The sequence below is a fragment of the Hallella seregens ATCC 51272 genome (assembly GCF_000518545.1).
Classification (GTDB): Bacteria; Bacteroidota; Bacteroidia; order Bacteroidales; family Bacteroidaceae; genus Prevotella; species Prevotella seregens.
Genome location: NZ_KI912451.1, coordinates 96,381 through 154,051, shown reverse-complemented (window position 1 = coordinate 154,051; position 57,671 = coordinate 96,381). Strand labels below are relative to the sequence as shown.

At 58.8% G+C, this 57,671-nt stretch carries 33 protein-coding genes (1 of these 33 only partly in view); 15 read left to right on the top strand and 18 right to left on the bottom strand.

The features are described 5' to 3' along the window. Together L888_RS13740 and L888_RS0111710 are read right to left on the bottom strand one after the other, a co-directional pair. A protein-coding gene (locus L888_RS13740) for a hypothetical protein (RefSeq protein ID WP_245594877.1) crosses the window boundary here: on the bottom strand, positions 1 to 2,387 show its 5' portion. It extends 1,879 nt beyond the left edge of the window; only the first 2,387 of its 4,266 coding nucleotides appear in the window; its start codon is at positions 2,385 to 2,387; the stop codon falls past the left edge of the window. A gap of 395 nt (positions 2,388 to 2,782) precedes the next feature. Next, entirely contained in the window at positions 2,783 to 4,237 is a 1,455-nt protein-coding gene (locus L888_RS0111710) for an undecaprenyl-phosphate glucose phosphotransferase (RefSeq protein WP_044249355.1), read from the bottom strand. Positions 4,238 to 4,500: 263 nt separating this feature from the next. On the opposite strand from L888_RS0111710, the gene L888_RS0111705 reads away from it, so the two are divergent. Both L888_RS0111705 and L888_RS0111700 read left to right on the top strand, forming a co-directional pair. After that, positions 4,501 to 5,733 carry a nucleoside recognition domain-containing protein gene (locus tag L888_RS0111705; RefSeq protein WP_027953018.1) on the top strand — a complete coding sequence of 411 codons (1,233 nt, stop codon included), beginning with the start codon at positions 4,501 to 4,503 and terminating at the stop codon, positions 5,731 to 5,733. A gap of 87 nt (positions 5,734 to 5,820) precedes the next feature. Then, positions 5,821 to 7,311, top strand: a complete 1,491-nt coding sequence (locus L888_RS0111700) for an oligosaccharide flippase family protein (RefSeq protein ID WP_027953017.1) — start codon at positions 5,821 to 5,823, stop codon at positions 7,309 to 7,311. A gap of 553 nt (positions 7,312 to 7,864) precedes the next feature. Here the strand turns inward: L888_RS0111700 and ruvB are convergent. Then, positions 7,865 to 8,896 (bottom strand): Holliday junction branch migration DNA helicase RuvB, encoded by a 1,032-nt coding sequence (ruvB, locus tag L888_RS0111690; RefSeq protein ID WP_027953016.1) that lies wholly within the window; start codon positions 8,894 to 8,896, stop codon positions 7,865 to 7,867. 566 nt (positions 8,897 to 9,462) lie between these two features. Between ruvB and L888_RS0111685 the strand changes: the two genes are divergently transcribed. Together L888_RS0111685 and L888_RS0111680 are read left to right on the top strand one after the other, a co-directional pair. After that, positions 9,463 to 11,409, top strand: a complete 1,947-nt coding sequence (locus tag L888_RS0111685; protein WP_027953015.1) for a DEAD/DEAH box helicase — start codon at positions 9,463 to 9,465, stop codon at positions 11,407 to 11,409. Between the two features lie 50 nt (positions 11,410 to 11,459). Further along, the gene (locus tag L888_RS0111680) at positions 11,460 to 12,602 is read left to right on the top strand and encodes a TlpA disulfide reductase family protein (RefSeq protein ID WP_027953014.1); all 1,143 of its coding nucleotides are present in this window, start codon (positions 11,460 to 11,462) and stop codon (positions 12,600 to 12,602) included. A gap of 110 nt (positions 12,603 to 12,712) precedes the next feature. Here the strand turns inward: L888_RS0111680 and L888_RS0111675 are convergent, their stop codons facing one another. Then, complete coding sequence (locus tag L888_RS0111675; RefSeq protein WP_027953013.1) at positions 12,713 to 13,654, bottom strand: carbohydrate kinase family protein; 942 nt, start codon at positions 13,652 to 13,654, stop codon at positions 12,713 to 12,715. 181 nt (positions 13,655 to 13,835) lie between these two features. On the opposite strand from L888_RS0111675, the gene L888_RS0111670 reads away from it, so the two are divergent. From L888_RS0111670 to L888_RS0111660, 3 genes are read left to right on the top strand one after another with little or no spacing between them, the layout of a single operon-like run. Continuing rightward, positions 13,836 to 14,087 carry a hypothetical protein gene (locus L888_RS0111670; RefSeq protein ID WP_005845539.1) on the top strand — a complete coding sequence of 84 codons (252 nt, stop codon included), beginning with the start codon at positions 13,836 to 13,838 and terminating at the stop codon, positions 14,085 to 14,087. A 10-nt stretch (positions 14,088 to 14,097) separates the two neighbouring features. Next, positions 14,098 to 15,333, top strand: coding sequence for a M16 family metallopeptidase (locus tag L888_RS0111665; protein WP_027953012.1), 1,236 nt, complete (start codon positions 14,098 to 14,100; stop codon positions 15,331 to 15,333). Positions 15,334 to 15,352: 19 nt separating this feature from the next. Beyond that, positions 15,353 to 16,078 (top strand): nitroreductase family protein, encoded by a 726-nt coding sequence (locus tag L888_RS0111660; protein ID WP_027953011.1) that lies wholly within the window; start codon positions 15,353 to 15,355, stop codon positions 16,076 to 16,078. A gap of 110 nt (positions 16,079 to 16,188) precedes the next feature. On the opposite strand, the gene L888_RS0111655 is transcribed toward L888_RS0111660, so the two are convergent. The 4 genes from L888_RS0111655 to dapB form a co-directional block, all read right to left on the bottom strand. Further along, a complete protein-coding gene (locus L888_RS0111655) occupies positions 16,189 to 16,863 on the bottom strand; it encodes a WbqC family protein (protein WP_027953010.1) in 675 nt (224 codons plus the stop codon). 286 nt (positions 16,864 to 17,149) lie between these two features. Beyond that, on the bottom strand, positions 17,150 to 17,632 hold the full coding sequence (locus L888_RS0111650) for a S26 family signal peptidase (RefSeq protein ID WP_027953009.1): 483 nt from the start codon (positions 17,630 to 17,632) through the stop codon (positions 17,150 to 17,152). Positions 17,633 to 17,663: 31 nt separating this feature from the next. Further along, the gene (locus L888_RS0111645; protein WP_005845534.1) at positions 17,664 to 19,112 is read right to left on the bottom strand and encodes a S26 family signal peptidase; all 1,449 of its coding nucleotides are present in this window, start codon (positions 19,110 to 19,112) and stop codon (positions 17,664 to 17,666) included. Positions 19,113 to 19,203: 91 nt separating this feature from the next. After that, positions 19,204 to 19,959, bottom strand: a complete 756-nt coding sequence (gene dapB / locus L888_RS0111640; RefSeq protein WP_005845532.1) for a 4-hydroxy-tetrahydrodipicolinate reductase — start codon at positions 19,957 to 19,959, stop codon at positions 19,204 to 19,206. A 163-nt stretch (positions 19,960 to 20,122) separates the two neighbouring features. On the opposite strand from dapB, the gene L888_RS0111635 reads away from it, so the two are divergent. The 3 genes from L888_RS0111635 (at position 20,123) to L888_RS0111625 (ending at position 23,744) form a co-directional block, all read left to right on the top strand. Then, on the top strand, positions 20,123 to 21,289 hold the full coding sequence (locus L888_RS0111635) for a PCMD domain-containing protein (RefSeq protein WP_027953008.1): 1,167 nt from the start codon (positions 20,123 to 20,125) through the stop codon (positions 21,287 to 21,289). Positions 21,290 to 21,353: 64 nt separating this feature from the next. Next, on the top strand, positions 21,354 to 22,106 hold the full coding sequence (locus L888_RS0111630) for a porin family protein (protein WP_027953007.1): 753 nt from the start codon (positions 21,354 to 21,356) through the stop codon (positions 22,104 to 22,106). 51 nt (positions 22,107 to 22,157) lie between these two features. Beyond that, entirely contained in the window at positions 22,158 to 23,744 is a 1,587-nt protein-coding gene (locus tag L888_RS0111625) for a calycin-like domain-containing protein (RefSeq protein WP_027953006.1), read from the top strand. Between the two features lie 673 nt (positions 23,745 to 24,417). Here L888_RS0111625 and L888_RS0111620 read toward each other — a convergent pair. From L888_RS0111620 to L888_RS0111575, 10 genes are all read right to left on the bottom strand, one after another. Further along, complete coding sequence (locus tag L888_RS0111620; RefSeq protein ID WP_027953005.1) at positions 24,418 to 28,101, bottom strand: glycosyl hydrolase; 3,684 nt, start codon at positions 28,099 to 28,101, stop codon at positions 24,418 to 24,420. Between the two features lie 19 nt (positions 28,102 to 28,120). Continuing rightward, positions 28,121 to 29,884 carry a RagB/SusD family nutrient uptake outer membrane protein gene (locus L888_RS0111615; RefSeq protein ID WP_027953004.1) on the bottom strand — a complete coding sequence of 588 codons (1,764 nt, stop codon included), beginning with the start codon at positions 29,882 to 29,884 and terminating at the stop codon, positions 28,121 to 28,123. 20 nt (positions 29,885 to 29,904) lie between these two features. Next, positions 29,905 to 33,195: a SusC/RagA family TonB-linked outer membrane protein gene (locus L888_RS0111610; protein ID WP_084567369.1), complete on the bottom strand. Its 3,291-nt coding sequence runs from the start codon at positions 33,193 to 33,195 to the stop codon at positions 29,905 to 29,907. Between the two features lie 30 nt (positions 33,196 to 33,225). Beyond that, the gene (locus tag L888_RS0111605) at positions 33,226 to 34,908 is read right to left on the bottom strand and encodes a fasciclin domain-containing protein (RefSeq protein ID WP_027953002.1); all 1,683 of its coding nucleotides are present in this window, start codon (positions 34,906 to 34,908) and stop codon (positions 33,226 to 33,228) included. A 32-nt stretch (positions 34,909 to 34,940) separates the two neighbouring features. Beyond that, on the bottom strand, positions 34,941 to 37,013 hold the full coding sequence (locus L888_RS0111600; protein WP_005845523.1) for a fasciclin domain-containing protein: 2,073 nt from the start codon (positions 37,011 to 37,013) through the stop codon (positions 34,941 to 34,943). Positions 37,014 to 37,043: 30 nt separating this feature from the next. Then, positions 37,044 to 38,771 carry a RagB/SusD family nutrient uptake outer membrane protein gene (locus L888_RS0111595; RefSeq protein ID WP_027953001.1) on the bottom strand — a complete coding sequence of 576 codons (1,728 nt, stop codon included), beginning with the start codon at positions 38,769 to 38,771 and terminating at the stop codon, positions 37,044 to 37,046. 18 nt (positions 38,772 to 38,789) lie between these two features. After that, on the bottom strand, positions 38,790 to 42,149 hold the full coding sequence (locus tag L888_RS0111590; RefSeq protein WP_027953000.1) for a SusC/RagA family TonB-linked outer membrane protein: 3,360 nt from the start codon (positions 42,147 to 42,149) through the stop codon (positions 38,790 to 38,792). Between the two features lie 33 nt (positions 42,150 to 42,182). Beyond that, positions 42,183 to 44,897: a fasciclin domain-containing protein gene (locus L888_RS0111585; RefSeq protein WP_027952999.1), complete on the bottom strand. Its 2,715-nt coding sequence runs from the start codon at positions 44,895 to 44,897 to the stop codon at positions 42,183 to 42,185. A 140-nt stretch (positions 44,898 to 45,037) separates the two neighbouring features. Further along, on the bottom strand, positions 45,038 to 49,315 hold the full coding sequence (locus L888_RS0111580) for an alpha-L-arabinofuranosidase C-terminal domain-containing protein (RefSeq protein ID WP_027952998.1): 4,278 nt from the start codon (positions 49,313 to 49,315) through the stop codon (positions 45,038 to 45,040). A 96-nt stretch (positions 49,316 to 49,411) separates the two neighbouring features. After that, entirely contained in the window at positions 49,412 to 52,963 is a 3,552-nt protein-coding gene (locus tag L888_RS0111575; protein ID WP_027952997.1) for a hypothetical protein, read from the bottom strand. 300 nt (positions 52,964 to 53,263) lie between these two features. Between L888_RS0111575 and L888_RS0111570 the strand changes: the two genes are divergently transcribed. The 5 genes from L888_RS0111570 (at position 53,264) to dusB (ending at position 57,647) form a co-directional block, all read left to right on the top strand. Beyond that, complete coding sequence (locus tag L888_RS0111570) at positions 53,264 to 53,461, top strand: hypothetical protein (protein WP_156925008.1); 198 nt, start codon at positions 53,264 to 53,266, stop codon at positions 53,459 to 53,461. A 43-nt stretch (positions 53,462 to 53,504) separates the two neighbouring features. After that, a complete protein-coding gene (locus L888_RS0111565) occupies positions 53,505 to 54,860 on the top strand; it encodes a DUF2851 family protein (protein ID WP_044249380.1) in 1,356 nt (451 codons plus the stop codon). Further along, positions 54,832 to 55,263, top strand: coding sequence for an acyl-CoA thioesterase (locus tag L888_RS0111560; RefSeq protein WP_027952994.1), 432 nt, complete (start codon positions 54,832 to 54,834; stop codon positions 55,261 to 55,263). The genes L888_RS0111565 and L888_RS0111560 overlap by 29 nt, the downstream gene beginning before the upstream one ends. 203 nt (positions 55,264 to 55,466) lie before the next feature. Beyond that, positions 55,467 to 56,597, top strand: coding sequence for a DNA-processing protein DprA (gene dprA, locus L888_RS0111555; protein WP_027952993.1), 1,131 nt, complete (start codon positions 55,467 to 55,469; stop codon positions 56,595 to 56,597). A 45-nt stretch (positions 56,598 to 56,642) separates the two neighbouring features. Beyond that, positions 56,643 to 57,647 (top strand): tRNA dihydrouridine synthase DusB, encoded by a 1,005-nt coding sequence (gene dusB, locus L888_RS0111550; RefSeq protein ID WP_005845510.1) that lies wholly within the window; start codon positions 56,643 to 56,645, stop codon positions 57,645 to 57,647. Positions 57,648 to 57,671 lie beyond the last annotated feature (24 nt).

The following is a 57,671-nucleotide window of genomic DNA, read 5'->3' as shown; positions in this document are numbered from 1 at the left end:
GCCTTTTCAATGGGAGTGATGTCGCTGCGCTGATAGATGAAAGCGGGCAGGAAGTTGAGTCCATGGAGTCTCAGTCCCTCGTTGCCGGCTCCGTCGCCTTCGTTGTAGAGGCAATAGGTGCCTCCAGCCAGCAGCGGATGCTCAAAAGTATGCTCTCCACTGACTGCCATGGCGGGCATAAAGTTCTCGGTATAGAGCGTGCCGCCGGCTGTCTTGCCTACAAGCACCACCTTGTTGTTGGCCGCCACGTTGGCGTCAATGGTGAGGAAACCGTTGGTTATGGGGCGCAAAGTGAAGTATGTGCCCTTGGTGGGGAAGCCGTCGGCATCCTTGTTGCTCACCGGGCCGTCGGCCACCACGAGCCGTCCGTTGTCTTCATAGGCCCTCCATCCGTCCTCGCCGTTCGTGCCGAACATCATTTTCAGTCCGGGTACGCCATTGATACCGTAGCCGCCGGGCACGGTGCCCGCTCCCGTAATCCGCATCTTACCCATGTCCTTGTCCGACGGACTGGCCGTCTTTACTATCTCATAGGCAAACCTTCCCGTGGCATCCACCACGTTGATGACATAGGTAGTGGAGCAGGTCTCATAGCCATCCGTGGGTACTTTGCCCGTTGCCGTCACGGTGACGGTGACCTTGCCGGGACGGGTGCCCTTGGTAATGGCGCCGGTCTGGGCATCTACTTGAATACCCGTGCCGTCGGGATCGCTCACCGTATAGGTAAGATTATAGTGCGGAGTCACATCGCCGAGGATGCTGTTTGTGGCTGTGACCACGGGCTGAACAGGCTGATCACCCACATACACCGTCTGCTCGGCGGGCGTAGCCGTCAGCGTGGCGGGAATGGTTTTGGTCACATCAAACGTGATGGGAATGTCCTCAGAAATGTCCCAACTCACGTGGTTCCAAGGTACAATAAAGATATGAGCATTGAACGAGCCCTCTTGCAGATACTTGATTTTCCAGACCTTGTCGGTGCCATAGCCCTCTGTGGTCTTGAAGATAATCCACCGCTTACCCTCGTCATCGGTGTAGCGGGTCTTCAGTTCTTCGTGGGGAAATCCGTCCAGCGTCAGTTCCACCTTGCCCGACTCCTCCTCGGGAAAGGCCACAAAATAGTCCATATTTCCGTAGTCCACGTAGGTTACCTCCTTCGTGTCCTTGTCGGTGAACTTGCCACGCACCTTGAACTGGTCGGTGAACACATAGGAATAGCCGGCCGGAATCCTTGTCTCGGATGGCGAAGGAGTCACTTCTACCTGCAAGGCGCGCCTGAGCACGTGCAGGGTGTAGCTGGCATCGGCCGGATTTGCATACAAGCCATTGTTTGCGGTGGCCGACGAAACCATGATGATGTCGCCGGGAATGCCGTTAAGCTGATAGCTTCGCTGCGGGTTGTAATAGTTCGTAGCCTTGGCATATTCGTCGTTGGCAAACCAGTCAAGCCAATATTTTGTGTCCCGTTCCAACGGCCTCACATAGGTGTACGACACTTTCTCGGCGCTCTGCCCACCTTTATATAATAAGGTGAACTGCGAGGTCACATCGTTGCCATAGGCATCGTAGACCACAGGAACCTGCTGATTGAGCTCCGCCGCATTCTGCGTGCGGTACACCGTCTCCTCCGCATGGAGGAACACCATGTGCGTGGCAATCTTTCCGTTCACCTGCTCCACTGCCACCGTCACATCCTGCGTCACGGCATCAAAAGTGGCGGCATACTCCGTCTTCGGGGCGATTGTATAGTGGATGGTGGCCGTACCGGCACTCACACCGGTAATGGTTTTGTTGGCGGCATCATAGGCAATGTAGCTGTTGCCGTCGATGGTATAAGTGGTGATAGCGTTTGCAGGGTCGGTGACATGCACCTGTCCCTCGGCGTCGGTATAGGTCAGGACGAATGCCGGGGCCGCTACGGTCTGTCCCACGGCCACGCCCATGTGGGGCTTCGGCGAGACAGAGACGGTGGGTGAAACCTTGGGAACGGCAATGATGTAGTACGCATTGCCGGCATTGTACTGCCCGGCATAGGCTGCAACAGGAGTCGCGGTCACGGCAATGCGCACGGAACCGGCCTTGTCGCCTATCTTCACACTGCCGTAGAGGCGTGTAATGGTGGTGCCAGTCACGGGATCCTCGGTGATTTGCTTGCCGTCCTTGTCGGTCTTTCCCGTGGTGCCGTCGGGCTGGAGGCCCTGGCCGTCTACGAAATAATTGATTTGAAAACGATTGGTGATGTCGGCATTTGTTACAGGATCCTTGACGATCACCGAGGGGGCTACGAACTTGTACTGGCCGGGCTGGGCGGCGAATGCCGTCTGGCTGAGTGTCACGACAGGAGTGGCCTTGGACAACTGGGCGGAGCCTTGAATCTCATTGAACATGTTGACGGCCTTGCCTTGCAACGCTATGGGCAGAAAGACCGACAGCAATAACAGACGCCACGTCCGTGGAGTCACTCGAAAAGAATTGCTTACACGCATTTTGTGATTTAAATTTGATTTGTCGATTACGTCTGATTACAGACCTTAGATCGCTCTTACATTTTGTTGGCGCGCAAAGGTACACTGTTTATCCATAGACTGATAAACAGGAGAAATATTTTAAGAATCGTTAGTAACGAAAGCCGAAAAATTAATCTTTATTTGCCAATTTGTACAAAAATATAACATGGCAATCCCCAAAACAACTGTTTGCGGGGGACACAAAAGCATGGGGCAACCCGTCCCCAAGCATTCAAGAACACCGGGGCCGCCGGAAAGGCAAGGAGCCGTGCTCCTTAATAGGCGTGCTCGTCGTGCACGAAGAAAGACTTGACGGTTCTGAAGATAATCCTGATGTCGAGCCAGAAACTCCAGTTCTCCACATACCAGATGTCGCGGCGCACGCGCTCTTCCATCTGCCACAGCTCCGAGGTCTCGCCGCGGAATCCCGTCACTTGGGCCCAGCCTGTGATGCCGGGCTTGGCAAAATGGCGCACCATGTACTTGTCAATGAGCCGGCCGTAGAGCTCGGTGTGGTGCAGCATGTGCGGCCGTGGGCCCACAATGCTCATGTCACCCTTGAGCACATTGAAGAATTGGGGCAGCTCATCGATATTGGTTTTGCGCATGAAGTTGCCGAAAGGGAACTTCCGCGGGTCGTCCTTGGTGGCCTGAACGTTGTCGGAATCCTTGTTCACGTGCATGGAGCGGAACTTGTAGCAGTCGAAGGTGTTGCCGTCCAAGCCCGTGCGTCCCTGCCTGAAGAAAATGGGACCGGGACTCTGCAGCTTGATGATGAGCCCCACAATGAGGATGACAGGCAGCAGAAAGATGCACACCACGAGGCTGAAACACAGGTCAAACGTCCGCTTGATGAACCGGTTCATCGGTTTGGTGAGCGGTTCCTCGCGGTTGGTGAACACCGTGTAATTGCCAAACTGCTGCATGGAAAGGTTCATCTCATAGTCCTCAAAGATGCGCGGCACATAGAAGAAACGCACGACGCTCTTGTCGCACGACCGCACGATGCGCATCACTTCTTTCTCTTCCTCGTGGGGCACACTGCAGAATATCTCGTTGACCCCCGGATCCAGCAACGGGTCGGCATCCCATCGGTCGAGCAGTGCATTGAGGTCCTCGATGGTGCCCAGATACTTCAGTCCCGCCGGCGGATTCTTCATTTCGTGGTGAGCATAGTAGCCCTTGACGCGGTAGCCCATGGAGGTTGTCATCGTGAGATCCCGGTACAGACGGGCCAGCGAGAGGTCGTGGCCCACGAAGAGCACGCTCTGTGTGTTGCGCCCCATCTTGCGCAGACACCTTAATGCCCAACGCTCAATGATGCGCGAGACCATGAAAACGACGTAAGACGTGGTACCGAAGACCACCAGAAAGGGGAAGAGCGTCTCGCCGTCCGACAGGAAGCGAACCATCAGAAACATCAGCACCACCTGCGTACCCACCAGTTTCAAGGTGTTGCCGGCAATGTTGGCCACGGTCACCAGCCGCCGCTGTACGATGGTATGGAAGAAGTATTCGGCAATGAGCATGGTGAAATTCACCACCAGCAGCGACTGTCGGGTATAGACATCGAAATAAGGCGGCACCCTGTCTGTGAATATAAAGACAAAGCCCAGGAAGAGAACGTTCAGTAAAATGAAGTCGAAGATAAAGACAGCAGCCCGTACATAGTCGTTGCCACCCGAAGTCTTCCGAAGCGTAATTCCCCCTGTCTCGTTATTCTTTTTCATACCGTGTTTCGTCATTTGTATTTGCATCATGTTTTCATAGTACCTCATCTGCCGGTCTTACGGACGGCCCGGGACCGGGCCTTTCCATGCCAAATAAGGAGTATTCTCTTTAAAGTCGGCATAAAATTAAGAAATAAATCTGAAATGAGCAAGCGTTTACGGCTGAAATCGTCTCAAAATCCTCCGTATTTCCGTTTTTCGACAACACTTCACCGGCTTTTTGTTTTCGGGCTATTCGCTTTTTCGTACCTTTGCAGCCAGTTATGGTACTCAACTATATTTGGATCGCTTTCTTCGTCATCGCCTTCGTCTTCGGGGCCATTCAGCTCTGCCTAGGCGACACTGCCATCTTTCAAAAGATGGTCGACTCCACTTTCGATTCCTCCAAGACGGCCTTCGAGACCTCGCTGGGCCTCACCGGCGTGCTGGCTCTTTGGCTCGGCATCATGAAGATAGGCGAGCGTGCCGGCGTGGTCAACGTGCTGGCCCGTATGCTGAGTCCGGTGTTCACCAAGCTGTTTCCCGACATCCCGCGCAACCATCCCGTGATGGGCAGCATCTTCATGAACATCGCGTCCAACATGCTCGGACTCGACAATGCAGCCACTCCTACGGGCCTCAAGGCCATGTCGCAGATGCAGGAACTCAATGCGCACAAGGACACGGCAACCAATCCAATGATTATGTTCCTGGTGCTCAACACCTCGGGCCTCACCATCATTCCCACCACCATCCTGGCTTTCCGCGCCTCCTACGGCGCCGCCACGCCCACCGATGTGTTCATCCCCATCCTGCTGGCCACCACCATGGCCACGCTGGCCGGCATCATCATCACCTCGCTGTGGCAGCGCATCAACCTGCTGCAACCGGCCCTGCTGGCCGTGATGGCGGGGCTCGTGGGGTTCGTGGGCGTGGTGATATGGGGCTTCGGGCGGATGGACAAGGACACCATGGGGCAAGCAACGTCGGTGGCTGGCAACCTCATCCTGCTGGGCATCATCGTGCTTTTCATCGTGGCGGGCCTGTTGCGGCGCATCAATGTCTACGACGCCTTCATCGAGGGAGCCAAGGAGGGCTTCACCACGGCCGTGCGCATCATTCCTTATCTGGTGGCCATCCTCGTGGCCGTGGGCGTGTTCCGCGCCTCGGGGGCCATGCAGCTGCTCACCGACAGTATAGCCTGGGGCGTGCGGGCATGCGGCCTCAACACCGACTTTGTGGGGGCGCTGCCCACGGCTTTCATGAAGCCCCTCTCGGGTAGCGGGGCCCGCGGCCTGATGCTCGAGGCCATGAAGACCTACGGCGCGGACTCGTTCGTGGGGCGGCTGAGCTGCATCTTCCAGGGTTCCACCGACACCACCTTTTATATATTGGCCGTCTACTTTGGCAGTGTAGGCGTGAAGTTCACGCGCCATGCCGTGGCCTGCGGTCTGCTGGCCGACCTTGTGGGGGTGGTGGCAGCCATTATGGTGGCGTATGTGTTCTTTGGAGGGTAGGCAGGAGAATAGGAGATGACAGGCTGTTATAGGAAAAAGAACAAGCTGTTAAAGGAAGAAATCAAAGTATAAAGCAACGCGATATTCATGGCAAATTTAAAATCATTGCTCAAAGACACCGCCATCTACGGCATCAGTTCGATAGCCGGGCGGTTCATCAACTACCTGCTCGTGCCCATCCAGACGGCGGCGTGGGCGGCGTCGGGCGGGCAGTATGGCGTGGTGACCAACGTCTACGCCTACACGGCCCTGCTGCTGGTGGTGCTCACCTACGGCATGGAAACCACTTTCTTCCGCTATGCCAACAAGACCGAGGAGAACCCGCAGACCGTCTATACCACGACGCTTCTTGCCGTGGGCTCCACGTCGCTGCTGTTCATCCTGCTGGTGCTGGGCTTCCTGGGGCCCATTGCTTCGTTCATGGGCTACGCCGACCACCCCGACTGGGTGGCCGTGATGTTTGTCTGCGTGGCCGTCGACGCCTTCAAGTGCATCCCTTTCGCCTACCTGCGCTACAAGAAGCGGCCCGTCAAGTTTGCCTGTATCCAGCTGGCCAACATCCTGCTCAACGTGGTGCTCAACATCACCTACCTCTTCATCCTGCCTCGTCTCCACCTCAACCCTTTTGGGCTCTACGACGAGCACTTCACGCTCGACGTGGGCATGGTGTTCTACATCAACCTCGTCTGCACGGGCTTGGTGACGCTCATGTTCTGGCGCGAACTCACCGAAGTGCCCTACCGTTTCGACGCCCGGTTGCTGCGCCGCATGCTGCGCTACGCCTGGCCGCTGCTCATTCTGGGCATTGCGGGCATCCTGAACCAGACGTTCGACAAGATTGTCTTCCCCTTTCTCTACCGCGGAGCCGACGCCCGAGCCGAGCTGAGCATCTATGGCGCCACGGTGAAGATAGCCATGATTATGGCCATGATTACCCAGGCTTTCCGCTATGCCTACGAGCCATTCGTCTTCGGCAAGGCCAAAGACAAGGACAATCGGGAGACTTACGCCAAGGCGATGAAGTACTTTATCATCTTCACGCTGCTGGCCTTCCTGCTCGTGGTGGGCTATATGGACGTGCTGCGCTACATCATTCGCAACCACGACTACTGGGCCGGGCTGCGCGTGGTGCCCATCTGCATGGCGGCCGAAATCATGATGGGCGTGTACTTCAACCTCTCGTTCTGGTACAAGCTCACCGACCGCACCATCTGGGGAGCCTGGTTCAGCGGTGCGGGCTGCCTGGTGCTCATTGCGGTGAACGTGGTCTTCGTGCCCCAGTACAGCTACATGGCCTGTGCCTGGGGCGGCTTTGCGGGCTACGGCACAGCCATGCTGCTGAGCTACTTCGTGGGCCAACGCTACTACCCCATCAACTATCCCGTGCGCCAAATCATGGCCTACGTGCTGCTGGCCCTCGTGCTCTTTGCCGGCATGACGGCCGCCAACGCCCGGCTCGGCATGTTCCCGGCCCTGGCCGTGAACACTGTCTTGGTGGCCGTTTTCGTGGGCTACGCCGTCAGGCGCGACTTCCCCCTGGCCTCCCTGCCCGTCATCGGCCGGCATTTCAGACACTAAATACGCTTTCAAAGTGGACATCCGCCACGTGCTCTGCATGATGGACCGCCGGGGACATGCCGACCGTCTGCTGCGCAAGATCGGGGCACGATAACGCCACCGCCTCGTCCCCGCATCACGACAAGGCCGTAGTCGCATAGCGACTACGGCCTTGTCGCGTCACGAAGACACCGTAATCGCGCGGCGTTTGCGGCGTAGACACAACGCGTTTACGGTGTTTTTTAGACAGAACTACATATTCAACAGATGGCTCGCGCGGTGGGTTTAAAGACATAGTAACAGAATAACAAGTGGCTGCGCGAGGATGGTTTAGACATAACAACATATTAAACAGATGGCTGCGCCACGGTTGTCGGGGTGTGAATGTAGGGGCCGGGCCGCACGCCAATACTCCATGATTCACCGCGCCAGCCATATGTTTAATATGTTGTTATGTCTAAACCATCCTCGCGCAGCCACTTGTTATTCTGTTACTATGTCTTTAAACCCACCGCGCGAGCCATCTGTTGAATATGTAGTTCTGTCTAAAAAACACCGCGCCAGCCGTCAAACATCAGAAGAGGGAGGTCTGCATGATGTCGCTCTCGTAGGGGTTGCGCCCCAGATGCTCGTAGGCCAGCCGTGTGGCCATACGGCCGCGGGGCGTGCGTTTGATGAATCCCTCCATGATGAGAAAGGGTTCGTACACCTCCTCCACCGTACCGCTGTCCTCGCCGATGGCCGTGGCGATGGTCGACACACCCACCGGACCGCCCCTGAACTTGTCGATGATGGTGAGCAGAATCTTGTTGTCGGTCTCGTCGAGGCCGTACTCGTCGATGTTGAGCGCCGAGAGCGAGAGCTGCGCAATGTCGGTGGTGATGGTGCCGTTGCCCTTCACCTGGGCAAAGTCGCGCACGCGGCGCAGCAGTCCGTTGGCGATACGGGGCGTGCCGCGGCTGCGGCGGGCTATCTCGGCGGCGGCATCGGCGTCGATGGGCACCTTGAGCAACGTGGCCGAACGGCGGATGATGCGGCGGAGCGTCTCGGGGTCGTAGTACTCCAGGTGCATGTTGATGCCGAAGCGGGCGCGCAGCGGAGCCGTGAGCATGCCCGAGCGCGTGGTGGCCCCCACAAGGGTGAAAGGGTTGAGGTCTATCTGGATAGAGCGGGCCGAGGGGCCCTTGTCGATCATGATGTCGATGCGATAATCCTCCATGGCCGAGTAGAGATACTCCTCGACCACGGGCTGCAGGCGGTGTATCTCGTCGATGAAGAGCACGTCGTTGGGCTCCAGCGAGGTGAGTATGCCTGCCAGGTCGCCGGGCTTGTCGAGCACAGGACCGCTGGTAATCTTGAACCCTACGCCCAGCTCATTGGCGATGATGTTGCTCAAAGTGGTCTTGCCGAGGCCCGGAGGACCGTAGAGCAGCGTGTGGTCGAGGGGCTCGCCGCGATACTTGGCGGCCTCGACGAAGATCTCCAGGTTCTCTACAACCTTCTGCTGGCCGTTGAAATCCTGGAAGCGCAACGGGCGCAAGGCATTCTCAAAATCCTTTTCAGCCGTGGAGACCCGCTCCTCCCTGATGTCAAAATCGTCTGTCATTCCGTTTGTCTTTTCGTCTGCAAAGATACAAAAAAGTGCCGCCATGGCGACAGAATACCCCGAGTTTTGACCAAAAAGACAGGGTTTTAAAGACATAGTAACAGAATAACATGTGGCTCGCGCGAGGAGATTTAGACAGAACAACATATTAAACATATGGCTGGCGCGATGGGTTTAAAGACATAGTAACAGAATAACAGATGGCTATCGCGCTGTTTTTTAGACAGAACAACATATTAAACAGATGGCTGCGCCACGGTTGTCGGGGTATGAATGTAGGGGGCGGGCCGCGCGCCAATACCCCATGATTCACCGCACGAGCCATCTGTTATTCTGTTACTATGTCTTTAAACCCATCGCGCCAGCCATCTGTTTAATATGTTGTTCTGTCTAAAACTCCCCGCACCAGTCATCCATTAATTACGTTGTTCTGTCTAAAAAACACGTTTGTTCTGCTTGGGAATCGATATTTTGTCGTACCTTTGCAGCCGAAAAGGAGACTCACACAGAACGGTAGGGCGTTTTGAAGCAGTCCCTACAGTGATATTTATAATACATTTTTATTTTTGAAGACATTTGAAGAATTAGGTGTCAGCGAAGAGATTCGCCGCGCCATTGAGGAGCTGGGCTTTGAACATCCAATGCCCGTGCAGGAAGAAGTTATCCCATTTTTACTTGGTCATGGCAACGATGTCATCGCTCTGGCACAGACCGGAACGGGCAAGACGGCCGCCTACGGCATTCCCGTGCTGCAGCGTACAGACCCCACCAGCAAGGAGACACAGGCCTTGATCCTGAGCCCCACGCGTGAGCTCTGTCTGCAGATTGCCGACGACTTGAACGCCTTTGCCAAGTATATCGACGGCATGCACGTGCTGCCCGTCTACGGCGGAGCGTCCATCGAGACGCAGATTCGCTCACTGCGCCACGGCGTGCAGATTATCGTGGCCACCCCGGGCCGCCTCATCGACCTGATGAAGCGCGGCGTGGCCAAGCTCGACAAGGTGGCCAACGTAGTGCTCGACGAGGCCGACGAGATGCTCAACATGGGATTCACCGAGAGCATCAACGCCATCTTCGAGGGTGTTCCCGCCGACCGCAACACCCTGCTCTTCTCGGCCACGATGGGCCGCGAGATAGAGCGCATAGCCAAAAGCTACCTGCACGACTACAAGGAAATCGTGGTGGGCTCGCGCAATGAGGGCGCCGAGAACGTGAATCACATCTATTATATGGTGAACGCCCGCGACAAATACCTGGCGCTCAAACGTGTGGTGGACTTCTATCCGCACATCTACGGCATCGTGTTCTGCCGCACGAAGATAGAGACCCAAGAGATTGCCGACAAGCTGATTAAGGACGGATACAACGCCGACTCCCTGCACGGCGACCTGAGCCAGCAGCAGCGCGACCTCACGATGCAGAAGTTTCGCAACCACTTGATACAGATTCTCGTGGCCACCGACGTGGCCGCACGCGGCCTTGACGTGGACGATCTGACCCACGTCATCAACTACGGGCTGCCCGACGACATCGAGAACTACACCCACCGCTCGGGCCGCACGGGCCGCGCCGGCAAGAAAGGCACGTCGATTTCCATCATCCACTCGCGCGAAAAGTTCAAGGTGCGCAACATCGAGAAGGTGATTGGCAAGGAGTTTATCGACGGCACGCTGCCCGCTCCCGAGGAGATTTGCAAGAAGCAGCTCTATAAAGTGATGGACGACATCATGAAGACCGACGTGGACGAAGAGCTCATTGCACCCTACATGACGGAGATAGACCGGCAGTTTGAATACATCGACAAGGAAGACATCATCAAGAAAATGGTGAGCATCACCTTTGGACGGTTCCTCGACTACTATAAGAACGCACCCGAAATTCTCAAGCCTACCACCAAGCGCAACGCAGAACGTGGCGACAAGGGCACCGACCGCAAGGCCGGACGACCGAGGGGCAAGCGTGAGGCTGAGGCCGGATTCCGCCGCCTGTTCATCAATCTGGGCAAGCAAGACGGGTTCTATCCCGGCGAAATCATGCAGTTCATGAACCACCATGTACACGGCCGGCAGGAGGTGGGACACATCGATCTGCTGTCGAAGTTCTGCTACATTGAGGTACCCGAGGCTGATGCCCCGAAGGTGATGCGCGCGCTGAACGGCACAAGCTACAAGGGACGCGAGGTGCGTTGCAACGACGCCGACGAGGGCGGACGCGGCAACGACCGCACCACACGGGACGGACGGGCCACACGCGAGGGCCGCGAGAGCCGCAGTCCGCGCGAGGGCCGCAGCTACAAAAGCACCCGCGGCGGAGAGCGTGCCGAGCGCAAGGGCCGTGCCCGCAGCATGCGCGAGGAAGCCGGCAGCACAGCTTTCGCCGGTGAAGACGGCCGCCGCCACAGCCGCGACGACTGGAAGAGCCTGATGCAGAACGCCTCGATGAAGCTGCGGGGAGAGGAGCCCGACTTCTCCGAAGAGGGATGGGCGCGCCGACAACCGAAGAAGCAGTAACGGCTTCCCGGCCCGACACAACAGAAAAGTAACTTATCAACACTGAAAGTATGAAGAATATTCTATTGGGGCTGGCACTCGCGGCTTCAAGCCTCGTGCCCGCCACTGCAGCCGCAGCAGACGGCCTTGTACACATCAAAGGACAACTCAAAGGCTTGACCGACTCGCTCTTCGTCTTTATTCCGCAGGGCGAACGGGACCACAAGCAGGACACCGTGCTGGTGAAGGACGGCAAGTTCGACTTCACGGTGAGCGTGGACAGGCCCTCCGTCATCACGGTATGCACACCGGAGTTCCTGCGCCAGGAAGGCGGCGGCAGCTTTCAGATGATTGCCGTGCCGGGCGAGACGGCCGAGCTGTCGGGCGACGTGACATCCAATTACTACCTCACGGGCTCCAAGTTCTACCGTGAGTTCAACGAGGCCGACCGCGCCATGGAGGCCGCCGGCAAGCCTTTCAGCGACTTCTACGCCAGTCTGAACAAGCGGATGGAAGCCGGCGAGAGCCAGGAAACGCTGATGAATGAGTTTCAGGAGAAAGCCCCGGCCCTGCGCCAGCAGAAAGCCGACGGCATCATGGCCTTTATCAAACAGCACCCCGACTACGAGGCCAGCGCGGCCATCATTCCCGAACTGGGAGAGCTGGAGCAGATGAAAGCTGCCGTCCTGCTGCTCTCACCTGCCGTGCGCGAGGGCCGCATGAAGCACTTTTACCAAGGCATCATCGACCACATGGAGGCGCAGGAGAAAGCCGAAGCCGAGGCAGCCAAGAAGCAGGCAGCCGGCGTGGAAGCTCCCGACTTCACGCTGAACGACATCGAGGGCAAGCCGCTCACGCTGTCGAGTCTGCGGGGCAAGTATGTCATTCTGGACTTCTGGGGCTCGTGGTGCGGCTGGTGCATCAAGGGATTTCCCGAGATGAAGGCCTATTATGAGAAGTATAAGGGCAAGTTTGAGATTCTGGGCATCGACTGCAACGACACCGAAGCCAAGTGGAAAGCCGCTGTAGAGAAGCACGCCCTACCCTGGCTCCACGTGTACAACCCGCGTGACGGCAAGGTGCTGGCCGACTATGGCATCCAGGGCTTCCCCACGAAGATTATCCTGGACCCCGCCGGCAAGATTGTAAAGACCGTTGTGGGCGAAGACCCCGCCTTCTATACTTTCCTGGACGAGACGTTCGGAAACAAGTAAAAGGATAAAACTGACAAAGGGCAGGGCCGTAGGAACATTTCTGTTCCTACGGCCCTGCCCTTTTGTCTGCCCGCCCCCGATGCCCTGATGCGGGGCAGGGGCATGGCGCATCACACGCCGAGCTCGGCCCGCTTGCGCGCGCCAAATTCGTGCGACACGTAGTTGAAGATGCTCTTGCAGCAGTCGGCCGAGTATTCCTGGGCGCAGCGAATGATGTTGTCCCACTGGTCGGCCGACAGCCCGCGCTCGATGTCGCTGCGCCGAATGCCGTATTTGAGCAGACCGTAGATCAGGCCCGCATTGAAGTTGTCGCCCGCGCCGATGGTGCTCTCCGCGGCAGTCTGCGGTGTGGGATAGCTGCGTTTGAAGCCGTTCTCGGCCCGCAACTCCACAGGATTACCGCCGTGGGTATAAATGAATTTCTTGCAGTAGAAGGAGATTTCAGCGTTGTAGACCTTGTCGGGGTCCTGTAATCTATAGAGCACCTCGAAGTCCTCGTGCGAGCCCCGCACGATGTCGGCATACTCAAGATTCTCCAAAAGGTTGGGCGTGATCCGCATCACCTCGTCGCGATGAGAGGGCCGATAGTTCACGTCATAATAGACAATGGCGCCGTGACTGCGTGCATAGTCGAGCAGTCCGACCATCTGCGGCCGAATGACCGGGTTGACGGCGTAGAACGATCCGAAGAGCACGATATCGTCGGGCTGCACGTCAGGGTAGATGAAATCGAGCTGGTCGTGGGGATGATCCTTGTAGAAAATGTACTCTGCATCATTGTGTTCGTCGAGGAACGCCAGCGAAATGGGCGACTTGGAGTCGGGGAACACGTTCACGTTGTCGGCATTCACGCCATTCTCTTTCAGAAAGTCGATGATGTGCCGGCCCACGCGGTCGCGTCCGGCCTCGCTGATAAAGGTGCTGTTCACCTCCGAACGCCCCAGCGAGATGATGGCATTGAACGTGGAACCACCCGGATAAGCCCCGATGGGTTGCCCGTTTTTAAAGATAATGTCGAGCACGGTCTCTCCTATTCCGATAACTTTGCGCATGATGATAACTGTTAATCCGGCGACAAACTTGGCCTATAATCTTTGCAAAGATAGCAGAAATCGGATAAAGGGCAAAACGAAAGAACCGTTTTAATTTGGCCGTAACGCTTTTTTTCGGTACTTTTGCAAGCATCGAATCACCATCTACAGCATCACACTTACCTTTTAAAAAGAGAGACCTATGATTGATACCCGGTCCATGGCCAAGTTTGTGGCTTTTCTGTTCGGCCTGCTGGTCGTGCTGGTCATTTATGAAAGTCACGGCAGCAAGACTGTGTCAGGCGTCAACCACATCGAGGCCGCAGAAGAATTTTCTTACGAAGGTGAGCCCGTGATGGTGGACTATACCGATCCCGACGACCCGGACATGGAGAAGCCACAGACCACGGGAACGGACAATGGCCTGAACAAATTGCGGCTGAAGCGTCGCTGATTTTTCCCCAATGAACTATAACACGGCAACACTTCCCAACGGCCTTCGCGTCATCCACCTGCCCTCCCCGTCGCCCGTCGTCTATTGCGGCTATCAAATTGCGGTGGGCACACGCAACGAGGCCCCGGGCGAAGAGGGGCTGGCCCACTTCTGCGAACACGTCACTTTCAAGGGCACCGAGCGACGCAAAGCCTGGAACATCATCAATGGTCTGGAGAGTGTCGGCGGCGACCTGAACGCATTCACCAACAAGGAATGCACCACTTTCTATGCCGCCATCCTGAAAGATCACGTGACGCGGGCCATCGATCTGCTGAGCGATATGGTGTTCCACTCCACCTATCCGCAAAGCGAAATAGACAAGGAAGTGGAGGTGATCTGCGACGAAATAGAGAGTTACAACGACTCGCCGGCTGAGCTCATCTACGACGAATTCGAGAATCTGGTCTTTCGAGGACACCCTCTGGGCCACAACATTCTGGGCACGGCCGACCACGTGCGTGGCTTCACCACCTCGGATGCCCTGCGCTTCACGCGAAAATACTACCGTCCCGACAATGCCGTCTTCTTTGTGTACGGCGACGTAACGTTCAAGAAAGTGATGAAGTGCCTCGAGTCCTACACGCCGGTTCCCGGCTCCTTTCTCTGCGATGCACCCGCTCCCTCCCCATCGCTCCCACGTGGAGAGCAAGAGAACAAACGGCTCTTCGTCTCCTCGCGCGGCACACATCAGGCCCACGTCATGCTGGGTGGGCGGGGCTACGACTTCCGCGACGAACGCAGGATGAGCCTCTATCTGCTCTGCAACATGCTGGGCGGACCGGGCATGAATGCCCGTCTCAACATGGTGTTGCGCGAGCATCGGGGACTCGTCTACACCGTGGAGACCACCATGACAAGCTACGGCGACACCGGCATCTGGTCCACTTACTTCGGGTGCGACGCCGGGGACGTGAAGCGATGCCTCCATCTGGTGCGCCGCGAACTCGACCGCTTGAGGCTGCGCCCCGTCACCGCCACGAGGCTGCGGGCCGCCCAAAAGCAGCTGAAAGGGCAGATCGGCGTGGCGTGCGACAACCGGGAGAACTTTGCATTGGACTTCGGAAAGAGCTTTCTGTACTATGGATGGGAGCGCGACATCACGTCGCTCTACGCCAGCATAGACCGTATCACGGTCGAGAATCTGCACGCCGTGGCCCACGAAGTTTTCGATCCCGAGCGCATGACGACGCTCATTTACCAATAGACAACCAGAACTTCAGAACATGACATTAAGGGAAATTCTTGAACACAGACGGGCCGTCAGAAGATACGACCCCAACAAACCGCTCGATACCGAGCGTGTGGAAGACTGTCTCCGACAGGCCACGCTGGCCCCAACGAGCTCGAACATGCAGCTGTGGGAGTGCTACCACGTCACCCAGCCCGACACGATGGCCCTGCTCACCAAGGCTTGTCTGAACCAGGGCAGTGCCCGAACCGCCCAGCAGATGGTGGTGTTCGTGACGCGGCAAGACCGCTACCGGCAGCATGCCAAGGCCGTGTTGCAGGCGGGCATCGAGGAGATTCTGCAAAATAGCCCAAAAGACCGCCAAGCGCGGCGCATCCATTTGCAGAAACTCTACTACAACCGACTGATACCCTTGCAGTACAGCCGCTTCTTCGGCATCAAGGGATTGCTGAACAAAGCCTTGGTGCAGTGCATCGGTCTCTTCCGTCCCATCGTGCACCAAGTGCGCGAAAGTGAGGTGCGCACGGTGGTGCACAAGAGCTGTGCACTGGCCGTGCAGACCTTCATGCTGGCCATGAGCGAGCAAGGTTACGACACCTGTCCGCTGGAAGGATTCGACAGCCGGCTGGTGAAGAAAGCGTTGCACCTGCCCCACGACTGTGGCATCAACATGGTTATCACCTGTGGCATCCGCTTGCCCGAGGGCGTGCGGGGCGAACGTTTCCGTCTGCCTTTCGATCAAATGTACCACAGAATATAAAAAAATACAGGGTTTGGATGGCATGTGCATGGGCAAACGTCCCTGCATGTTCCGCAAACCGACATCACAAGCGGGCATTCCCGGCCAGAGAGGCTCGCCGGGAATGCCCGCTACAAGTACAGCACCGCCTCGTTGCCTTCGTTGAACAGCAGGTCGAGGATGGAGAGATTGGGATGGAACCCATGCTTCCAGGCATAGACCTGGTAATAGGGACGGGGATGGAAATTGGCGTCGGGCAAAGGGTGCTTGGGACGAATCGCATCGCGATAGTCTGTCCAATGATTCTCCTCGCCTATCTGCTGGCCGCCTTTACCGCCACCATTCCATCGCTCATCTCCTCTTCCTCCATACACCGTGGTCAGTTCAATGCGGGGCTGGATGTCCAGCAAGTCGCAGACGCAACGGGTGATTTCAAGATTGAAGTCGAAGAGGTAGGTCCACCGCTTCTCGAAGAAAGGACGAATATCATCGGCCAGGAACTCGAAGAACGGGCTTTCACCGTAGGCCGACAACAGGGCATTCCAATGCAGATGCCGCCAGTTGCCGTGGTCGCTGATGCGAATATCTTTCATCTCGCACTTGGGACCCTCATAGCTCTCTACGGGCACGGTGAGGGCTTGCAGTCCGTTTGTCGTGGCAATGACACAGCGGTTGCGGTAGGTTTGCTTGATAAAATGGTCGTGTTGCTCCAACAGACAGCCCCCCGCGCGGTTCAGTTTCTGGTACCACTGCACGGGACCGAAGTAGGTTGAGGAGAGGAAAGGAGTTATCAATTCAAAATTCATAATTCATAATTCAAAATTAACCATGCGGCGATGACACTGCCAACGATGGGCGTTCTGCCGGGCTAATGACAGAAAGGACGGAGGATAATGACGGGAGGACGGAGGCTAATGGCAGGGAGGACGGAGGCTATGACGGGGGAAGACAAAGAAGACGATAGAGGAAAAAGGATTCTACGATAGGGAAAGGAGAAAGCATTTATAGAAGAAAACCAAAGCAACGGCGGGGAAAGGTGGGGATGACGGAGTTGAACAAGCGGATTGAGGCCATCCATCTGCGCCGTCTTCCTTAAAATGGGAGATGGAACAGGCGACGGGCTTTGCCCACCACCTGATGCCGGTGTACCAGCAGCTGTCCGTGGCCCGTGTCGACAAGATAGAGCTTGCAGTCGGGACAACCGCAACGGCGACAGCAGCGCAGGGGAATCCGATAGCGCACGCCACGCCACGTGATAGTGTCGCCGGGCAGGGCTTCCACCCTACCCACGAGCTCGCAACGGGTGCGCAACAACGGCCATCCATGGCTGCCGCCCATCCGTCCGCCGCTTTCCGGCCCAACGGCCCGAGGCCCGTCCTGCGGACTGAACACCAGCAAGTCGCCCCGCACAAAACCGGCACGCACCCACTTGTTCACCAGCACGCGGTCGCCCGGCACCAGTGTATGGCCTACAGCAACGGGCGCCGTATAGATGGTAAAGGCATAGGCGCGCACGATGAACACGATCACCAGCGCACCAAACAGCGTGAGGAGGGCCTTCAATGCCTGTTTCATGAAAGGAAAGGGGAGCAGACTCGCCCCCGGTTTACTTGATGTTGTCCACCCAACGGAACAGCCGATGCCAGCGCACGCCCGAGAAACCGCGGCGGTCGGGGTCGGAACTGTACCAGATAAAGATGGGCTTGCCCACGACGTGGTCCTCGGGCACGAAGCCCCAGTAGCGTGAGTCGGCCGAGTTGTGACGGTTGTCGCCCATCATCCAGTAGTAGTCCATCTTGAACGTGTAGCTCGTGGCCAGCCGACCGTTGATGTAGATTTGGTTGTTCTTCACCTCCAGCGCGTTGCCCTCGTACACCCGTATGGGCCGTTCGTAAACGGCAATGTTGTCCATCGTGAGCTTCAGCGTGGCTCCCTTTTTCGGTATCCACACAGGACCATAGTTATCTCGCGTCCATCCCGTCACCATGTCCAGCGGGTAGAGGTCGCCCGTGGTGGCATCGGTATTCAGCCGGATGCTGGCCACCAAGTCCTTGCGCGCGCTGAGCGTTTTCACGGCAGCCTTGGTGAGTGGCATGTATCCGTTCTGGTTCAGACTGGTCAAATCCTCCATCGATATGCCGAGTTCTTTCAGCAAATCGTCGGGCAAGTCACGCTTTAGCTTCACATAATACGTGTACTGCACGTTGTCGGGCTCCTTGTTGGGCTTGCCGTCCAGATAGACAATACGGTTTTTAATCTGCAGCGTTTGGCCGGGCAGGCCCACGCAGCGTTTCACGTAGTTCTCGCGGCGGTCGGTGGGCCGATGGTCGATGGAGCCGTATTCATTGGGGTTGTTCAGCACATAGTTGCGCCCAATGCCATAGATCATCTTGAAAAAGTCGAGCTGTTGCTGCCGGTTCAGCGTGGCAGGATCCACGGGGTTGGGGAAGTTCTGCTGGTAAATCTGCTCGCCAAAGCTGTACACCATGCTGTAATAGTCGGCCGCCTGATAGCGTTCTTCGGTCACGATGGTGTCGCCGGCAGGATAGTTGAACACCACGATGTCGTTCAGTTTCACCTTGCCCAGCCCCTTCACGCGCCGGTAGTCCCAATGCGGCCACTCGATATAACTTTTGGTATTGAGGACGGGCAGGGTGTGTTGCGTCAGGGGCACGGTGAGCGGTGTCTGCGGGATGCGCGGGCCGTAGCTCAGCTTCGACACGAAGAGATAGTCGCCCGTGAGCAGACTCTTTTCCAGCGAACTGGAGGGAATGACATAGTTCTGGAAGAAGAACAGGTTGATGAAATACACGGCCACCAAGGCAAACACCAGCGCGTCCACCCAGCTCATGATGAACCTCACGGGGCCCTCGGCCGTCTTCCACCACTGCCATCTGATCTTTTTCGAGATATAGACATCGTAGATGAAAGGCACCACCACGAGTCCCAACCAGCTTTGCAGCCACCAGAGGAACAGCAGATAGAGCACGAGGACGGCCACAAACTTCGCCCACTGCTTCTTCATATTCAGGTTTACTTTTTCCTTGTCAATCATTTGTCTGTTGTTTGTCTATCGTTAATCTGTCATTTTTTGTCATTCGCCGACAGCCCTGCACCACGACGGCCGGGCGGCCGGGCCGCTCCCGTCAGAACCGGAACAGGTCGCTGGTGGTCAGCAGTCCGGTGTGGTCCTTGGTGTATTCGGCCGCCAGCACGGCACCGAGGGCAAAGCCTTTGCGCGAGTGTGCGCTGTGGGTAATCCGGATGAGGTCGGCTTCCGAGTCGTAGGTCACGCTGTGTATGCCCGGCACCTCGTCGTGGCGCACGCAGTTGATGCGCAGGTCGGCCTCGTCACAGTCGGGCGAACCGTCCACGCGCCCGTCGTCCCAGGTCGTCGTACCGAGCTTCCAGCCCTGCTTGCGGTCTATGTCGGCCACGATTTCCTCGGCCAGAGTGATGGCCGTCCCCGACGGTGCGTCGAGCTTGTGCACGTGATGGGTCTCCTCCATCTCCACCCCGTATTGGGGAAATCGGTTCATGATGCGGGCCAGATAGCGGTTCACGGCCGAGAAAATGGCCACGCCTATCGAGAAGTTGCTGGCCCAGAAGAGGGTCTGCCGGCCGTCGCGCGTCAGAGCCTCCACGTCGTCCCGGTGCTCTTTCATCCAGCCCGTGGAGCCGCTCACCACCTTCACATGGTGCTTGAAAGCCCGCAGATAGTTGTCGTAGGCTGCCGTGGGATTGGTAAATTCGATGGCCACATCGGCCGAAGCGAAGGCCGGGCTGTCGAAATCCTGCAAATTATCAACATCAATTTTACAGACAATCTCATGGCCGCGGCCCAGCGCCGTCTGCTCAATCATGCGGCCCATCTTGCCGTAGCCGATCAATGCTATCTTCATCTTTCTTCCGATTTAAAATGTTGTTGCAAAAGTAATTATTTTATGCGAGAGTCGCGGCCTTGCCGGCTTAAATAATCCAAAATCAGGCGATTTAGCCGCCACCGCCCGCCATTTCTGCCACAAAACCTTTGTCAGCCAAAATAAATGCCGTAATTTTGCACCAATGAAAGGATATAGATTGCATACAGGACTGCTTGCCGGATTATTGACATGTACCACGCTTGCCTCGTGTTTCAAGGAGGAGCCGCTCAATGCCGAGTGCGACATTGAGCAGGTGAGCCTGCATCTGGACCATCCGCTGGGCACGTTGTTCAGCCTGGCCGACACGCTGCAGCGCGTGGCCTCGGCCGACAGCCTCATCACTTTCAGCGTGCGCCACAGCCACGAGGCCGACCTTTCCACGCTGCAACCCCGCTTTATCCTCACGCCGGGAGCCACCATCACTCCCACCGGCGGCACGGTGGACGCCCGCCAGGGCGGGCGCCGGCACTACCGTGTCACCTCCGAAAACCAGCTCTGGCACCGTGACTACACCGTGGCTTTCGTGCCCGTGGTGCGCACGGTGAACGACACCGTGGCCTACGACTTCGAGCATTTCGAGCTGGAACCGCGCGAGGGCAAGTACTACATCTGGCACAACCCGCTCGAAGACGGCACGCTGGCCAACGACTGGGCCAACGGCAATCCGGGCTTCCGCCTGAGCATGGGCTCAGCCCGTGCCGAGGAGTATCCCTCGGCGCCGCTCGCCCAGGGCCGCTCGGGCTACGGCCTGCAGCTCACCACGCGCAGCACGGGACCCTTTGGCGTACTGGCCAGAAAGCGGCTGGCGGCCGGCAATTTCTTCCTCGGCGCGTTCGACGTGACCAACGCCCTGAGCGATGCCCTGCGGGCCACGAGCTTCGGCGTGCCTTTCGACCGCGAGCCGCTCGCCCTCACCGGATTCTACAAATATCAGCCCGGCCCCGTCTATCAGGACAAGAACGGACAGCCCGTCGAGGGCCGCACAGACCAGGCCGCCATCTATGCCGTGCTCTACCGCAACCACGACGACCAGGGGCGCAGCCTCTCCCTGCACGGCGACGACGTAAAGACCAGCCCGCAGATTGTGGCCATTGCCGACATGGGCACCGTGCCGCCCACAGCCGAGTGGACGGCTTTCCGCCTCGACTTCGACTATCGGCAGGCCATCGACTACGACCTGCTCACCAACCGCAGCTACAGCCTCGCCATCGTCTTCTCGTCGAGCAACGAGGGCGACCTGTTCGAGGGAGCCGTCGGCTCGCAGCTCTGCATCGACCAGGTGCGCGTCGTCTGCCGCAAGGCCGAGTAGCCGCCGCCGGCAGCCCCAACCCCGTTTCCCGACATCACACCCCACCATTTCCCCCGCATCCATCATGAAAATGATACTCCTCCTGGCCGCTGCCCTCGGGCTGGCCGTCCTCCCCGCCCGGGCCTCGGGCTTCACCGCCGACATGACCCTGCGCGCCCGCCTGGGCTACAGCCTCGGCGGCACGGCTCCCGTGGGGCTGCCTACCTCCATCCGGGGCCTCAACAGCTACCGCTTGCAGCCCAATCTGAGCTTCGGCCTCGATGCCGTGAAGCCGCTCGCGCCACACTGGGGCGCGCTGCTGGGCCTGCGTTTCGAGAATAAGAGCATGGACGAGGACGCCCGCGTCAAGGACTATCACGAGGACATCGTGCGCGGCGGCGAGTCGCTGACCGGCCGCTTCACGGGCGACGTCACCACCCAGGTGCACCAGTGGATGGTCTCCGTGCCCCTGCAGGCCGTGTGGTCGCCCGCCTCGACGGTGGCCCTGCGCTTCGGCCCCTACGTCTCTGTCCTCGTCGACCGCTCGTTCACGGGCTATGCCCACAACGGCTATCTGCGCGTGGGCGACCCCACAGGAGCCAAGGTAACGCTGGGCGACGACCCGGCCACACGCGGCTCCTACGACTTCTCCGACGACATGCGGCACCTGCAGTGGGGCCTCGACATCGGGGCCGACTGGAACCCGCGCGGCCGGCTCGGCCTCTATGCCGACCTGAGTTGGGGCCTCAGCGGCGTGCACCGCAGCAGTTTCAAGACCATCGAGCAGACGCTCTACCCCATTTTCGGCACTTTCGGACTCACCTACCGGCTCCGATAACCGTGCCCCACGACAACCCAACTTAGTATTCACATCAACAAAAAACAACGTATGAACAGACTCTTTACTTCCGTCGCATTCTCACTATGCGTACTCACGGCCTCGGCTACCGACTATACCGACAGCCTCGAAGTCAACGTGAACGGCAGCATCACCACGCAGCCCGCCACCATCTCGCTCAACCAACAGGCCGACGGCCGCTATGCCTTCGCCCTGAAAAACTTCGTCATGGCCATAGGCGGACAGCAGATGGGCATCGGCAACATTGAGGTGAACAACGTGCCGGGTACCACTCAAGACGGTGTCACCACGCTTCTGACCGACCAGACCATCGCCATCCAGCCGGGCGAGGGAGACTCTCCAAGCGGCATCTGGGTGGGCCCGACGCTGCTGGGCCAAGTGCCCGTGAAGCTAATGGCCGAGCAGCGCGGCGACAAGCTCTACGCCGTGATCAACATCGACATGCAGGCGTCGCTCCATCAAACCATCCAGGTAACTTTCGGCAACGGCGGCTACCAGCTGGCCAACCCCGGCTTCGAGCAGTTCCACAAAGCCACGCTTTACGCTCCGGCCGACCCCGACGAGCCCGAGGCCGAGCACGAATCCGTGACCAGCGACGAGCCCAATGCCTGGCACTCGTTCATGAGCGCGTCGGGCAATCCCGCGCTGGTCTGGATGGCCGGATACAATCCCCACACGTTCATCAGCCATGAAACGCGCCCCGGCTCCACCGGCCGCAACAGCGTGATGCTCACCTCTACAAACATGTTCATCGCCATAGCCAACGGCACCATCACCACGGGCCGCATGAATACAGGCTCTTTCACTCCCGCCGATCCCTCCAACCACGCCGCCCTCGACATGAGCGTGACCGACAAGGACGGCAACGGAGACCCCTTCTACACCGTGCTCAACGGCAAGCCCGACTCGCTCTCGGTGTGGGTGAAGTTCATCCAAGGCACGCCCAACGCCGAGCATCCCTATGCTACGGTGAGCGCAGCCGTGACCGACGGAACCTATTATCAGGACCCGCAGGACAAGGCCTACAGCAACGTACTGGGCCACGCCGTGAACAAAACCATCGCCACACGCGGCGGCGAATGGCAGCATCTCATGATTCCCTTTGAGTATCTGGACAACCCCTCCACCCCGCGGGCCCTGCTCGTCACCATCTCGACCAACGCCGACGCGGGCCAAGGCTCCACCGATACGCTCTATGTGGACGACATCAGCCTCGTCTACAATCAGGACGTGACACTCCGCAAGCTCACCGTGCGCGGCCAGGAAGTAGCCGTGGCCGACACGATGTCGCTGAAATCGATAGCCGCCGTCATCACCACGCCCGAAGACATCATGGCCTACGCCGACGCTCCTAAAATCTTCAAACAGCTGGAGAGCACGGCCGACGGTGCCGTGGCCCACATCACGCTGGCCTCGGCCGACCTGAAGTCGAGCAAGACATACGTGCTCCTGCTGCCGGGTGCCGTGACGGGCATCGACACGCTGCCCTCGGCCCAGCCCGCCGCCACCTCCACCGCGATCTACAACCTTCAGGGCCAGCGCGTCGGCTCCATGCAGCCCGGACACGCCTACATCGTCGAGCGAGACGGCAAGCGCATCAAGGTGTTCAAGCGGTAAACGCGACAGATGTACCGTCCTGCGCCCCCGTGCGCAGGAGCTCACGACACATCATGATTAGACCCAAGCACGTGGTTCCCCCGTTGGATCCACGTGCTTTTTTTGACAGAACAACGGGAGACATACCGGCTGCGCCATGGTTTTTAGACATAACAACATATTTGACAGATGGCTCGTGCAATGTTTTTTAGACATAACAACATATTGAACAGATGGCTGGCGCGGTGTTTTTTAGACATAACTACATATTCAACAGATGGTTCGAGCGGTGAATCATGGGGTGTTGGCGTTGCGGGCCAAACCCTACACTCATACTCCGACAACCGTGGCGCAGCCATATGTTCAATATGTTGTTATGTCTAAAAAACATCGCGCCAGCCATATGTTAATCTGTTACTATGTCTTTAAAAACACCGCGCCAGCCATCTGTCAAATATGTTGTTATGTCTAAAACCCACCGCGGACGCGCAACCACGACACCGTAAACGCGATGTGTCTACGCCGCAAACGCCGCGCGATGACGGCTTTGTCGCGACGCCAATAAGGGCTAAACGCGACGCGGGCACCAACGAAGCAGCCTCCGCTGCCGCCTCCCTGCCCCGTTGTCTCCAAGGAAAACAGCGGGAGGGGAGGCGGCAGCGGAGGCTGCACCATGAGGTAATCTATGTCACATTCAGCGGCTGCGCACCACCTTGACAGCCTTGCCGTCTTTCACGCGGATGTACACACCCAAGTGCGAAACGTCGGACACGCGGCGGCCGTCGAGCGTGAAGTAGGTCTCTGCGCCGTCGGCAGTCGTCGTGATGCCGCGCACGCCCGTGGCCGTGGTGATGGGCAACGACTCGCCCGTCCAGCCCTCAAGCACCGTCATGCCGTCGAGCTTGGTGATGAAAGCCTGGAAGTCGGCCAGGTAAGGACGCTTGTTGCGGTCGGCGTTGTCCTGGTCCACCCACATGCCGTTCACCAGCGTGAGGCTGTGTTGCGGGGCGCGGGCCGTGGTCTTGAGCATGCCGCGCAGGTTGTTGTCGCCCGTGCCGGGACGGGTCACGGCCTGTCCGCTCTCGGTGATGACCACGTCGGGGTGGTCGCTGTGCACCACGCAGGGCACCCCGGCTTCGGTCTCGGCGATGGGCTCCAGGCAGACGCGCGAGGAGTCGGCCGTCAGACCGGCAATGCGATAGAAGCGCACACCCTGCGTGGGCTGTGCCTTATAGGGCAGACAGAGCGTGCTCCAGCCCGAGGCATCCACCGTGGTGTGGTAGACGGGCAGGTGGCAGAGCACGAAGTCGGTGGCCGCCCAGGAGCCCTCGCGACGGTCGCCCGTGGACGTGGCATTGCCATATTCGCGCCAGGCATAGTCCGTGGCGCCCAGCTTGCTCGAGGCGAATCCCACCGTGAGCGTGTCGCCCTCGGCCACGTAAACGGGCACCGTGGCCAGCGTTTGCCACTTGTCGGCATCGGCCACCATGGGCATGTCGAGCCAGTCGGACGAGAGCTTCGGCGAGACCATGCTGTCTGTACGCGTGCGCAGATAGGCGTGCTGGTCGGAGAGCGTGTAGTGCTGGGCAGCGGCCTTGCACGTGAGCATGTAGAGGCCGTGGGGCACGCCGGTGATGCGCTGCCCGATGGCCATGGTCTGGCTGGTGCCCGCACTGGCGGGAACGCCCGTCCACAGCGCGCTCCAGCAGGTCTTGCCGGCCACGGTGGCGGCGGCCTGTGTGCCGCCGGTGTAGGTGCCGGTCTTCACGTCCCAGCCATAGGCCGTCTCGCCGGCGAAGTCGCCCTTGGCTACCCTGTCGGTGGCGACAAAAGGCAGACAAGCCTCCACGGCCTGCTTCAGTGCAGCTGTGGCCTGGGCGTAGGCCTCGGCCGACGAGGGCTGTTCGAGGGCCTGCCGGGCGGCGGCTACGGTCTCATGGCCGGGCAATTGCTCGGCCACGGCCACCTGGGCCAAGGCCAGCAGCGAGTCGGCCCGGGGCTTGAGGCGCAGGGCGGCCAGCGTCTGACGGGCGGCGGCAGCGATGGCCGCAATGTCTTCGGACGAGGCTTCGGCATGGGCTTGCGCCTCGGCCTTGAGCCACTCGGCCAGCTGCGGCAGGGCCGTGGCACAGGCCTGGGCCACCGCTGCGGCGTGCTGCCGAGTGCAGGCAAGGCCGTCGGCCAAGGCCTCCTGACGGGTAGCATAGAGACGGGAGAGCTGCAGCTGGTCGAACTGCGCCTTGCCGCCCAGACGGCGGAAAGAGAACATGCCTCGCGTGTAGGAGCCCGAGTTGAAGGTGGCAGCCTGCTTGCTCCACGTGGTGGAGGCGGCCAGGCTGAGCGGCACCTGCGCCTCGGTGGTGCCATCGGCGGTGAGGGCGAAGTGGTTGTAGGTGACGCCGTCGAAACGGGTGGCGGCCGCACAGTAGTAGTCGGCGTTGGGCTCCAGGGTGACAAACGTCTTCACCGCCCCGGCAGTCTCGGTCGCGGTGTTGGAGAAGGCCTGCAGATAGGCTCCCTCGTAGCCGCCCATGGGGAACACCTCGAAGTGGGGCTGGCCCAGCTCGTGGCCCTCGCCGTTGGTCCATCCGGCGGTGCCGAGCTCGAAGTCGCCGTTGACAAGCAGGTTGCCGCCCACGTAGCGGGTGGCGCCGTCCACGGTGACGGCATCGCCGGCAGCCAGCTGTGAGGGCACGGCGGCAACGGTCTTGGAGTAGTAGTCCTTGCCATCGGCATAGACCACATGGATGCGCAGCTGGTCGCCGTCGCGGGTGTCGGACAGGGTCTGCGTGTAGTCGGCCCCGTCTTCCTGCAGGGCCACGGTGGCCACGACCTGCCAGCCCTCGCTGCCGCGGCGGCGTTCCACGGTCATGCTCTGGTTGTATTCGCCCGTGGGCTCATGCCAGGCGAGGGCCGCCGTGCCGGTCTGGCTGTTGAACTTGACCTCCAGGTCGCGCGGTGCGCCCTTGCTGGCGGGCAGCCGGGGCACGTAGGCATGGGCACTGTTGTAGGCCAGCCCCGACTCCAGATTGGCATAATACTCGCCGATGGGGGTGAGCGAACCGTTGAGATAGGCGGCGCGGCAGTCCTGCACATGGTTGTAGAAGGCATAGCGTTCCACGTAGCCGGTGCTCTCCAGACCGTCGAGGATGGGGGCCATGTGCTGCTTCTCGATGGCCAAATTGGAAGCACTGCCCGAGCGGTCGCTGCCGGCGGGCCAGCCCGTCCAGTTGGCGCCGTAGTTCATTTCGGTGATCCAAAGGGGGCGTCCGGTGCGGTTGTGGATGTTGTTGAAGTTCCACAACCAGCTGCCCCAGTCGCTGTACCAGTAGGAGTGGACGGCCACAAAGTCGCACCGCCAGCCGCGGGCGTCGATGCTGTCGAGGAACTGATAGAGCATGTTCAGGTTGCCCGACATGGCCGGGGAGCCGAGGCGCTTGCCGGTGGCCATGAGTTCCGGCCACACGGCGAGCAGGTCTTCTATCTTGGTTACCACCTCGCGGGGGTCGCCGGTGTTGTCGGGTTCGTTCTGCCCAAGGATGTGGGGCGAGGAGCCATTGTTGCCGCAATCGGCCACCGAAGGCCAGGCACCCTCGTACTTTCCGTTCTTGATGCCGGCCTCATGATGGCGTTGGGTGACGAACTCGCGGTCGGCATAGTTGTCGTTGCCGGCGTCCCAGTTGTAGCACCAGGTGGTGTTGAGGGCGGTGTTGACGGTGTTGTCGCGGCCGGCGTATCCCCTCTTGCTGACATCGTTCCACTGCATGACGCGCAGCGAAGAGACGCTGTTGTCGAGTATCGGCGGGAGATTGACGGCGAGATCGGCCCCGTCGGCAATGAAGACGCGGCTGTAGCCCTTGCCGTCGGACTTGGTGGCGAAGGTCACCATATAGCCTCGCTTGAGGCGGAAGCTGCGGATGCGGTTGTTGACCGGCTGGCCGCCGAGCGACTGACGGGAGCCTGCGGCAAACTGCGCGGCATCGCCCGTCTGGTCGAGACCGGTGTAGACCGTGAGGGGTTTCACCGTCTTGGCATAGGGCATGACGATGCTGCCGTTGGCGTAAATCCTGACCTGACAGTTGGTGCCGGCCACGGCTGCCTGGCCGCCAATGCGCACATGGGACAGCAGACTGCCGGCCACCGAGGGCTTGACATGCTTGAGAATGAGCACGGCATGCTCGGTATCGGCAATGTCGACCACGGCGCCGGTGGCAAAAGGCGTGGGCGACGTGACCACATAGTCGGTGGGGGAACTCAGGGAGACGGTGCCCGTCACCCGTTCTACCTCCTGCGTGGTGTTGGCCAAGGCCAAGGCCAGAGGAGCAAAAAGAAGGGCTGCCGTCAGCGCCCTCCTCTTGAAATTGTGATGAATAAACATGGGCTTCGTTGTTGATGGGTTAAAGTCCAATCTTTCCCTGCCAGCTGAGGAACCAGTTTTTGGTATTGAGCAGGTCTTTCTTAATCTCCGACTTCATCTCGCCCGAGCGGTCGGAGCCACGGCGGGCATAGATGCGGTCGGCCAGGAACGACGGGTCGTTGCGGCGCAGGGCCACACGCATGAGGTCGTAGTAGCGGGTGCCCTCAAAGGCACATTCCAAGGCATTCTCATCGACAATCATGCGCTCCACGCGGTCGATCTGATAGTCGCGCAGGGCCTGTCCGGCGAGCGTGGTGTCGTTGGGCATGCGGTAATAGGCATTGTATTGGCTCCAACCGGAACCGCGGGAATGGATGCCGATAGTGTTGTAGTAGAGGTTGGGATTGGCGAGGTCGGGCAGGATGTAGCCGTTGCTGCTGTTCGACGGGAACGAGAACTGGCTCACAAAGGCCGAGTCGGCCGCCGAGGTGCAGTAGGGCAGCACGGTGGCGGCAATGACCCTGTCGTTGACACCCGAGGAGAGTATCTGGTAGGCGAAGTGGGGATAACCGGCACGGTTGAGGGCCTCGGCCAGGCGCAGGTAGAGCATGGCACGGCGGTAGATGTGGACATTGCGCGTGTAATACTTGGTGATGGACTGGGCAGTGATCTGCCGGTTCTTGTAGGTTCCGTTCTCTGTAACCCAAGCAGACAGCAGGCGCAGGTCGCCCGTGCGGTGCATATTGAGGTTGCGAGGTGCATAGAACACGTCGCCGTTACTGTTTACCACACAGTACACCTGGTCCTCGGAGAGCTTCTGGATGGCCTGCGAGGGGGTGAGACTCGCCTCGTAATCGTTTTGGATGTTGCTGTTGAAGATGTTGCGCAGCTGGCTGTAGTTGCCATCGGAGGGGATGGAGTCGCCGGGAATCATGGCGATGAGCTCGCGATCGGTCGAATAGTTCTCACTCCTGAACAGACTGGTCCAGGAATTGCCTAATCCCGCCCAGTTCTGCGTGTCGAACCATTGCACACTGTTGGAACCGATGGGGAAGAACGAATTAGCGCCGTTGGCCGTGGTGATAGCCTTGTAGTAGGCCTGGGCGGCCTCCTTGTAGTTGCCGGCCCAGAGGTTCAGATCGCCCAGCACGACGGCGACGGGGAAGTAGAGCAGACGGGAGTCGGTGCTGCCGATGACGCCCAGGCCCGGCCGCTCCACGTCGGCCAGCGGGGCAATGTCCTTGACCAGCCAGTTGCACACGTCCAGAATGTCCTTGGTCTCGTAGGTGGCCTCGCTCTGCCCCTTGGTGAGGATGGGCTCGGTCACGAAAGGTACGCGGCCATAATTGATGACCAGCTGCAGGTAGGTCCAGGCACGGTAGGCCTTGACGGCGGCATACTCGCGCATGAAGATGCTCTGGCCGCGGTTGTTTTTCAGGGCCGTGTCGGCCTTGGCAATGTAGAGGTTGCAGTTGTTGATGACGGCATAGTAGTCGCGCGGACGGTTGTACATGTTGTCGTCGCCGACGTTGAACAGGGCCACATCACGCAGGTCGGAGCTTGCGGCATTGGTCACGTCGACCAGGTCGCCGCGGGCCTCGCCCAGCAGGACAGTGCGGTCGCCCAGCTTTTGCAGCTGCGTCATGATGCCGGTGAGCGAATAAATGGTGTCGGCGGGGTCGTCAAGATGCATCTTGTCGGTAAAGGTGACGTGGTTGGAGTCCTGCTCGAAGAAGTCACTGCAGGACGAGAACACCGTCATGACCGCTACCAGCACACCGCCTAAAATATATTTTGCTTTCATATCTTGTGTACGTTATAGGGTTACAGATTAATCTTCACACCGGCCACGAACGAGCGGCTCTGGGCTATCTGGCCCAGGTCGATACCCTGGCCGATGACCGATGAGGTCATGGAGAACTCGGGGTCGCTGCCCAGATACTTGCTCAGCGTGAAGACATTGTTGGCCTGAATCCAGAACTGCAGTCCCTGAAGGAACGAGGAACGCAGGGGCATGTCGTAGCTGAGGGTGATGGTCTTCAGGCGGAGATAGGAACCGTCTTCTATCCAGCGGTCGCTGAAGCGGCTGTTGCCCATGGGGTCCTGAAAGGTGATGCGGGGCACGTCGGTCACCTGACCCTCGACCTGCCAGCGCGACAGGAGATGGTTTGTCTGGTTCATGAAGCGGCTGCCGCCCTCGAGCTGGGAGCGCATGTAGTTGTACACGTCGCCGCCAAGGCTGTAGTTGAAGCGGGCGTCGAGCTTGAAACGCTTGTAGCTCACCGTGGTGAAGAGGTTGCCGTAAAGGTCGGGGTTGGGGTCGCCAATCACCACACGGTCTTTCTCGTTAATCTCGTGGTCGCCGTTGGTATCGACAAAGTGCATGTCGCCGGCACCGAAGTAATTCCTCGTCACGCCGTTGGCGGCCAGCACGTAGAGGCCTGCGGCATTGGCCTGTTCGGTCGTGGCAAAGACGCCGTCGGTCTTGTAGCCGTAGAACAAGTTGGCGGCCCGGCCCACCTGCGAGCGGATGACGCCACCGTAGAGCTCGGTGTCAAAATACTGCTTGCCGTCGGGCAGGCTGGTAATCTTGTTCTTGTAGTGGCCCACGCTGGCCCCGAGCTCCCACTGCAGGTCTTTCATGGCAAGCACCTTGACGCTGGCAGCCACATCGAAGCCCACGTTCTCGAGCTTGCCTCCATTGGACCAGTTCTCGTCGAGACCGGAGAGGAAGTTCAGACTTTGCAGGGTGAGCAGGTCGTTGGTGCGGCTCTTGAAGAAGCTAGCATTGAGGTGCACGCGGTTGTTGAGCAGGTTAGACTCCAGGCCCACATTGAAGCGGCTGGTGGTCTCCCACTTGATTTCGGTGTTGCCGATGCCGCTGAGCGAGCGGCCCGCAATGGTGTTGAGGAAGAGCTTGGAGCGCAGGTAGCTGCGGGAAGCGTAGTAGTCGATGTCGTCGTTGCCGCTGATGTCGTAACCGGCCGTGAGGCGCAGGTAGTTGACAAAGCGCGAATGGGCCAGCCAAGGCTCGTTGCTCAACACCCAGGAAGCCTGTGCCGAGGGGAAGACACCCCATGACACGCCGGCGAGTTTCAGGCCGCCGGCCTCCTTACCGAAGCGTGAGGAGCTCTCGACCGTGAGGTTGGCCTGGAGGAAGTAACGGCCCAGATAGTCATAGTTGGCCTGGGCATACCATGCCACGGAGTTCCAGTTGTCGTTGGCACCGGCGGAAGAAGCGTTGCGCAGACTGGAGCTCATGAATGGCGTCTTGTCGCTGCCGGTGTTGTAACCGAGCTGTGAATTGAGCGTGTAGTTCTCCCAGTTGACGCGGGCTCCACCGAAGACTTCGATGCCGTGGGCGGCGTAGCGGTTGTGCCAATCCACGCGGGTGTCGCTCATGACCGAGTTCTGCTTGGAGAAGAGCGAGCGCACTTCGTTGGTGCGATAGCCGTTGACGTTCTTGACAAAGTAAGAAGGCACGCCGTTGATGGGGATGTAATACTTCTCGTTGGTGTTGACCAACGTGTAGCTGAAGTGCTCGCTGATGGTGAGGTGCCTGTTGGGCTGGTACTTGGGCATCACCGAAATGTTGAGCAGAGAGTTCTCGAAACGGTTCTTATTCTCGGCCTCGGCATACTCGTTGAAAGCCACGGGGTTGGCCAGACGATAGTTGTAATTGGAATAGCCGGCCAGGGCTTCGTCGAGGTAGCTCTCGGGAGTGATGTCGAACTGGGTGTCTGAAATAACACCGCGACCGTAGGCATACGGACTCAGGAACGGACTCTTGGCATAGCCCAGGAACGAGGGAGCCGTGGGTGTGCCCTCGGTATAGTTCTCGGGTGCCCCGTCGTCGCGGATGTCGCGGGTGAGGTTGGAGAACGAGGCATCGAAGCGCACGGAGAGCTTGTCGATGAGATTGATGTCGGTGTTGAAGCGGATGTTCAGACGGTTCATGTCGTTGCATTCCAACGTGCTGTTGACCTTGGAGTAGCCCACAGAGAGGTTGTAGCTGGCGATGTTGTCGCCACCCTCGACGTTGATGCCGTAGTTCATGGAGAGGGCATCGCGGTAGAGCATGTCCTTCCAGTCGGTGTTGTTGTGGTACTGCTTGTAATAGTAGTAGCCGGGATGCTCGTTGAGGAACTTGAATTCGCGGATGCGGGTGTTCGTTGTCTTCAAGAGCTCGGAGGCATAGCCGCGATACTGGTCGGCGTCCATCATGGAGATGAACTTGGGCAGAAGCGTGACACCGGCCGAAGCACTGGCCGTGATGCGGGTGGCCATGCTCTTGCTGCGGTGTGTCTCGACGAGGATCACGCCGTTGGCACCCTTGGCTCCATAGAGGGCGGTGCCGTTGCGCAGCACGGTAACACGCTCGATGTCGGACGGATTGATGTTGGACAGGATGTCGTTGAAGAATCCGTCGTGAATCATGGTACGGCCGTTCTGCTGGTCGATGAGCACGCCATCGACCACGACGATGGGCTGGGCATTGACATTGAGCGAGTTGAGACCCTGGACAAAGATGTTGCTGCCGATGCCGGGCGTGCCGTTGCGGCCCACGGTGTAGGCATAGGCACCGAGCTGTTTCTGAATCTCCTCCTTGACGTTCACGGCATTGCTGTACTGGAAATCAGAAGCAGTCTTGTCGTTGCGCAGGCTGACAGCGTCGTTGTAGTCGGGGGCAAAGGTCTTGGGATAGAGGGTGATGTCTCTCTGCTGCTCGCCCTTGGCCAGACCCATCTGCAGCGCATTGGTGCTGGGATTGGTCACAGTGACGGCATTGACAAAGACGGGAACCTTCAGCTCGTAAGAGCCATCGTCCTTGGTCAGCACACTGTAACCCTCGACACCCGTAGCACTAACCAGTGCGCCCGAGACGGGAGCGTGGCTGCCCGAACTCAGCACACGGCCCTTGATGGTGCGGGTGGGATAGTTCTTCTTCTGCGGTGCCGCCGGCTTGCGAACGGTGGTTTCCACATCGTTGTCGCTCTCGTCGTCCTGGGCCAAGGCATGCGTCGGGAACGCCATCATCCCCATAAGGAGCGCATAGCTTGCAGCCGTGGCCAAGGCAGACAGCTTGTTAGAGAATATGATATTCTTGATTTTCATATGGCTTGATTTTGTGAAAGTGAATTGGGGTTAGTCCTCATGCGGCTTGAAGATGATGCAGTCCAGATACAGGTTGCGGTTGAACGAGCCGTTGCGCACCTCGCTGTTGCTCACGCGGGTGTCGAAAATGATCTTCACCTGCGGTGTGATGTTGCTGCCATAGGAGCAGAAAGGCAACTTGACGTTGGTGCCCACCTTGAAAGTATCGATGGCATCGGGCGTGGTGCGCAGCGTCGATTGCAGGGTGATCCAGTTGCGCGAGTTGAGTGGCCTTCCATTCTCGTCGCTGTGGCTCAGGCGCACACGGAACTTGGTGCCCAGACGGTCGATGGCCGATGCCAGGGTGTCGTCGGCCAGAGCCGGGGCAGTAACCACATAGATGTCATAGCCAATGTTGGAGAGAACGCTGGGCACATTGAACACGGCCATGGTGTTGCTGGAGGTGCCGGTCGGCAAAATTTTAGCAAAGGAGTTGCCCGAAAGCTTGCCGTAGAACGGATTGCGCGACTGCACACTGGCGATTCTGAGCGGAGCCTGAGTGGATAGCCTGTCCACGGAGTCGAGGCGATCGGAGTTCTCTCCCTCGGCGTAGATGGTCTGGAAGAAAGTTTGCGTCTTGTCAATGTGCCAGTCGGCGGCTTTCATCACACGGCCATTGCTGCACGAAATGTTCTGTGTTCCATCGAACACACCGCCGGGAGCAAAGGGCTTGTCGTACTGATAGTACTTGGCATTGGGCGTACCGTAGTAGGCGAAACGCACGACATAGGGCACGGCATTGACCGACATGGCCGAGTCCCGGATGGCCGATTCGGGGTTGGACGTGCGGCTGAACGCCGTACCGCGAAGGATGGCCATGCCGGCGTTGGCGTCGCAGAGCGAGTCGCGCTTGTTGATGGTCTTGTCGTAATTGAAGTAAGACTTGTACTCGTTGATGAGTTTGCCCCACACTTGATTGGTCGGCGCCACCATCCAATAAGTGCTGTCCTCGGTGTTGAGCAGGCCTATTCTACGGAAGAGTTCGTTCTGCAGGTTGACCACGGAGTCGAGATAGACGGTCTTTCCGTTCACTATATCGCCAGGCACACTCGACTTCTCGTCAAACACATACCTATTGTAGGCGTAGAGAAAGTTGGCTACAGAGTCGAGCTCGGCATCCTTGCGCAGGTACTCGAAGATGTTGGGGAAATAGTTTACCCTGTGGTTCAGCGTGAAGAGCACGCCGTTGCCGTAGGCCTTGTTGGCCGAGACAATCTGCTCACCGCCGAAGCTATTGGCCTTGAGCTGCACGTACTTGCCGTTGAGCATGACGATGGAATCGTTGCTGCTTCCCGATACAGAGTAGTTGTAGAGGGCGATGTGGTTTTGCAAGAACTCCTTGACGGCCCCGTTGTCCTTGTCCTTGATGCCCTGGGCTTTCTCCTGTTGGTAAACGGAAATGACGGAGTCGGCCTCGGCAGAAGTGAAGTTTGCATTGGTGGGAGCGAAGACCGTAAAGATCTGCCGGCCCACAAGCGTGGTGTCGTAACCGCAGGCTTTCACCACGCGGGCAAAGTTGGACAAGTCGTTGTCCGAGGAGATGGCCTCCCAAAGGGTGCCCGTGGCACCGGTCGAGGCATTGTAATGCTCGTTCCACTCATCGGAGCATCCCATGAAAGCCAGGGCGACGACAACCGCGCCCAAGACTTTCTTGTACATATTATAGCATTTCATATTGATTGGTTCTTTTTGAATATCCTTCGTGATTACAGGTCAGACTCCATCTGTCCGGCCGATGTCACGCCATACACACTCTTGGGAACAATCTCCAGAAAGTCCATCATGAACTCGTTGTTGTTGCCCAGTTTGGCAGACGACGTACAGCGGATGCGCAGGTAGTGGTCGGTTTTGGGATTAATGTGTACCTGGCAAAGCACCAGTCGATAGGTGCGGGGGTTGTCGACAAACTCGTTGATGACGGAGCCATTGGAGTGGTAACCACCGTAAGGACCGCGGTAGTAACCCAAGTTTTTCAGCATCTTTTGATCCTCGGCTTTCTCGTCGTCGGTCATCTTGGACCAGTTCTTGGTGCCAAACTTGTTACCCAGAATAGACTCGTCAGTGAGCCGCTTGCGCATGTCTACAGGAATGCCTTGGGGCTTTCCATCGAAGTAGACCTGAGCCACGCCACGGGTATTCAGGGCGCAGAAGCCGAGGCGAATCTGGTACTCGCCCTCATAAGGCACGGGCGGCAGACGGAACTCGAAGTCGTAGTCGCCGAAGAGGTTGAACTCGTCGCCCTCGTAAGACCAGAAGTTCCAGTGGGGACGGCGGTAAACGAGCGTGCCGTTGCCTTTCATCGTCACGTGGTCAAGATAGCCATTGGGGAAGTAATAGTTCTTGCCGTTCTTGTAGGTCTGGTCGGCTTTGCTGCTCACATCGTCCTTGGTGGGGTCGCCGTTGAGGCGCATGTTCATGGTCATCACCTCGGGGAAAATGGTGGCGAAGTCCATGCGGATGCGGTCGTTCATCACCTTGTTCTGGGTGTCGTAGTCGAAAGCAACGAGGTCGGTCACGTAGAAATAGCGGCCGTTGGGAGCGTCCTGGGTGTAGGCATCCTCGACGGTGGGCTTCACCATGGCACCCTCGATGGCATAGCGGTCGTCGACGCGGCGGTTGATATAACGCTGGCCGAGCGTTCCGGCACCGAGGTACTGGCGCACGGTGAGCTGTTCGAGCTTCATCATGGTGCGGGGAAGCATGGTTTCATACCAATCGTTGGGGTTCATCTTGTCGGTCTTGATGCCAATGGCGCCATCCACAATACCCTGATGAAGCTCCAGCGGCGTGAGCTTGTTCCATCCAATCACGTCGCGCGTGAGGATGTGATAGGCCACGAACATATTGAGCGGATTATAGCGGTCGGCTATCTTGCTAAAGTCGCGGGCGGCCTGATAGTCGGCATCATTGCCAAAGACGGGGTCGTAGAGCTGGCAGGCCAGGTCGTAGAGAGCCCTTACTTCGCCCTCGGAAGTGGAGATGCCTCGCTGGGAAAGCTTGGCCCGGAGCAGGCTGTCGGGCTCTACAAACACCGTATAACCATACTTCTTCTCGTCCGGAGCCACGGCAATCTCATGCCAGAAGTCCGACGTATAAGAATAGGTGGAGCGGTTCCTGCCCTCGTAGCTCTCGTCCTTGACCTTGGTCAGGGAGTCGCGGAGACCCGTGGCAACCAGTGCATTGTAGAACATGCTCACCTTGTCGTTGGCCTCCAGAATGTCGGCGATGGAGCTGTTGGAGTTCTCGAGCAGCACGTCGATGGGCTGCACAATGCCGTTCTCCACGGAGTCGTCCTTAAGCGTGAAGATGATACGCGACATGCGGTTGAGCTGCACCACAGAGTTCTGAGCCGAGTCGGTGGTATGGGTAATCTGGATGTAACGCCTGTTCATGTTGGCGGTGTTAAGCGTACCGTCGTTCATGTCGATGGTGGCGTACATGTTGTTCACGAGGTGGCTGCATGCGATGGTGTCGCACTCTGCCACGCTCAATGACTCCACGGAGGCAATGCCTTTCTTCTTGAGATAGGCTCTCACCACGTCGTTGGAGGGCAGGAAACAGGTGTAGTGGCCGTAGGCCGAGAGGATGTCCATCAGGCCAGCCTGCCTCACAATATGCGCGAAGTCGCTGTATTGTGGCCGGTTGGTGATGTAGTCGCTCATCATCTCACCCTTAAAGGTATAATAGTTTTCTGCACCAGGGTCGTCGGAGCAGCCGGTAACACCCAGACTGCCCAGCGCACAGATGGCGCAGAGTATGAAATATTTGAAGCGTTTCATATTGCTGAAGTTATGTTTCTTACGTAAGCCTTATTTTGTCTTGTCGTAGTTGCCGTTCTCGCCACTACCGAAAGCCGGGTTCTGTTTAAGGTTCTTGTTCACCTTGAGCTCGTCCACGTTGTAGGGCCAGAACACGGCATCCATCTTGGCCAGCTTGTCCTGAATGGCAGAGGTATTGGAGGAGAACTTCTGCAGCACCTGGGTGGACAGGTAGCGGGTGTTGCCGTCGCGGCGCGAGCGGCGCACCAAGTCGTACCAACGCTTGCCCTCAAACATGAGCTCGCGGTGACGCTCTTCCAGCACCAGATTCTCAATGTCGGCCTTGCTGGTGTACTTCTTCGGGTCGAGTGTATCTTTCAGCGTGGCTTGGCAAATCGAGCGCTTGTTCACGGCCGTCACGAGCGAGAAAGCAGCGTTCTTGTAGTTCTGGTCCTCGTTGGAGAGCTCGGCGGCATTGCTCATGAGCTGTGTCAGGGCCTCAGCTTTCAACAACATGATGTCCGTGAGGCGGTAGAGAATCCAGTTGCTCTTGTTCTTCTTCTCGGTGTAAATGCGAGAAAAGGTCACAGTGGGCGTGCTGCCGGAGAAGTCGATTCTGGACTCGGCGTACACATACTTGCCAATCATCATGCCGAGGAGCACGTTCTCGTAGTAGCGGGCATCGTACTTATTGTTGAAAACATTGAAGACTTGCGAGCTCACATCGTCGCCCACGTAGGACGATACCGAGGCATACCCCAATGTGGGCAGCCCGCTGTTGTGGAACCCATAACACAGATTCACCGCGCCATTGCTCGGCATATTGTCGCCCGGCATGAAGGTAAGCTCCAGAATGCTCTCGGAACTGTTGCCCTCTCCGAAGATGGCATTGTAGGCACTGCCAAACGTGGTGGACGAGCCATAAGAGCCTTCACTAATGAGGGGATAGCCGCCGAACTTGCTGTAATCGGCGACATTGTAGCTGGTTCTCTGCCTCTCCTCAGCCTGCACTTTCTTGGCATTGATGACAAGATCAGCATACTGAATGCACTTCTGATAGTCCTGCTTCCACAGGTACATCTCGCAGAGCATGGCGTGAATGGCCTCTCTGGTGATGCGGCTGGTCTGGAAGAGAGCCTCTGCCTCGGTGCCCGAGGGATAGGTCTGCACGGCATCATCTTTCACCTTTTCAAGGTCGGTGATGAGGCTGTCGAGCACGACGTCGAAGCTTGTGGCCGGAAGATCCATCACTTGGTCGTCGTCCGTGTAGGCCGTTGTGGAGTAAGGCACGTCACGGAAAGTGCGGATAAGATAGAAGTAGCACAGGTCGCGCAGGGCAGAAACCTCGGCGATGTCGGCCCGCAACTCGCTGTCCGAGAAGCCCGGATCCTTTTTAGCCACGCCGGGCGCGTACTTGATGACGTTGTTGCACCGGTTGATGATGTTGTAGAACTGGTCCCAAGTGGTGTAGGCATTCGAGGCCGTGAGGTTCTCCTTGAGCACGTTTTCCAGGCTGGCATCCTTGTCCAGATTCTGTCCGCGGCCGATGTTGTCGCTGCGAAACTCGCCCCACACCATCATGCGCATGAGCATATTGTCGGACTGCATGCCCGCGTAACAGCCGAGGATGATGCCGTCCACGTCGGCTTTCTCGTTCCAGAACTTCTCCAAAATGATTTCGTTCTGAGGCTCAACCTGCAGGAAATCACCGCACGAGGAGAAGCCCAGCAGCAAGCAGGCCGAAGCTATGATGTGATTAAATATATTCTTACGTTTCATAATCGTCTCTATAATGATTTAGAAGTCTACGGTGATACCGAGCGTATAAGACCTCGAGCGCGGTGTCTGCGACCGGTCAATGGCCGGGTCGTAGCCCGAGTTGCTGATGTCAGGATCCACGCCACTGTACTTGGTCAGCACGAACGGGTTGTTGGCGCTCAGGTACAAATTGATGCGGTTCAGGCCAATCCACTTGAGGTGTTTCTTGGTGATGGCATACGACAACTGGGCGTAGCTCATGCGCAGGTAGGAGCCATCCTCGACAAAACGGTCGCTCACGAGCGTGTTATAGTTGGACTGGTTGCCGTACATGGCGCGTGGAATGGTGGTCACGTCGCCCTCCTTGCGCCAGCGGTAGTTCACAGCCTGGCTCATATTGTCGTTTCCGGTCATGGCCTCGGCGTTGAGACGGGCCATGTTCAGAATCTTGTTGCCCACGCGATAAGTGAACTGCGTGTTGAGGCGCCAGTCCTTATAAGAGAACGTAAAGCCGAAGCCACCCGTCAGTTTGGGGAGTGAACTGCCCAGGTAGACAATGTCGAGGGCATTGATCTGACCGTCATGGTTCACGTCCTCATACATGGCGTCGCCGCCCGAGAAAGCATAGTTCTTGCCCGTTCCGTCGTTGGTGTAGTTGTAACGCATGCGGAGCGGATTGCCCTCGGAGTCGAGGATCTGCTGGCCCTGGGCGTTGAAGGCCACGGGAGCAGTCTTGCCCGACGAGATGAATGCGGCCCGATCCTCGGCGCTCATGTCCTTGAAAGTGTCGTAGTTGTACTGGTACACGCCCTTGTAGCGGAAGCCATAGATGGCTCCGAAAGGATTGTGCAGCTGCACACGGCGCAGGAACTCGCCATTGCCGTAGCCAAAGGTCGAGTTGAGCGAGGTAAGCACATACCCGTCCATCTCCAGTATCTCGTTGCGGTTGTTGCCGAAGTTGGCGTTCATGTCGAACACGAACTTGCCCGCCCTCACCAGTTTGTTGGTGTTGATATGGAACTCCCAACCCGTGTTGCGCATCTTGCCGCTGTTACGGTAGGGCACGGTCATATATCCCGAGTTGGAGGGGATGCGGTAGTCCTTGAGCAGCATGTCCGAGGTGGTGGAGCGGTAGAACTCCAGCGTCGTTGTGAGCCTGTCGTTCCAGAATCCCAGGTCCATGCCAAGGTTGTAGCTCGATACCAACTCCCACTTCAGGTTGGTGAGGCGGATGTTCTTCGGGTACATCGTGGCCAGTCCGAGGTATTGCGGGCCCGAGCCATACTTACTGGTATAGAGGTAATCCTGGTTGGGCTGTCTGCCCACACGGCCCCAGCTGGGACGGATGGACAGCATGGAGAGCCAGCTGTGGGTGGATTTCATCCAGGGCTCGTCCACCACGTTCCAGCGCAGCGACACGGAGGGGAAGTAGCCCCAACGGTGTCCGGGACCGAACTTGGTGGTGCCGTCGGCACGCACCGAGACGTCGGCCACGTAGCGGCCCTTGTAGGCATAGTGGGCCGAGAGGGTGTAGTACATGGAGCGCCACTCCGAGTAGGTGGACTCCAAGCCCGTGTTCACGCCGCCGGCATCAGGGCTCACCACACCGTCGCCGGTGAGGCCTTTAGCACCGTTGGACTGGCCGCTGGACGAGCCCGAGTTGAGTTCGAAGCGGCCCATCATCATGAACGAGTGGTCCTTGTCGGCGAAGTGGGGGATGAAAGTCAACGTCTGCTTGGTGTTGAAGTTCATGCTTTTGGAGCTGGCCGACGAGGCAGTGTTCACGCCGTCGGCCCAGCTCACGGTCTTCAGCTCGGCAGGATAGAACGAGTCGTCGTACTGATTGAACACGCTCATCAGCACGCTGCCCTGCCAGTTGAGCTGTGTATGCTCCTCGTCGAGGCCCAGCAGATGGTAGTTGATGACGAGCTCGGGCACGAGGTCGTAGGTGCGGCGCGTCTTCTTGGCCAGGTTGGCGCTGGCCACGGGGTTCACGTAGGCCTTCTGATTGTCCACTTTACCAGATGTGGGATTGAACACGCTGGAGGCGTTTTGCAGCATCTGGTAGTAGCGGCTGGTGTTCTCACCGGTCACGGGATCCTGCTCGTAGATGCTCATGTTGGGCATCTTCTTCATGGCAATGGCCAGCAGGTCGTCGCTGTTCATGTGGTTCTTGGTGTAGGTCAGCGAGAAGTTGGTCGACACACGGATGCGCTCGCTCACAAAGTAGTCGAGGGCCACGCGGGTGGAGAAGCGGTTGAGCTTCTGCTGAATCATGGTACCCGTCTCGTGGTCGAAACCGCCGCCGATGCGGAACGAGGCTTTCTCACCGCCGCCCGCCACCGACACATAGTGGTTCTGTCGCAGTCCCCACTGGGTCACGGCGTCGCGCCAGTCGGTGTTGTTGTTGTACTGTTCGTACTCCGAGAACGTGGGGTCATAGTTGATTTCACGGATGTTCTGGCTCTGTGTGTCGTTCTGCGTGGGGTTGAAGTAGCTCTCCTTGAGCATCATCGTATAGTCGTCTCCGCTCAGCAGGGCGTAGCCCTTGGGCTGGTGTGTGCCGGTGAGCTTGAGCGAATACGACACCCGGGGTGCGCCGCGCGAGCCGCGCTTGGTGGTGAGCTCGATGACGCCGTTGCCGCCTTGGCTGCCATACACGGCCGTGGCAGCCGCGTCCTTGAGCACGTTGACGCTGGCGATGTCCTCGGGATTGATGTTCAGCAGGTCGGCAAACTGCTCGTTGTTGGCTGAGGCCAGGTCGAAAGTGGTCAGGTCCACGTTGCGTACATTGCCGTCGACCACGATGAGCGGGTTGCCGTTGGTGAGCGTCGAGAGCGAGGAGGCGCCACGCAGGCGCATGGTGGAGCCCGAGCCCAGGTCGCCGGAATTGGAGATGATGTCCAGACCAGCGATGCGTCCCTGCAGGGCCTCGTCGAGTGTGGTGATGCCCAGTCCCTCCAGATCTTTCATGTCGAGTGACTGCGAAGCATAGGAGATTTCGCGGTCGGGGATGGCCAGGTTGTTGCCGTTGCGGCGCTTCTTGGCCACCACTGTCACCTCGTCGAGGTTGGTGTCCGACTTCAGCGTCACGTCGTAGGTGGTCTGGTTGATGGGCATGGTGCGGGTTTTGGAGCCCACATAGCTGAAGCGAATCTTGTTTTTCTCGTCGCGCACGGCCATTGAGAAGTTACCGTTCAGGTCGGTCACGGCCGAGTTGATGATACGGCCGGTGGCGTCGATCTCGCAGACCGTGGCGCCCATCAGCGGTCCCATGTCGTCGGAGACCGTGCCGTGCACCTGCGTAATCTGCGCCAAGGCGAGCTGGCCGCACAAGAGCACAAACGCCAGCAACATGCCGAAACGGCGGTCGGCTTCCGTGTGGAATATAGCCTTCATATGTATTTTGGTGTTATGTCGTGATTCCATAAGTTACTTCCTCCATCTTTTTGCATTGCCGAGCTGTTGTCTCCACGGAGTCTTCTGGCTGGCGCTGTAGAACAGGGCACCGTCGATAAGATGCACCACGGCGTCGGCCGACGTGTACAGCAACTTGTTGAAACCGCTGCCCGAAATCCAGTATTCGCGGCAGATGTTGTTGTACAGGCCGCTGGTCTTGTCCACCCGACGCGTGTCGCCGGTGAGGTCTTTCACCACGAGGTCCTTGCCCTGGATGTCCACCTCCAGCGGATAGTAGCGGTTGGTCTCGGCATTGAGCATCATCGACTCGTAGTTGTTCTTCAGCAACAGACTGCCGTCGGCGTCTTTTTCAGGGGCTCCACCCACGGCCACGGAGTTGTCCTGGATGTGGTAGCGCACGAAATCGAAGATGCGGTTCTTGATGAACTCGCAGGCCTTCAGGGCTGCTTTTTTCTCGGCCTCCGAGGCCGAAGTGCTCTCCGAGAGCCTGAACTGCTCGTCGTAGTCGTCCCAGGTGGGCAGGATGCCGTCGGCCGTGAGCTTCCTGATGGCGGCGTTCGACGGCACGTAGACCGTGTAGTTGTAGGCGCCGAAGAGGCGGATATTGCTGTTGGCCGACGAGTTGAGGCAGTTGTATCTGTTGCCGTTGAGCGTCATGGAGCTCACGAGGAGCTGCTCCTTGGCGTCCACATTCTCCGAGCCGCTGAGCAGCTTGAGGAACTCGGCATACTCGTCGTGGTCTCTGAGTGTCTGGTAGACCGAGCGGCCGGAAGACATGGGCACCTGCTCGTTGAGCCGGTAGGACTTGCCGTTGCCCGTGGCCGACATGTCGTAGATGGAGTCCACGCGTGCTGCCGTGTTGTGTTCCAGCTGCCAGCCGCCCATCACGGTCATGCGGTTGCTCTGGCCGGCATTGGCCACCCTGACCATGGTGCCGTTCTTCGATTTGTAGTAGGTGTAGCCGTCTTCCACGCTTCCCACGATGATGAGCTGGTTCACGAGGTCCTTCAGGCGGTTGCGCACGTAGGTCGAGGACACGTTCTCCTGTAGCCTGACACCCTTGGTGACGCGGCCGTCGGACTCGATGGTGCAGGCGTAGCGGCGGGCTTTCACCGTCTTCTCCTGCTCGTCATAGTAGAACTCGAGCAGGCTCTCCTGCGTGTCGCCGTAGTTGCAGGGGTCCACATAGGTGAGCATGGAGGTGTTGGTGGGCAGCAGCAGGCTGTAGTAGGAGTCCATGGAGTTCAGATAGGGAGAGAACTCCAGCTCGTCGATGGCCCAGTAGATGACGCTCATCACGTCCTGATGGATCAGGGCGGGGAACGACACACTGGAGTAGGCCATGGGGCTGAACACGCGGTTGGTCATGTAGACCACGCCGTTGCAGCCCACGAAGCAGCTGTCCACGTCGGTCGTCTTGACGCCCATCGACACCTTGCTGTCGTTGATGATGTTGCCAAACTTCGAGGGGATGGCGTCGGTAAACGTGCCAATCATGTTCACGTTGAGCAACTTGGAAAGTACCAGGTCGGGCACGTTGTCCCACGTCTGGTACTTGTCCTGCAGCACCTTGCCGTCGGCATTCCACCAAGCCTGCAAGGCCGCATTGGTGGGCACGAGCATGGCCCCAGCGTCGTAGTGCAGGTCGTAGCCGCTGGTATTCTCGTACATGTACTGGTTCCATCCCGGGTCGAAGGCCAGCGTGGCAGCCACTTTCTGGGGCACGGGGTTGCCGGCCGTCATGGGATAGTACTGGGCGCTCGACCCGTCGCGGCGCGTGTCTGAGAAGTAACGCAGGGTGAACACCGAGTCCACGCTCTGGTTGTACAGGCGGTTGTACTCCCGGGTTTTGTTGTAATCGTAGTAGGGGGCGCAGAAACGGTCGATGAGTCTCGACCATATCGACATGTCGGGATGCTCCCTCAGTATCTCGGCCATGTTGGGAGCGGGCTCCAATACCTTGTCCACTTTCTGGATGTAGCCGTTCTTACAAGTGATGTCGCGGTCGGTCACCTTGGCTCCGCTCACCCAGGCATCGTTCACAGAGGTGGCTCCACCGTTGGTGAGCATGGTGATGTCCTGGTCGGTGAACTTGGTCTTCTGCATGAAAGCAGGGAGGAAATGAATCATCGGGGCCGAGAGATTGGACGTGGTGCCGCCGTACATCCCCCAGCCGTCCCTGAAGAGCACGATGTCCTTGTTGTTCTGCTTGTACCACTTCCAGGCCGGCAGGCTGCCATTCATATCGGCGGCCTTCATCACGTACACCGAGTCGAACACGCTGGCGGCCGTGGTGCGGCGCATGGCCAGTCCGCGCTCGGGTGGGTCGCCGCTCACGTTGGTGAGCAGCTCGATGAGGTAGGCGTTGTTCACTATGGCATTGTTGAGCAGCATTTTCTTCTGGGCCGTGGACAGGCCCTCGTAGCTTCTCACGCCCCACTTGTTGGTTTTGAACCACTCTCCATACGTGTCATCGTTGGCCACGAAGATGGTCAGAGAGCCTGTCTTGCTCATCTGGTCGTGATAGCCCAAATCGTCGATGAGCTTCAGCGTGACGGTGTACTTCCCGTCTTTCTGCAACTCCTCGTAGATTGAATTACCCAACCACGACGGCTGTCCCGTCAGGGTATCGTCCGAGCACGACTGCAAGGCGCCGACGCATCCCAGCATCAAGCCTACAGCAAATACGGGTCTGACGACACCACGTTTCATTTGTCTGCAATTCATATATAGGTTGTTGTGTTTAAATATTCCTTGTCATAGGTTTGCGACGGCGGTTTCTTCGCGTTGCGATTGCGCCGCCATCGCGAGGCGATTACGGCGTTTTCGCGCTGCGTTTACGCCGTCGTCGCGATGCGTCTGCACGTTTATCGCACGGTCTTGCGGCCGTTCTGTATGTACACGCCGTGGGGCAGCCGGCCGGCGGCCATGCGCTGGCCGCTCAGGTTGTAGACGGCGGTGGAGCTGTCTGTGCGGGCTGCGGGCAGCACGGAGACACCCGTGGACTGGCCGAGATACCTGAGCGTGAAGTTGTCGAAGCAGCACCAGTCGCGCACGTACTCCTGCGTCTTGCGCAGCCCCAGGGTGATGCTGCCGGCCTCGGGCAGCGTCAGCCGCAGCGTGTTGCGGTAGAGCCCGAAGCCGTTGAAGGCCCGGTTGGCCTGCGAAACGTTGTCGGGAAAGGTGTAGGGACTGATGCCATACTGTGTGACTGCATCGTCGTAGAGGCTCATCACCGGGGTCTCCGCGTCGTTGGCAAAGAGCACGGCGAGGAGCTGCTCGCTGCCATCGTCGTGGGCCGTGACGGCCGGCGCGATGTCGCCCTGGCGGTAGAAGGCCTGCACGGTGACCTCATAGTCGCCCTTGGGCATGTTGTCGAGCGTCTGGCTCATGATGAACGGCGTGTTCCAGAACTCGGCCACCTGGCCGTTGGCCTGGGTGAACGAGGGCCATGTGGCCCAGCCCGTGCGGCCGGCGCTGAAGTCGGCGTTCTGCACCAAGGGGGTCAGGTCGGCGGCCTTACCCTCCCCGGCCAGCCGCTGCAGGTAGGCCTCGTACAAGGACTTGGCGGCCTGCAGGGCGGTGAGGGCGGCATTCATGGCCTCGATGTTCTGGGCCAGCGTGCCGGCCGAGGCGTCGAGGGTGGCCGTGGCCTGCTCCACAATGTCGCCCAGGGCGGGCTCCTGCGAGGCCCGGTAATAGCCCTCGACGGCAGGCAGCAGGGTCTTCACCTGCTCCCAGGTCTTGAGATAATCGTATTCCTCGGCCGTGATCTTGAGGATGCTGCCGTGCTGTGCGGCCACGTTGCCGCTGATGCGGGTGGGAGAGCCCACGTTGAGACCATGCTCGTCCATGTCGCGCATCTTGTAGCCGTAGCCCCCGCCGTAGTTGATGTAGGCCAGTTTCCAGCGGGTGCTGCCGATGGGCCGCCACTGGGTGGGGGCCTCAATGGCCTGGTTGTTCTCGTTCACGTGGAAGCCGGCGGTCTGCGTCCACTGGCAGGTGCCGGTGGTCTCGCCGGAGCGGGGCACCAGATGGGTGGCCGTGGCACGGTAGAAGCCGGAGCCTTGCTCGCTCTTGTAGAGCATGACGTACTGGCGGTCCACGTCGTTCCACACGATGTCGGCGTCGATAATGTCGTAGCCCGGATCGAAGTAGAGCGCGGGGCGGGTGAGGATGTTCAGCTCGCTGTCCACCTGTTGGTAGTAGATGCGGTGGCGGTCGGGGAAGCCCACGCTGTAGTACACCACGTAGCTGTCGGTCTCGCGGTCGTAGATAATCTGCGGGGCCCACGCGGCCTTCATGTCGTCGGCCGTGATGCCGCCGAGGGCTTCAAGGTTTTCCGGGGTCTCGAGATCTATCTTTACGTTCTTGGTCCAGTGCACCAGGTCGGGCGAAAGCATCAGCTCCATGATGTGGTTGCTCGTCCAGCCGAGCCGCGAAGTCATGTCGGTGCCGGCCAACATGAAGCGTCCGTCCTGCGTGCGGCACACGTAGGCGTCGCGCATGCCGCCGGTCACGGTGGCGGCCTTGGTATCGAACACCTCGCCGCCACCCAGCAGGTCGTCCCAGGTCTGGCCGGTGCGGCTCAGGGCATAGCAGGTGTGTTCCTGGCTCTGGTGCATGTGGGCGAAGAGGTATGCCGACTTGCCGGCGTCCTCCTGCTCGTAGGCTGGGTAGGCCTCGGGCACCTCGGCGCCAATCTGCGACACGGGCAGACGGTAGACGCTGAGCGAATAGGCCGGCACGTCGAAGCGGGTATGCGTGCCGTCGGTCACGGTGGCCGCCTCCTCGGCGGGCTCCACGTTGCGGGGCTCGTCCATGGTGTTCTCGGCACTGCCGTGGGCGACCGCCAGGCGCACCACGCGGCCATTGGCCATGGTCATGTTCTTCACGTTCAGCTGCAACTGCTGGGACGTGGCGTTGGGATTGACCACCTTGAGCAGCAACTCGCCCCGTTCTTCGTCGATCTGCACGCTCTGGTAGAGCGCCTTGGCCGCCGTCGCGGGAAGCGTGAAGCGGCTCACCGTCTCGCCGTCGAGCTTGCAGCTGACGCTGGAGCCCTGCACATCGACCTCGATGTCGTACCAACGGTCGTTCTCGATGCTGCCGGAGGCCGAGGCCAGCGTGGTCTTCGAGCCGCCCACGCAGTGTTCCACGCCATGCTTGGTATTGCTCCAGCCGCCCAAGTTCCACCACGTGTAGTTGTCGGCATCCTGATAATTGAAGATGATGAGGAAGCCCTCGTTGCCTCCTGTCTTCCTCGCGCGTACCTTATATATATAGCTGTCTCCCCCGACGGGCACCTGCAACAGGGCCGTGCAGTTCTGGGCCACGGCGCCCTGGGCCAGCTCTCCGCCGGCGGCCGTCCACGAGCCTCTGTTGAATGTCCAGTCGGTGGCACCGGCAGAAAAGTCGTCGGTGGCCAGCGTGCGGCCGTCGGCGGCGGTGAGCTGCACGTCGTCGTAGGCCACTTGCGTGTTCCACGCGCCCACGCCCACCAGCTGCGAGGCGGGGTCGGTCTGGGTGGCGTTGCCGCTCTCGGTCCACTTCAGGTTCTGCTTGCCCAGCCCGTTGCCCAGCATCCGCTGCACATGGTAGGAGGGAGTGACGAAGTGGTCGGAGGCGTTGAAGTGGATCATGTCGTAGGCCCAGAGGGGATCGGACTCATGGGTAAAGATAGGCGCAAAGGAGGCCATGCGGCACACGTCGCTGTTGCGCTCCATGCCCAGCATGTAGATGGCCTCGCCCAGTGCGCTGTTCATGTTGCCGTAGCGGCCGTAGCTGCCGCCGTTGGCGGCATACTCGCCGTTGTAGACACCGATAGAGCGCGGGTAGTTGTCGTATTTGTTATAGTTGGCCCGCATCCATTCGTGGCTGCGATAGTAGTGCTCGTCCACCAGTTCCACGGGATAATCGTTGCGCCACGAGGGGTTGTCCGTGCCCCAGGCCTCAACGTTGCCGATGGTCGTGATGTCGGGATATTTGGCTTTGATGGCCGTGTAGAACATGTTGTAGCGTTCGGCATACTGGTCGCTCTGCTGGTCGCTGGCGGCCTGATAGTTCTCGTTGCCTATCTCGACGAACTTCAAGTGGTAGGGTTCGGGGTGCCCGTTGGCCACGCGTCTGGCGCCCCACTCGGTCGTGGCGTCGCCGTTGGCATACTCAATGGCGTCGAGGGCGTCCTGCACCAGGGTCTGGGTTTCGTCCAGCGTGAGGGTGTATCCGTGGCCCAAGCCCACGTTGACCACGAACAATGGGGCAGCCCCGAGGTCTTCGCAGAGCTGCAGATATTCGTCGAAACCGAGTCCGTCGCTGGAGAAATAGCGCCAGTTACGGTTGTAGTGGCCGGGCCGCCGCTCGATGGGCCCGATGGTTTTCTTCCATTGGAAGGCGTTGTCGTAGCTGCCCTCTCCCTCCACGTAGCATCCGCCGGGGAAGCGGAGAAAGCTGGGACGGGTGTCGGCCAGCAGCTGCGCCAGGTCGGGGCGCAGGCCGTTTTTTCTGTTTTTCCACGTATAGGGGAACATCGACACCATGTCGATGCTCAGCTGTCCGCCCACGTCGGCCAGCAGCACGAGCTGTCCGCGCTTGTCGGTGGCGGTGGCCACGATGGTGGCCGAGAGCTTGTTCCAGCCCCCGTTGCCGACGGTTCCTTCGAGCGTGGCCTCGCCAAGAACCGCCGTTCCGTCTTCGGAACGGAGCTGGGCTTTCAGATGTTGGTTGAAAATGGACGGTGCCTTGACCCACAAACCGAGGGTATAGGTGGAGTCCTTGGTGATGCCCATGCCCCAAAAACCTGCATTGCAGACGCCCTTGGGCTGCGTGGACGAAGCACCGGCAGTGTTGACGGCCAGCGCCTGCTTCTGGATGTCGTTCATCAAATCGTCGGTCTGGAGCTCGACGGTGGCGCCTCCGAAAGCCGCCCAGCCGTCCATGCCCTGCTCGAACGAGCGGTTCTTCACCAGCTCGGCATAGAGCCCGCCCTCGCCCGCGTGGTTGATTTCCTCGAAGAAAAGCCCGTACTGATAGTTGCTGATGACGGGGCCCCGCTGCGTGGCGTCAAGGTTCATCACGGTCTGTGCAGACGTGGAGAGTATGGCTGCGCCGAGAAGGGCAGTCCAGATGATGCTGCGCTGTAACATACAGAAGTATAGTATGATTTGATCAATTGCTGAAAGAAAGGGAATCCGGAGGCGGGTCGGGCCCGCCTCCGGTCTCCTATAGAAGAGGGTTTGGGGTTACTTAACCACCACCTTGGTTACTTTCACAGTGCCGTCGGCCATCGTGGTCTTCACGATGTTGATGCCTCTGGTGAGGGCGTTCTTCTTCACACCGTTGATGCTGAACACCTCGGTCTTGGCCACTTCGCTCACCTGAGCCTCGTCGATGCTGGTCACGGGCTTGGTGCTGTTGGGGCCGAAGTAGGTGAGTTTCCAGTTGTCCAGAATCACCCAGTCGTTGTCAACGTTCTTGTCCTGCTTGATACCGATGGTGAGTTTGCCGTCGGTCACCTTCACCGTGATGCTGTTCTGGTAAGCGTCATCACTGAAGTAAGACTTGGCCGAAATCATGTCGTTCGGCACGAAAAGCTCGGTGTCGGCAATCTGGGAAGAGCCTGTATAGCCCTTGTCCTCCGAAGCACCGGAAGCCAGCAGCCTCACGGCCGTGCGGACGGTATCGCCGGCCACGGCATAGAGCCAGGCGTTGCCCTCGGTGTTCTTGTCGGCCGTGTACTTCTTGTAGTCCTCGGACGCTGTGCCGAAGCGATAGAAGGCGTCCACCTTCACCTCGTAGGTGCCGTTGGGCAGACCATCGATGGTCTGGTTCAGATCGAACTTCGTGTGGAAGAATTCCAGCAGCAGGGCGCTCTTCTGAGAGTCGCTGTTGCCGAAGCTGTAGCCGTCGGAGTTCCAGCCCTCCACGGAGTTGGCACCGTCTTTCTCGAAGCCCGGGGTCTTGATGGCCATGGTCAGGTCGACGGGGTTGTCGTCCGACGCAGAAGCAGCCTCGGCCGGAATGGCCAGCTTGCTCACCATGACGCCCACCTTATTAATATAGTCAGAGGCCTGGGCATTCTCCATTGTCCTGGAGTCGAGGCCGTTCTCGATGGCCTCGAGCAGCCTGGCAGCCTCGTCCTTGGTGGCCTGGACGGCCGTCGAAGAAACGTAGGCAGCGTTGAGTTCCTCCTTCTTGGCCTGCAGTTGCTTGAAGAGAGCCACGGAAGCAGCGATGGAATCGCTGTTCTCAAGCAGGCTGGTCAGTGCGGCGAACATGGTCTTGCCGTCGCCGCCGGCCAGCTTCGTGTTGGCATCGGCAATGGCTGCATTGGCATTCTCGAGCACGCTCTTGCCCATCGGGTCAGTGGTCTCGGCCTCAGCTTTCGTGACTGCAATCTGCTGCTCGAGCAGCGGTTTCACCACCTCGGCCTTGGTGCCCTGGAACACCATCTGGAAGTTATCCCAGATAGCCCAGCTGTCTTTCAACTGGTCGGTGCTGCCCTTCACGCCCACGCGGAGCACGTCACCGGCCTTGGCAACCACGCCGAACGAAGATACCTTGTAGAGACCATTGCGGAAAGCAGTGGCGGCAACGGCCATGTCGTTGGGATACCAGTAGGTGCTGTCCGGGTTGATGTAGGGAGGATTGCCGCCCTCGTACTTGTAGAGCTCGCCGGTCTTGTTGCCGGAGTAGGGCACATGCTCGTCGAATACGCTCTTGAAGTGGGTGGCGTTGTTGTTCACATAGATGTCGACCACGTCGTTGTTGGCCGTGCCTTCCGTATAGGCCTTGTAGGCGTTGTCGCCGCGGCCATAGCGGTAGAAGCCCTGCAACGAGATCTCGTACACGCCCACGGGTGCACCCTTCACTTCCTGATAGATGTCGAAGTCTTTGTTGTTCCAGGCCTCGAAGCAGTGGTTGTCGGAGTTGCCGCCATAGGCCACGTTGCCGTCGCTGGCTTTCTTCACGATCCAACCATTGGTCTTCTCGAAGTTGGCATTCACGAGATACTTGTCGCTTACGTCCGTTCCTTCCTTGATTCCGTTCTTGATGGCATTGTCGATCATAGTGAGCACTTTCTGCGTCTCGGCGCGTACTTCCTCGGTCGTCAGCGTGGCTTCGCCCAGGATTTCACCGGCCGTCAGGTCGCAGTAGTCGCCCAGATCGTCCTTGTCGCTGCCTGTGATATTTTCATCTGCAGCGATGACCTTACCTCTATCGACAGCCTCCTGATAGGCCGTCCAGGCAATCATGTTGGAGTCGATGGCCAGGCTTTCTGTCTCGATGAGCTTGATGGCGTCGAGCACGTCCTGCTTGCTCGAGGCAGAGGTCAGGCCTGCAATCTTGGCGTTGTAGGCATCAACCATGCCATGAGTCACGAGCTTCTCACCAACGATCGAGGAATAATCCTTGGCCGACTTCTTGGCTTCGTTGAGCCACATGGTGTAGGCATCGGCGCCGTTGCCATAGTAAGTGAGCTTCCAATTGTCGAAGAGCGTCCAGTCAGCTCCCACTTTGGTGCTCTTCTTGAGGCCGATGCGCATGGCGCCGTCCTCGGTCGAGAAGAACAGTTTGTTGCCGGCATAGAGGCCGTCGTTGCAATAAGCTGCGGCCGTCTCCATGTTGTTCGGTATATAATAGGTAATACCATCTTCGGTCGCACTGCTTTCGCCCATGCCCTTGGGCGAGGTCAGGGCCTCGGCGAACGGGTTCAGAATGCTCACGTTCAGGCTGTCCTCGCCTACCTTGGCATAGAGCTTGGCATTCTGATTGGTCTGGTTCTTGAAATTGGTAAACGAAGCACTGGAATTGCCGGCACGGTAGAACGCGCTCAGGCTCACGGCATACACACCCTTGGGAGCATCATTGATGTCCTGGTAATAGTTATAGTTCATGTCGTAGAACTCGGCATTTGTGTAGCTCTGGAATTTAGGAGCGTCGCCCTTCCAGCCGTCGTTCTTGTTGGCTTCGTAGCTGGGATTGACAATCAGCGAGGTCTTGTCCATCGGATTTGCAGCCGATGCAGTCTGCTCGTCAGCCTTGGCCATGGCTTCCTTGACGACTCTCGTGGCAGCCTCAAGCTCGTCCTTGGCAGCGGCTTCGTTCAGATAAACCGCCTCCTGGGCAGCCACGTCCACACCCTTGGCCTTGGCCTCGTCGATGGCAGACTTCAGTATTTGGGCCGTTGCGTACAACTCATAGGCCGCATTGTAGGCCGCACCGTCGGCCTCGCTCACGAAATACCAGTCCACAAAGTTGTCGGCAGCCTCCAGATTCCAGTACAGGCGGGTGTTGCTGGCAGCCTCTGCGCCCTTGATGCCGAGATACGTATCGGGGAACTTGTCGCTGCTGAAGTTGGTGTTTCCAGCTCCTACAGTGAGGCGATAAATGTCGTCAGCCTGTGCCTGCACGGCCCACAGCGTGTCGGCTTGGTTCTTCCAGTCCACCCACAAGTCGCCGTTGGCGGCAGCCCAGGTCATCTTGATGGCCTTCTGGTTCTCCACAGAATCCTTGATGATAACCGACTGATTGTCCCATGCGCCACCCTCGTCGAGATGCTGGGTGACCCATACCTTGTAGCCAATTTCACCCACACTGCCGCGGGTGTCGTAGTCATTGGCTCCTTTGAAGAACTGCTTGGAGCCAACGTTGTACAGATACATCGGCTTCCCAAACTGCAGGGCAGATTTCTGCGGGATGGGCTTCTGTCGTACACCATCGACTACCATGGCAGTTGCACCAGTGCTTGCAGCAAACACGGTACCCACGAAAAGTAGTTGTGCAAACTTCATAAAACGGAATTAAAAAGTTAATAAAAAGTATGATATAAGTTACTTGCCTTTATCCCATTTTTAGGTTTCGAGCGCTTTTTGAAGCACTTCGGGTACAAATATAACACATTTTAGTGTAGCTTCAACAAATATTCGACGTTTTTTTTTAATTGGGTCGGCAAAGGGTGTAAATTTAACTCTTTTAGCCCGAAAAGCGGATGCAACAGGTCCCACGATTGAGTTGACGAGCCTCCATTTGCAGAAAACGGATGCCGGAGGACACGGCCGCGCGAGTGTCAGACAATCGGAAAAAACAAAAGATTGAGCCCAAGAGAAAAATCGAAGAGACGAAAAGAAAAGGAATGGGACGGAAAGAGAGCACTGCCAAACGGCACCAACCGCATTTTCTCCAAACAATGGAGGAAAACAAAGAAAAAAGCGGCGGCAACGCGCCGGCCATGCGGTATTTTTGCTATCTTTGCCCGTAATAACGGTGAAAACGCCCTTGCAAATGGGTGAAAACATCCTTGCAAACGGGCAAAAACCACATGCCATCAGCCTTATGGAGCAACTGCTACACTACTGCTGGAAGCACAAACTATTCCCACTACACCCCCTCCGCACGACCGACGGCCGGCCGGTAGAGGTTGTCGACCCAGGCCTGCACAACCGAGATGCGGGCCCAGACTTCTTCAACGCCAAGGTACGTATCGACGGTACCATGTGGGTGGGCAACGTAGAGATACACGACCGGTCGTCGGACTGGTACCTACACGGGCACGACCACGATGCCCACTACGACAATGTGGTGCTCCATGTGGTGGGCACGGCCGACCGCGAGGTGCAGACCTCACAGGGGATCGCCCCGCCCCAACTGCAACTTGACGTGCCGGCCACAGTGTCCGACAACTACGAGGCCTTGTTGCACGAGGACAGTTACCCGCCCTGTTACAAAATCATCCCCACCCTGCCCCGCCTCATGGTGCACGGCTGGATGAGCGCGTTGGAGACCGAGCGGCTGGAGCAGAAGACAGAAGCCATCCGCCGTCGGGTGGAGCAATGCGGCGGCTCCTGGGAGTCGGCCTACTTCGTGACGCTGGCACGCAACTACGGATTCGGCATCAACGGCAGCGCTTTCGAGCAGTGGGCGCAGGGCATTCCCCTGCATGCAGTGGATCATCACCGCGACGATCTGTTCCAGATAGAGGCCATCTTCATGGGACAGGCAGGGCTGCTGGAGCCCACTTCCCTGCCCGACCGCTACCGGGCGGCGGCCAGTCAGGACGACTATTTCGTGCGAATGCGCAAGGAATATCTCTATCTGGCCCACAAGTTCGCCCTGCAGCCCATGAACGCCCACCAATGGCGATTCCTCCGGCTACGGCCACAAAACTTCCCGCATATCCGCATTGCGCAGCTGGCCCACCTTTATTATCAGCACCGGGCCGGGCTGAGCCGGCTCATGGCCTGCCCGGACATCAGGCAGACCCGCGAGCTGCTGCGCACCACGGTGACTCCTTACTGGGAGACGCACCATCTGTTCGGCGCACCGGGCAAACGCCAGACGAAGACCATCTCGACAACCTCGCTCAACCTGCTGCTCGTCAACACGGCGGTGCCCATGCTCTTTGCTTACGGCCGCTACAAGCAGGACGAAACGCTCTGCGACCGGGCCTTCGACTTTCTGGAACAGCTCAAGGGCGAGGACAACCACATTGTGCGGATGTGGAAACGCTGCGGACTGACCGTGGAGACAGCCGGAGATGCACAGGCCCTTATCCAGCTCAAGAACGAATATTGCGACCGCAAGGACTGCCTGCGCTGCCGCATCGGCTACGAATATCTCAAGGCGGGACACACCGCCGACACCCAACAGACCCAACCTGAATATGAAAACAAACAAAAAGTACATGTATGAAACGCACATGGAAGTGCGCGACTACGAGTGTGACATCGAGGGCATCGTCAACAATGCCAACTATCTGCACTACACGGAACACACGCGCCACCGCTTCCTGCGGTCGCTGGGACTGAGCTTTGCCGCCCTGCACGAGCAGGGTGTGGATGCCGTGGTGGCCCGCATGCAACTGAAGTTCAGGGTGCCGCTGAAGTGCGACGACGAGTTCGTCTCGCGGCTGAACCTGCACAAGGAGGGAGTGCGCTATGTCTTCGAGCACGACATCTACCGTGCCTCCGACGAGCAGCTCTGCTTCCATGCCGACGTGGAGCTGGTGACGCTCATCAACGGCCGGCTCGGCGTGAGCGAAGACTACGACCGCGCTTTCCTGCCGGTCATCGAGCGGTTTCAGGCTGAAAAGTAATGGTTTTCTCAGGAGTTAGGGAGTTAGGGATTGATGGAGTTAAGACCATTGTATCTTGGTTGGCACACCAAGACGAAGCAACCCAATACAGTCTCGGCCGCAAGACATTTGCCTTCACTCCATCACTCCTTCACTCCCTAACCCCAAAAGCGATATGTCTTCACTCCATCACTCCTTAACTCCTTAACTCCAAAAGGAAAATTATGCCCACGCCCGAAGAAGTTCTCAACACAGCCATTCTCACCCGGTTGAGCTATTTCAGCCTCAATACGATGGTGACGCTCTATCGTGAGCTGGGCTCGGCCACGGCCATCATGGAGCGGCGGCACGAGCTGGGCCGGCTGTTCCCCGGACTGCCCCACAAGGTAACCGAGGCCCTTGCCGACACCACGGCCATGCGCCGGCGCGCGGCCGAGGAGCTGGACTACGACGCACGCCACGGCATACAGGTGCTTTGCCTGAACGACGAGGCCTATCCCTGGCGGCTCAAAGAGTGTCCCGACGCCCCGTTGATGCTCTTTTACAAAGGCACGGCCGACCTGAACCGCCGACACATTATTAATATAGTGGGCACCCGCCACTGCACACCCTACGGGGCCGACCTCGTGCGCCACTTTGTGGCCGACCTGCGCGAGCTGTGCCCCGACGTGCTCATCGTGAGCGGACTGGCCTATGGTGTGGACGTGCAGGCCCACCGCCAGGCCCTGGCCCGCGGCATGGAGACGGTGGCCGTGCTGGCCCACGGCCTCGACACCCTCTACCCACAGGCTCACCGCGACACGGCCAACGAGATGGTGCGCCGGGGCGGACTGCTCACCGAGTTCATGACGCACACCAATGCCGACAAGCTCAACTTCGTGCGACGCAACCGCATCACGGCCGGCATCAGCGACGCGTGCATCCTCGTGGAGAGTGCGCTCAAGGGCGGTGGACTCATCACCACCCGCATCTCCAAGGAGTACAACCGCGACGTCTTTGCCTTTCCCGGCGCCGTGGGCGCCACTTACAGCGAGGGCTGCAACCGCCTCATCCGCGACAACGGCGCGGGCCTCATCACCTCGGCCGACGACTTTGTGCAGGCCATGGGCTGGCAGGACGAGCGGCGGCGGCAGGAAGCCCGTGCGGCGGGCATCGCCCGAGAACTGTTCCCCGACCTCTCGCCCGAGGAGCAGCGCATCGTCGGCATTCTGCGACAAAACAATGACTTGCAGGCCAATATCCTCTGCGTCAAGGCCGGCATGCCCGTAGGCGACGTCACTTCCCTGCTTTTCGGCCTGGAGATGAAAGGCGTGGTGAAGCCCTATGCCGGCGGAACCTACCATCTATTGGGCTGATTTGCGCCGCAGCTCCAAACTTTTTCAGTACCTTTGCGCCCAATCATGAAGATAGGAAACATTGATTTAGGAGAACGTCCCCTCTTTCTCGCGCCCATGGAGGACGTGACCGACATCGGATTTCGCAAGCTCTGCAAGCGGTTCGGGGCCGACATGATGTACACGGAATTTGTGTCGGCCGACGCCATTATACGCAGCATCAAGTCCACCCTCGACAAGATGCGGATAGACGAGGACGAGCGGCCCGTGGGCATTCAGATCTACGGACGCGACGTGGAAGCCATGGTCGAGGCGGCCAAAATCGTGGAGAGCGTGCAGCCGGACATCATCGATCTGAACTTCGGCTGCCCGGTAAAGAAGGTGGCCGGCAAGGGCGCCGGGGCGGGCATGCTGCGCAACATCCCACTGATGCTCGACATCACGCGGGCCGTGGTGGCGGCCGTGCACACGCCGGTGACGGTCAAGACGCGGCTGGGCTGGGACCAGAGCAATCTCGTCATCACCGATCTGGCCGAGCAATTGCAGGACTGCGGCATCCAGGCGCTCACCATCCATGGCCGCACGCGGGCACAGATGTACACCGGCCAGGCCGACTGGACGCTCATCGGCGAGGTGAAACGCAACCCGCGCCTCCGCATCCCCATCATCGGCAACGGCGACATTGCCACCCCCGAGGAGGCCCGCGAGGCCTTCGACCGCTATGGCGTGGATGGGGTAATGATAGGCCGCGCCACCTTCGGCCGCCCGTGGATCTTCAAGGAGGTCAAGGACGGCATGGCTCTCGGCGACGCTGCACGCACGTCCCTCACGCTCGACGAGAAGATCGACGTGCTGGAGGAACAGCTGCGCATCAACGTGGAACGCATCGACGAATACCGGGGCATCCTGCACACGCGCCGCCACCTGGCAGCATCGCCTATCTTCAAAAGCATCCCCAACTTCCGCCAGACACGCATCGCCATGCTGCGGTCAGAGACCGTAGAGGAGCTCACCGAGCTCCTCGAGGAGTGCCGCACGCGGCTCAAGGAGCTTGCCGAGGGGCACGCTTAAGCTCTGGACCAAGAACGCTTCGAC

Bases quoted from the DNA above. Each gene is read 5' to 3' on its own strand.
- L888_RS0111605 (WP_027953002.1), bottom strand. From the start codon at position 34,908: ATGAAATGCTATAATATGTACAAGAAAGTCTTGGGCGCGGTTGTCGTC.
- L888_RS0111660 (WP_027953011.1), top strand. From the start codon at position 15,353: ATGACATTAAGGGAAATTCTTGAACACAGACGGGCCGTCAGAAGATAC.
- L888_RS0111675 (WP_027953013.1), bottom strand. From the start codon at position 13,654: ATGCGCAAAGTTATCGGAATAGGAGAGACCGTGCTCGACATTATCTTT.
- L888_RS0111565 (WP_044249380.1), top strand. From the start codon at position 53,505: ATGGAGCAACTGCTACACTACTGCTGGAAGCACAAACTATTCCCACTA.
- L888_RS0111630 (WP_027953007.1), top strand. From the start codon at position 21,354: ATGAAAATGATACTCCTCCTGGCCGCTGCCCTCGGGCTGGCCGTCCTC.
- L888_RS0111610 (WP_084567369.1), bottom strand. From the start codon at position 33,195: ATGAAAATCAAGAATATCATATTCTCTAACAAGCTGTCTGCCTTGGCC.
- L888_RS0111615 (WP_027953004.1), bottom strand. From the start codon at position 29,884: ATGAAAGCAAAATATATTTTAGGCGGTGTGCTGGTAGCGGTCATGACG.
- L888_RS0111670 (WP_005845539.1), top strand. From the start codon at position 13,836: ATGATTGATACCCGGTCCATGGCCAAGTTTGTGGCTTTTCTGTTCGGC.
- L888_RS0111680 (WP_027953014.1), top strand. From the start codon at position 11,460: ATGAAGAATATTCTATTGGGGCTGGCACTCGCGGCTTCAAGCCTCGTG.
- dapB (WP_005845532.1), bottom strand. From the start codon at position 19,959: ATGAAGATAGCATTGATCGGCTACGGCAAGATGGGCCGCATGATTGAG.
- L888_RS0111705 (WP_027953018.1), top strand. From the start codon at position 4,501: ATGGTACTCAACTATATTTGGATCGCTTTCTTCGTCATCGCCTTCGTC.
- L888_RS0111595 (WP_027953001.1), bottom strand. From the start codon at position 38,771: ATGAAACGTAAGAATATATTTAATCACATCATAGCTTCGGCCTGCTTG.
- L888_RS0111625 (WP_027953006.1), top strand. From the start codon at position 22,158: ATGAACAGACTCTTTACTTCCGTCGCATTCTCACTATGCGTACTCACG.
- L888_RS0111710 (WP_044249355.1), bottom strand. From the start codon at position 4,237: ATGAAAAAGAATAACGAGACAGGGGGAATTACGCTTCGGAAGACTTCG.
- L888_RS0111645 (WP_005845534.1), bottom strand. From the start codon at position 19,112: ATGATTGACAAGGAAAAAGTAAACCTGAATATGAAGAAGCAGTGGGCG.
- L888_RS0111620 (WP_027953005.1), bottom strand. From the start codon at position 28,101: ATGTTTATTCATCACAATTTCAAGAGGAGGGCGCTGACGGCAGCCCTT.
- L888_RS0111650 (WP_027953009.1), bottom strand. From the start codon at position 17,632: ATGAAACAGGCATTGAAGGCCCTCCTCACGCTGTTTGGTGCGCTGGTG.
- L888_RS0111585 (WP_027952999.1), bottom strand. From the start codon at position 44,897: ATGAATTGCAGACAAATGAAACGTGGTGTCGTCAGACCCGTATTTGCT.
- ruvB (WP_027953016.1), bottom strand. From the start codon at position 8,896: ATGACAGACGATTTTGACATCAGGGAGGAGCGGGTCTCCACGGCTGAA.
- dusB (WP_005845510.1), top strand. From the start codon at position 56,643: ATGAAGATAGGAAACATTGATTTAGGAGAACGTCCCCTCTTTCTCGCG.
- L888_RS0111575 (WP_027952997.1), bottom strand. From the start codon at position 52,963: ATGAAGTTTGCACAACTACTTTTCGTGGGTACCGTGTTTGCTGCAAGC.
- L888_RS0111655 (WP_027953010.1), bottom strand. From the start codon at position 16,863: ATGAATTTTGAATTGATAACTCCTTTCCTCTCCTCAACCTACTTCGGT.
- L888_RS0111665 (WP_027953012.1), top strand. From the start codon at position 14,098: ATGAACTATAACACGGCAACACTTCCCAACGGCCTTCGCGTCATCCAC.
- dprA (WP_027952993.1), top strand. From the start codon at position 55,467: ATGCCCACGCCCGAAGAAGTTCTCAACACAGCCATTCTCACCCGGTTG.
- L888_RS0111560 (WP_027952994.1), top strand. From the start codon at position 54,832: ATGAAAACAAACAAAAAGTACATGTATGAAACGCACATGGAAGTGCGC.
- L888_RS0111600 (WP_005845523.1), bottom strand. From the start codon at position 37,013: ATGAAACGCTTCAAATATTTCATACTCTGCGCCATCTGTGCGCTGGGC.
- L888_RS0111635 (WP_027953008.1), top strand. From the start codon at position 20,123: ATGAAAGGATATAGATTGCATACAGGACTGCTTGCCGGATTATTGACA.
- L888_RS0111580 (WP_027952998.1), bottom strand. From the start codon at position 49,315: ATGTTACAGCGCAGCATCATCTGGACTGCCCTTCTCGGCGCAGCCATA.
- L888_RS0111700 (WP_027953017.1), top strand. From the start codon at position 5,821: ATGGCAAATTTAAAATCATTGCTCAAAGACACCGCCATCTACGGCATC.
- L888_RS0111590 (WP_027953000.1), bottom strand. From the start codon at position 42,149: ATGAAGGCTATATTCCACACGGAAGCCGACCGCCGTTTCGGCATGTTG.